The sequence below is a fragment of the Kitasatospora sp. NPDC059795 genome (assembly GCF_042732175.1).
Classification (GTDB): Bacteria; Actinomycetota; Actinomycetes; order Streptomycetales; family Streptomycetaceae; genus Kitasatospora.
Window position 1 is genome coordinate 170,277 of the sequence record NZ_JBHWID010000009.1, and the last position, 56,106, is coordinate 226,382.

General features: G+C 73.3%; 49 protein-coding genes, 1 tRNA gene, 1 pseudogene and 1 riboswitch (2 of these 52 running past the window's edge). Of the genes and pseudogenes, 25 read left to right on the forward strand and 26 right to left on the reverse strand.

Features of this window, described 5'->3' with window-relative positions; translation table 11 throughout:
* Together clpB and ACFV4P_RS20130 are read right to left on the reverse strand one after the other, a co-directional pair.
* Positions 1 to 490: the 5' end (the start) of an ATP-dependent chaperone ClpB gene (gene clpB, locus ACFV4P_RS20125; RefSeq protein ID WP_380472921.1), read on the reverse strand. The gene continues 2,114 nt to the left of window position 1, outside the view; only the first 490 of its 2,604 coding nucleotides appear in the window; its start codon is at positions 488 to 490; its stop codon lies off the left edge, out of view.
* A gap of 77 nt (positions 491 to 567) precedes the next feature.
* Positions 568 to 1,521: a LysR family transcriptional regulator gene (locus ACFV4P_RS20130; RefSeq protein ID WP_380472924.1), complete on the reverse strand. Its 954-nt coding sequence runs from the start codon at positions 1,519 to 1,521 to the stop codon at positions 568 to 570.
* 71 nt (positions 1,522 to 1,592) lie between these two features.
* Here ACFV4P_RS20130 and ACFV4P_RS20135 point away from each other — a divergent pair, with 71 nt between their 5' ends.
* The 7 genes from ACFV4P_RS20135 (at position 1,593) to ACFV4P_RS20165 (ending at position 9,182) form a co-directional block, all read left to right on the forward strand.
* A complete protein-coding gene (locus tag ACFV4P_RS20135) occupies positions 1,593 to 2,693 on the forward strand; it encodes a TDT family transporter (protein ID WP_380472927.1) in 1,101 nt (366 codons plus the stop codon).
* 645 nt (positions 2,694 to 3,338) lie between these two features.
* Entirely contained in the window at positions 3,339 to 4,343 is a 1,005-nt protein-coding gene (locus ACFV4P_RS20140; RefSeq protein WP_380472929.1) for a LuxR family transcriptional regulator, read from the forward strand.
* The gene (locus ACFV4P_RS20145) at positions 4,336 to 5,307 is read left to right on the forward strand and encodes a LuxR C-terminal-related transcriptional regulator (RefSeq protein ID WP_380472931.1); all 972 of its coding nucleotides are present in this window, start codon (positions 4,336 to 4,338) and stop codon (positions 5,305 to 5,307) included. The genes ACFV4P_RS20140 and ACFV4P_RS20145 overlap by 8 nt, the downstream gene beginning before the upstream one ends.
* Positions 5,300 to 6,250 carry a LuxR C-terminal-related transcriptional regulator gene (locus ACFV4P_RS20150; RefSeq protein WP_380472933.1) on the forward strand — a complete coding sequence of 317 codons (951 nt, stop codon included), beginning with the start codon at positions 5,300 to 5,302 and terminating at the stop codon, positions 6,248 to 6,250. Before ACFV4P_RS20145 ends, ACFV4P_RS20150 begins: the two co-directional genes overlap by 8 nt.
* Before the next feature lie 5 nt (positions 6,251 to 6,255).
* Entirely contained in the window at positions 6,256 to 7,194 is a 939-nt protein-coding gene (locus ACFV4P_RS20155) for a LuxR C-terminal-related transcriptional regulator (protein WP_380472936.1), read from the forward strand.
* The gene (locus tag ACFV4P_RS20160) at positions 7,187 to 8,140 is read left to right on the forward strand and encodes a LuxR C-terminal-related transcriptional regulator (RefSeq protein ID WP_380472938.1); all 954 of its coding nucleotides are present in this window, start codon (positions 7,187 to 7,189) and stop codon (positions 8,138 to 8,140) included. The genes ACFV4P_RS20155 and ACFV4P_RS20160 overlap by 8 nt, the downstream gene beginning before the upstream one ends.
* Positions 8,141 to 8,198: 58 nt before the next feature.
* Positions 8,199 to 9,182, forward strand: a complete 984-nt coding sequence (locus ACFV4P_RS20165; protein ID WP_380472940.1) for a LuxR C-terminal-related transcriptional regulator — start codon at positions 8,199 to 8,201, stop codon at positions 9,180 to 9,182.
* Between the two features lie 2 nt (positions 9,183 to 9,184).
* Here ACFV4P_RS20165 and ACFV4P_RS20170 read toward each other — a convergent pair whose 3' ends face one another.
* From ACFV4P_RS20170 to dnaK, 6 genes are all read right to left on the reverse strand, one after another.
* Complete coding sequence (locus ACFV4P_RS20170; RefSeq protein ID WP_073807222.1) at positions 9,185 to 9,796, reverse strand: hypothetical protein; 612 nt, start codon at positions 9,794 to 9,796, stop codon at positions 9,185 to 9,187.
* A 512-nt stretch (positions 9,797 to 10,308) separates the two neighbouring features.
* Complete coding sequence (locus ACFV4P_RS20175) at positions 10,309 to 11,364, reverse strand: helix-turn-helix domain-containing protein (protein WP_380472942.1); 1,056 nt, start codon at positions 11,362 to 11,364, stop codon at positions 10,309 to 10,311.
* 206 nt (positions 11,365 to 11,570) lie between these two features.
* On the reverse strand, positions 11,571 to 12,092 hold the full coding sequence (locus tag ACFV4P_RS20180) for a heat shock protein transcriptional repressor HspR (RefSeq protein ID WP_380472944.1): 522 nt from the start codon (positions 12,090 to 12,092) through the stop codon (positions 11,571 to 11,573).
* A 7-nt stretch (positions 12,093 to 12,099) separates the two neighbouring features.
* Entirely contained in the window at positions 12,100 to 13,248 is a 1,149-nt protein-coding gene (gene dnaJ / locus ACFV4P_RS20185) for a molecular chaperone DnaJ (protein WP_380472946.1), read from the reverse strand.
* 136 nt (positions 13,249 to 13,384) lie between these two features.
* Positions 13,385 to 13,975, reverse strand: a complete 591-nt coding sequence (grpE, locus tag ACFV4P_RS20190) for a nucleotide exchange factor GrpE (RefSeq protein ID WP_380472948.1) — start codon at positions 13,973 to 13,975, stop codon at positions 13,385 to 13,387.
* Positions 13,972 to 15,816 carry a molecular chaperone DnaK gene (gene dnaK, locus ACFV4P_RS20195; RefSeq protein WP_380472950.1) on the reverse strand — a complete coding sequence of 615 codons (1,845 nt, stop codon included), beginning with the start codon at positions 15,814 to 15,816 and terminating at the stop codon, positions 13,972 to 13,974. The genes grpE and dnaK overlap by 4 nt, the downstream gene beginning before the upstream one ends.
* Before the next feature lie 304 nt (positions 15,817 to 16,120).
* Here dnaK and ACFV4P_RS20200 point away from each other — a divergent pair, with 304 nt between their 5' ends.
* The 5 genes and pseudogenes from ACFV4P_RS20200 (at position 16,121) to ACFV4P_RS20220 (ending at position 22,929) form a co-directional block, all read left to right on the forward strand.
* Complete coding sequence (locus tag ACFV4P_RS20200) at positions 16,121 to 18,334, forward strand: (Fe-S)-binding protein (RefSeq protein WP_380472952.1); 2,214 nt, start codon at positions 16,121 to 16,123, stop codon at positions 18,332 to 18,334.
* Between the two features lie 89 nt (positions 18,335 to 18,423).
* Complete coding sequence (locus ACFV4P_RS20205; RefSeq protein WP_380472953.1) at positions 18,424 to 19,497, forward strand: LamG domain-containing protein; 1,074 nt, start codon at positions 18,424 to 18,426, stop codon at positions 19,495 to 19,497.
* Positions 19,498 to 19,696: 199 nt separating this feature from the next.
* Positions 19,697 to 20,770: pseudogene (locus ACFV4P_RS20210) on the forward strand (sugar phosphate nucleotidyltransferase); the annotation flags it as partial.
* Positions 20,771 to 21,043: 273 nt separating this feature from the next.
* Positions 21,044 to 21,940 (forward strand): Yip1 family protein, encoded by an 897-nt coding sequence (locus tag ACFV4P_RS20215; RefSeq protein ID WP_380472955.1) that lies wholly within the window; start codon positions 21,044 to 21,046, stop codon positions 21,938 to 21,940.
* Positions 21,941 to 22,035: 95 nt separating this feature from the next.
* A complete protein-coding gene (locus ACFV4P_RS20220; protein ID WP_380472957.1) occupies positions 22,036 to 22,929 on the forward strand; it encodes a metal-dependent hydrolase in 894 nt (297 codons plus the stop codon).
* A 75-nt stretch (positions 22,930 to 23,004) separates the two neighbouring features.
* Here ACFV4P_RS20220 and dcd read toward each other — a convergent pair whose 3' ends face one another.
* Positions 23,005 to 23,580 (reverse strand): dCTP deaminase, encoded by a 576-nt coding sequence (gene dcd / locus ACFV4P_RS20225; protein ID WP_380472959.1) that lies wholly within the window; start codon positions 23,578 to 23,580, stop codon positions 23,005 to 23,007.
* A gap of 116 nt (positions 23,581 to 23,696) precedes the next feature.
* Entirely contained in the window at positions 23,697 to 23,897 is a 201-nt protein-coding gene (locus tag ACFV4P_RS20230; RefSeq protein WP_073807239.1) for a hypothetical protein, read from the reverse strand.
* A gap of 155 nt (positions 23,898 to 24,052) precedes the next feature.
* Between ACFV4P_RS20230 and ACFV4P_RS20235 the strand changes: the two genes are divergently transcribed.
* Positions 24,053 to 24,126: transfer RNA gene (locus ACFV4P_RS20235), tRNA-Gly, on the forward strand.
* A gap of 37 nt (positions 24,127 to 24,163) precedes the next feature.
* On the opposite strand, the gene ACFV4P_RS20240 is transcribed toward ACFV4P_RS20235, so the two are convergent.
* A complete protein-coding gene (locus ACFV4P_RS20240) occupies positions 24,164 to 25,354 on the reverse strand; it encodes a damage-control phosphatase ARMT1 family protein (RefSeq protein ID WP_380472961.1) in 1,191 nt (396 codons plus the stop codon).
* A complete protein-coding gene (locus ACFV4P_RS20245; protein WP_380472963.1) occupies positions 25,351 to 25,503 on the reverse strand; it encodes a hypothetical protein in 153 nt (50 codons plus the stop codon). The genes ACFV4P_RS20240 and ACFV4P_RS20245 overlap by 4 nt, the downstream gene beginning before the upstream one ends.
* A 204-nt stretch (positions 25,504 to 25,707) precedes the next feature.
* Between ACFV4P_RS20245 and ACFV4P_RS20250 the strand changes: the two genes are divergently transcribed.
* The 5 genes from ACFV4P_RS20250 to ACFV4P_RS20270 all read left to right on the forward strand — a co-directional run bounded on the left by ACFV4P_RS20250 (position 25,708) and on the right by ACFV4P_RS20270 (position 35,352).
* Positions 25,708 to 28,713, forward strand: a complete 3,006-nt coding sequence (locus ACFV4P_RS20250) for a BTAD domain-containing putative transcriptional regulator (protein ID WP_380472965.1) — start codon at positions 25,708 to 25,710, stop codon at positions 28,711 to 28,713.
* A gap of 199 nt (positions 28,714 to 28,912) precedes the next feature.
* Positions 28,913 to 29,554, forward strand: coding sequence for a pyridoxamine 5'-phosphate oxidase family protein (locus ACFV4P_RS20255; protein ID WP_380472967.1), 642 nt, complete (start codon positions 28,913 to 28,915; stop codon positions 29,552 to 29,554).
* Positions 29,555 to 29,561: 7 nt separating this feature from the next.
* On the forward strand, positions 29,562 to 30,896 hold the full coding sequence (locus ACFV4P_RS20260; RefSeq protein ID WP_380472968.1) for an MFS transporter: 1,335 nt from the start codon (positions 29,562 to 29,564) through the stop codon (positions 30,894 to 30,896).
* A 305-nt stretch (positions 30,897 to 31,201) separates the two neighbouring features.
* A complete protein-coding gene (locus ACFV4P_RS20265) occupies positions 31,202 to 34,240 on the forward strand; it encodes a BTAD domain-containing putative transcriptional regulator (RefSeq protein ID WP_380472970.1) in 3,039 nt (1,012 codons plus the stop codon).
* 86 nt (positions 34,241 to 34,326) lie between these two features.
* Entirely contained in the window at positions 34,327 to 35,352 is a 1,026-nt protein-coding gene (locus tag ACFV4P_RS20270) for a hypothetical protein (protein WP_380472972.1), read from the forward strand.
* Here the strand turns inward: ACFV4P_RS20270 and ACFV4P_RS20275 are convergent.
* From ACFV4P_RS20275 to ACFV4P_RS20290, 4 genes are all read right to left on the reverse strand, one after another.
* Entirely contained in the window at positions 35,327 to 36,088 is a 762-nt protein-coding gene (locus ACFV4P_RS20275) for a BTAD domain-containing putative transcriptional regulator (protein ID WP_380472974.1), read from the reverse strand. The two genes, ACFV4P_RS20270 and ACFV4P_RS20275, sit on opposite strands and share 26 nt — an antisense overlap.
* A gap of 102 nt (positions 36,089 to 36,190) precedes the next feature.
* A complete protein-coding gene (locus ACFV4P_RS20280; RefSeq protein WP_380472976.1) occupies positions 36,191 to 36,793 on the reverse strand; it encodes a hypothetical protein in 603 nt (200 codons plus the stop codon).
* Positions 36,794 to 36,837: 44 nt separating this feature from the next.
* Complete coding sequence (locus ACFV4P_RS20285) at positions 36,838 to 38,346, reverse strand: LCP family protein (RefSeq protein WP_380472978.1); 1,509 nt, start codon at positions 38,344 to 38,346, stop codon at positions 36,838 to 36,840.
* Positions 38,347 to 38,490: 144 nt separating this feature from the next.
* On the reverse strand, positions 38,491 to 38,718 hold the full coding sequence (locus ACFV4P_RS20290) for a hypothetical protein (protein ID WP_073807252.1): 228 nt from the start codon (positions 38,716 to 38,718) through the stop codon (positions 38,491 to 38,493).
* A 161-nt stretch (positions 38,719 to 38,879) separates the two neighbouring features.
* Here ACFV4P_RS20290 and ACFV4P_RS20295 point away from each other — a divergent pair, with 161 nt between their 5' ends.
* Positions 38,880 to 40,064, forward strand: a complete 1,185-nt coding sequence (locus ACFV4P_RS20295; RefSeq protein WP_380472980.1) for an ROK family transcriptional regulator — start codon at positions 38,880 to 38,882, stop codon at positions 40,062 to 40,064.
* On the opposite strand, the gene ACFV4P_RS20300 is transcribed toward ACFV4P_RS20295, so the two are convergent.
* The 3 genes from ACFV4P_RS20300 to ACFV4P_RS20310 form a co-directional block, all read right to left on the reverse strand.
* Positions 40,052 to 41,293: an RNA polymerase sigma factor gene (locus ACFV4P_RS20300; RefSeq protein WP_380472982.1), complete on the reverse strand. Its 1,242-nt coding sequence runs from the start codon at positions 41,291 to 41,293 to the stop codon at positions 40,052 to 40,054. The two genes, ACFV4P_RS20295 and ACFV4P_RS20300, sit on opposite strands and share 13 nt — an antisense overlap.
* 5 nt (positions 41,294 to 41,298) lie before the next feature.
* Positions 41,299 to 41,661 (reverse strand): YciI family protein, encoded by a 363-nt coding sequence (locus ACFV4P_RS20305; RefSeq protein WP_073807256.1) that lies wholly within the window; start codon positions 41,659 to 41,661, stop codon positions 41,299 to 41,301.
* 88 nt (positions 41,662 to 41,749) lie between these two features.
* Positions 41,750 to 42,553, reverse strand: coding sequence for a GNAT family N-acetyltransferase (locus tag ACFV4P_RS20310; protein WP_380472984.1), 804 nt, complete (start codon positions 42,551 to 42,553; stop codon positions 41,750 to 41,752).
* A gap of 95 nt (positions 42,554 to 42,648) precedes the next feature.
* Between ACFV4P_RS20310 and ACFV4P_RS20315 the strand changes: the two genes are divergently transcribed.
* The 4 genes from ACFV4P_RS20315 (at position 42,649) to ACFV4P_RS20330 (ending at position 44,722) form a co-directional block, all read left to right on the forward strand.
* Entirely contained in the window at positions 42,649 to 43,074 is a 426-nt protein-coding gene (locus tag ACFV4P_RS20315; protein WP_380472986.1) for a MerR family transcriptional regulator, read from the forward strand.
* Complete coding sequence (trxA, locus tag ACFV4P_RS20320; protein WP_073807259.1) at positions 43,071 to 43,394, forward strand: thioredoxin; 324 nt, start codon at positions 43,071 to 43,073, stop codon at positions 43,392 to 43,394. Before ACFV4P_RS20315 ends, trxA begins: the two co-directional genes overlap by 4 nt.
* A 70-nt stretch (positions 43,395 to 43,464) precedes the next feature.
* Positions 43,465 to 43,887: a MarR family winged helix-turn-helix transcriptional regulator gene (locus ACFV4P_RS20325; RefSeq protein WP_073807261.1), complete on the forward strand. Its 423-nt coding sequence runs from the start codon at positions 43,465 to 43,467 to the stop codon at positions 43,885 to 43,887.
* Positions 43,888 to 43,954: 67 nt separating this feature from the next.
* Positions 43,955 to 44,722: a MerR family transcriptional regulator gene (locus ACFV4P_RS20330; protein ID WP_380472989.1), complete on the forward strand. Its 768-nt coding sequence runs from the start codon at positions 43,955 to 43,957 to the stop codon at positions 44,720 to 44,722.
* 7 nt (positions 44,723 to 44,729) lie between these two features.
* Here the strand turns inward: ACFV4P_RS20330 and ACFV4P_RS20335 are convergent, their stop codons facing one another.
* From ACFV4P_RS20335 to ACFV4P_RS20345, 3 genes are all read right to left on the reverse strand, one after another.
* A complete protein-coding gene (locus ACFV4P_RS20335; RefSeq protein WP_380472991.1) occupies positions 44,730 to 45,746 on the reverse strand; it encodes a helix-turn-helix domain-containing protein in 1,017 nt (338 codons plus the stop codon).
* Positions 45,747 to 46,041: 295 nt separating this feature from the next.
* Complete coding sequence (locus ACFV4P_RS20340; protein WP_380473177.1) at positions 46,042 to 47,508, reverse strand: aminopeptidase P family protein; 1,467 nt, start codon at positions 47,506 to 47,508, stop codon at positions 46,042 to 46,044.
* Positions 47,509 to 47,674: 166 nt separating this feature from the next.
* Positions 47,675 to 49,045 carry a PP2C family protein-serine/threonine phosphatase gene (locus ACFV4P_RS20345; protein ID WP_380472993.1) on the reverse strand — a complete coding sequence of 457 codons (1,371 nt, stop codon included), beginning with the start codon at positions 49,043 to 49,045 and terminating at the stop codon, positions 47,675 to 47,677.
* 354 nt (positions 49,046 to 49,399) lie between these two features.
* Here ACFV4P_RS20345 and ACFV4P_RS20350 point away from each other — a divergent pair, with 354 nt between their 5' ends.
* Positions 49,400 to 50,044 carry a bifunctional DNA primase/polymerase gene (locus ACFV4P_RS20350; protein ID WP_083646419.1) on the forward strand — a complete coding sequence of 215 codons (645 nt, stop codon included), beginning with the start codon at positions 49,400 to 49,402 and terminating at the stop codon, positions 50,042 to 50,044.
* Positions 50,045 to 50,233: 189 nt separating this feature from the next.
* Here ACFV4P_RS20350 and ACFV4P_RS20355 read toward each other — a convergent pair whose 3' ends face one another.
* The 4 genes from ACFV4P_RS20355 to ACFV4P_RS20370 all read right to left on the reverse strand — a co-directional run bounded on the left by ACFV4P_RS20355 (position 50,234) and on the right by ACFV4P_RS20370 (position 54,378).
* Entirely contained in the window at positions 50,234 to 51,211 is a 978-nt protein-coding gene (locus ACFV4P_RS20355; protein ID WP_073807265.1) for a DUF5926 family protein, read from the reverse strand.
* A gap of 65 nt (positions 51,212 to 51,276) precedes the next feature.
* A complete protein-coding gene (locus ACFV4P_RS20360; protein ID WP_380473179.1) occupies positions 51,277 to 51,804 on the reverse strand; it encodes an ATP-binding protein in 528 nt (175 codons plus the stop codon).
* A 249-nt stretch (positions 51,805 to 52,053) separates the two neighbouring features.
* Positions 52,054 to 52,860: a glycerophosphodiester phosphodiesterase gene (locus tag ACFV4P_RS20365; RefSeq protein ID WP_380473181.1), complete on the reverse strand. Its 807-nt coding sequence runs from the start codon at positions 52,858 to 52,860 to the stop codon at positions 52,054 to 52,056.
* Between the two features lie 159 nt (positions 52,861 to 53,019).
* Positions 53,020 to 54,378, reverse strand: coding sequence for a purine-cytosine permease family protein (locus tag ACFV4P_RS20370; RefSeq protein WP_380472995.1), 1,359 nt, complete (start codon positions 54,376 to 54,378; stop codon positions 53,020 to 53,022).
* A riboswitch (TPP riboswitch) is annotated at positions 54,371 to 54,520 on the reverse strand. (Overlaps the previous gene by 8 nt.)
* 240 nt (positions 54,521 to 54,760) lie before the next feature.
* On the opposite strand from ACFV4P_RS20370, the gene ACFV4P_RS20375 reads away from it, so the two are divergent.
* Positions 54,761 to 56,106, forward strand: partial view of a trypsin-like peptidase domain-containing protein gene (locus ACFV4P_RS20375; protein ID WP_380472997.1) — the 5' portion only. It continues 379 nt past the right edge of the window; 1,346 of the gene's 1,725 nt are visible here — the first part of the coding sequence; the start codon lies at positions 54,761 to 54,763; its stop codon lies beyond the right edge, outside the window.

Here is a 56,106-nt window from a genome sequence, read left to right on the forward strand (position 1 = left end):
TCTCCAGGGCCTTGTAGCTGCCCTCCGGGTCCGGCGAGGTGACCCGGGCGCTGCCCCGGACGTCCTTGAACGCGGCGAGCAGGGCCTTCGGGGTGGCGCCGTGCTTGGTCAGCAGATCGGCCACCGGGCCGCCCTCGGCGGCCAGGCCGACCAGCAGGTGCTCGGTGGAGACGTACTGGTCGTCGAGGTCGGCGGCGCGCTTGCCGGCCTCCTCCAGCACCGCGAGGGTGTCGCGGGCGAGCTGGGGGGCGGCGACCGTGGAGCCCTGGGCGGCGGGCAGCGCGGCGGCCTGCCGGCGGGCCTCGACGGCGATCGGCGCGGCGTCCGCCCCGACGGCCTTGAGCAGCGGGCGGGCCAGGCCCTCCGGCTGCTCCAGCAGCGCCAGCAGGATGTGCACCGGCTTGACGTCGGGATTCCCCGCGGCGCCGGCCTGGCGGATGGCGGAGGACAGGGCCTCCTGCGTCTTGCTGGTGAACTTACTGGCGTCCACTGCGGGCAAACCCCTCTCGTCTTCGGGACAACTCGAACCTGCTGACTACAGCATGCACTAAGTTGAGTCTATTCCGCTCAACTTTTTTTGGACGGTCTCCCGGTCGGTCGCCCGAAGGGTCGCCCGGGCGTCGGCCCGCGGGTCAGCCCGAGCAGCAGCCGGGCCGGTCCGGCCGGGCGCTGGCCCGCGGGCCAGACCGCGCGCAGCGGGCGCTGGAGCTCCAGGCCGGTCAGCGGGACGGCGACCAGCCGCCGGGTGGCGAGTTCCTCGGTGACGGCCAGCTCGCTCAGGCAGACCGGGTCCGCGCCGGTCATCGCGGCGGCCTTCAGCGCCGTCGAGGAGGCCAGCTCCAGCCGGGGCGCGGCCGCCCCGCCGTACGGGGCGAGCGCTTCTTCCAGCACCTCCCGGGTGCCGGAGCCGACCTCGCGCAGCACCAGCGGGGTGGCGGCCAGTTCGGCGCCGGTGACGGGGGTGCGGCGGCGGGCCCAGCGGTGGTCGGGGGAGACCACCACCACCAGCCGGTCCGCGGCCACCACCGCGCCGGACAGGCCGGGCGGGGTGGAGGTGCCCTCGACGAAGCCGAGGTCGGCCTCGCCGGCCAGCACCCGGGCGGCGACGTCCGCCGAGTTCGCGGTGCGCAGGGTGACGGCGGTGCCCGGGCTGGCCTCGTTCAGGGCGAGCAGCCAGCCGGGCATCAGGTACTCGGCGACGGTCAGGCTGGCCAGCACCCGCAGCCGGGCGTCGCGGCGTTCGCGCAGCGCGTCGATGCCGGCGTCCAGCGCCTGTGCGGCCTCGACCACCTGCCGGGCCCACTCGACCACCAGTCGCCCCGCCTCGGTGGGCCGGGAGCCGCGCGGCGAGCGCTCCAGCAGGGCGACGCCGATCTGCCGCTCCATGCCCTTGATCCGGGCGCTGGCGGCGGGCTGGCTGACGCCCAGTTCGGCCGCGGCCCGGCCGACGCTGCCCAGCCGGGCCACCGCGAGCAGCAGCTCCAGGGCGCCGAGTTCCGGGACGTGCGGGGAGAGAGCCATAGGCCCAGGCTATGTCCTCATAGCGGACGCCTCGCTACCGCCGTCCCGGCCGCCCGACGAGGGTGGTCGGTATGGCAACACTCACCGCCGGGCGCACCCGCCTCAGCACCCTCGACCTGTCTCGGCTCGGGCCCAACTGGTACGCCGCCGTGATGGGCACCGCGATCACCGGCAACGGCGCCGCCGCGCTGCCGATCGACCTGCCGGGCCGGCTCGCCCTCGCCGAGGCGGTGTGGACGCTGTCGCTGCTGTTGCTGGTCGTGCTGCTGGCGGCCCGGGGCGTGCACCTGGTGCGCCACCGCGAGCAGGCCCGCCGCACCCTGTTGGAGGACCCGTCCGCCGCGGTGTTCTACGGCTGCCCGCCGATGGCGCTGCTGGCGGTCGGCTACGGCGCGCTCGCGGTCGGCGGGCCGGTGCTCGGGGCCCGGGCCGGGCTGGCGCTGGACGTGCTGCTGTGGAGCGCCGGGACGCTGTACGCGCTGGCGGTCGCCGCCGGGCTGCCCTACCTGATGATCACCCGGCACCGGCTGTCCGCGCTGGAGGCCAACCCGACCTGGCTGCTGCCGGTGGTCGCCCCGATGGTGGCCGCCGCGCTCGGCCCCGCGCTGGTGCCCCACCTGCCGGAGGGCGCGGCCCGGCAGGCACTGCTGTACGGCTGCGTGGCGATGTTCGGGGCGAGCCTGCTGGCCACCCTGGTGCTGCTGCCGGTGGTGTTCGGCGGTCTGGTGCACAGCAAGCTGCCCGCGGTGGTGCTCACCCCGTCGCTGTTCCTGGTGCTGGGCCCGCTCGGCCAGTCCACCACCGCCGTCCACCAGTTCGCGGACGCGCTGCCGCTGGCGCTGCCCGGCACCGGGCCGCAGGGGGTGGCGGTGGCCCGCGGCCTGGCCGAGGTGTACGGCGTCGCGGTGATCGGGTTCGCGCTGCTCTGGCTGGCGGTGGCGCTGGTCGCCAATCTGCGGGCGCTGCGCGCCGGGATGCCGTTCGCCATGACCTGGTGGGCGTTCACCTTCCCGGTCGGCACGCTCGTCACCGGCACGTCGGCGCTGGCCCGGCACACCGGGTTCGACGGGTTCACCGTGCTCGCCGTCGCGCTCTGGCTGCTGCTGTGCACGGCCTGGGCGGTGGCCTCGGCGCGCACGTTCGCCGGGTTGCGGGCCGGTCGGCTGCTGTGAGCCGGGCCAGTCGGGGCAGTCGAGTGGCGAATCGGAGCGGGGGATTCGGCGTCGGCCATTCCGGATCGGTGGATTTGGCAAAGAGTTGTCGAATTCTCGGATCGACCAGTGACATTCCGGTGCCTCGCGACGCTACCGCCCGAGCGCCCCGCCGGAATCGGACGAATGCCTGGTCGGAGAGGGGGGCATTGCGGTGAAATCCGGGATTCCGGTCCTGCGGGCGGGCGGTTTGCTGCAGGTTCCTGCACTTGCGGAAACCTGCAGCCGGAGACCACTTGTTCGATGTTCCCCGCGCTGTGAGGGTGTAGTCACGTCAAGTCGTCCCGGGCCGCCGCAGCCCGAGTCGGCGACTTGCTCTTCGCGTGGGGGCGACAGGTGCGTTCGTATCTGCGCAACGGGGGGAAGAGCACCGGTCCGGACGCCATGTGTGGTGATGGCGGAAGGACCGCGATCGGTGAGGCGTTGCTGCTCCGCCTCGCCGAAAGCGCCTTGACGCTTGGCGTAACACGAGCGGGTCCTCCGGGATCCGGGTGCCCGGCACCCGCCCCGGAGGACACGCCCGTACGCGGGGACTCCCGCCGTCGAGCCGGACGGCCCTGCTGAGATCATCGTCCGCAACGGAGGAAGACGGCAGGAGAGCTCGACGTGGCTGCGGACCACCCGAAGTCCGACCCGGACGACACACTGCCGGAGGACGACGCCGCCAGGCTGTATCTGGCCATCCTGGCCGCCGGCGGCCGTATCCCACTGGACGACCCGGCGCTGCCCGGCTCCGACTTCGCCCCCGAACGCCAACAGGCGCTGCTGGAACAGCTGGTGGCGGTCGGACTGGTGATGCCCAACCGGATCGACGACTGCTACGTCGCGGTCAGCCCGCGCGCCGTCGCCGAACGCCTCGGCGCCGACCTGCGCGCCCAGGCCACCCGGCTGCTGCTCGACGCCGACCGGCTGCCCGCCGCCCTCGACCCGCTCGCCCGCGCCTACGACGCCGTCCCCCGGCCCGCCGACCGGGCCCGGCAGGCGGTCTACGTGGACGGCCAGGAGAGCATCCGGCTGCGGATCGCCCAGCTGGTCTCCGACTGCCGGCTCGAACTGCTCAGCGCCCAGCCCGGCCTGCGCCCGCCCGCCGTCCTCGAACTCGCCCACACCCAGGACCAGTTGATGCTCCGGCGGGGCGGCACCATGCGCACCCTCTACCAGCCGGTCGCGCTCACCGAGGACAGCGCCGTCCGGCACGCCACCGCGATGGCCGAGCAGGGCGCCCAACTGCGCGTCCTGGACGAGTCGTTCCTGCGGATGATCGTCATCGACCGGCGGATCGCGGTGATCCCCGCCGCCGACGACCACAGCCGCGCCGCTTTCGTCGAGGACCCCGCAGCCATCGCCTACCTGGTGGCCGGCTTCGAACGCGACTGGGCCCGCGCCGACCAGGTCCACTGGCACAGCCTCGACGGCCGCACCCTCACCCGCGCCGTCACCCACCGGGTCGGCCGGCTGCTCGCCCAGGGCCTCACCCAGCGCGCCGTCGCCTCCCGACTGGGCCTCTCCGAACGCACCGTGGCCGGCCACATCTCCCGGCTGCGGGACCTGCACAACGCCCAGACCCTGTTCCAGCTCGGCTGGCTGATGAGAGGCGGTGGACGTGGCTGACCCCGCCCCCCTGCCCGCCCCGGTCGACGACCGTGCCCGGTGCCTCTACCTGGAGATCCTCGAAGCCGGCGGCCGGATCGCCGTCGACCGGATCGCCGACCCGCAGCGGCCCGCGCTCGACGAACTGCTCCGCACCGGCCTGCTGATCCCCGACGGCCCGGCGGGCAGCTACCTGGCCGTCGACCCGCGCCTGGTGGCCGAGACCCTCGGCACCGAGATGAACACCGAGGCCGCCCGCCTGCTCAACCGGGCCGAACGCCTGCCCGGCCGCCTCGACCCGCTGATCGCCGCCTACGAGAGCCACGCCCGGCCGATCGAACCCGCCAGCTGCGACGTCCAGGTGATCGGCCGCGAACAGATCCGCCGGCGGATCGCCCAACTCGTCGCCGACTGCCGCGAGGAGGCCCTCACCGCCCAGCCCGGGGAGCTCCTCCCCGGCGTCCTGGAGGCCTCGTTCCACCAGGAGCTCCCGGTGCTGCGGCGCGGCTGCCGGATTCGCACCCTGTACCGGCCCCGGCTGCTCGCCGACCCCTCCGCGATCCGCTATGCCGCCGCCTTCACCGAGGCCGGCGGCGAGATCCGGCTGCTCGACGAACCGTTCCGGCGCGCCATGGTCTTCGACCGGTGCACCGCCGTCGTCCCCGCCGTCGAGGACCACAGCCGGGCCGCGCTGATCCTCGACCCCGCCACCGTCGCGACGATCGTGGCCGGCTTCGAACGCGACTGGGCCCGCGCCGAACGCGTCCGCTGGGACCTGCTGCTCCGCACCGCCCCCACCCGCACCGCCGCCGACCAGATCGCCCGCCTGCTCGCCGCCGGACTCACCCAGCGCGCCGTCGCCACCCGCCTGGGCCTCTCCGAACGCACCGTCGCCGCCCACATCGCCCGCCTGCGCGAGCAGTACGAGGCCGAGACGCTGTTCCAACTCGGCTGGCTGATGCGGGAAGGCGGCGGCCGTGACTGAGCCGGGCGCCGTTCCCCCGACCGACCGCGAGAAGGCGCTCTACCTGGCCGTGCTGGCGGCAGGCCGGGTCTCGATGCGCGAGGTGATGGAGCAGGACGCGGCGGCGGCCGCCCGGCTGCTGGAGCTCGGGCTGCTGACGTACTACCAGTTGGACAGCTGGGTGGCGGCCGTCGATCCGCGCACGGCCGCCGTCCGGCTCGGCGCCACCCTGCGGGAGCACGCCACCGGCCTGTTGGCCCGGGCCGACCGGGTGACCACCGGCCTCGGCGAGTTGGCCGAGTCCTACGACGGCGCGCAGCGACGCACCGAAGCGCGCCCCGGAATCGTCCACCTGAACAGTCCCGAACAGATCCGCCACCGTCTGCTGATGATCGAGGCCGACTACCGGGAGGAGGGCCTGGCGGCCCAACCCGGACCGCGCCTGCCCGAGCACCTGGTCGACAACGCCCGCACACACGCGGCGCTGGACCGCGGAGCCGTTGTCGAGGTCCTCTACCAGCCGGTCGCCCGGTACGCCACGCACACCGTTGCCTACGCTGCCGATGCCACCGACTGGGGCGTCCGCGTACGGGTCCTGGACGAGCCGTTCGCCCGGATGATGATCTTCGACCGGCAGGTGGCGGTCATTGCCGCCTCCACCCGGAGCCTCGCCGCCGCCTTCGTGGACGACCCCGTCGTGATCGACCACCTGGTCGGCGTCTTCCAACGCGACTTCGCCCGCGCCGTCCGCGTCCCCTGGCGCGACCTGGCCGGCCGACAGCTGCCCGAAACCCCGCACCGTATCGCCGAGTTGCTCGCCACCGGCCTCACCCAGCGCGCCGTCGCCAGCCGCCTCGGCCTCTCCGAACGCACCGTCGCCGCCCACATCGCCCGCCTGCGCGACCGCTACGACGCCGAGACGCTCTACCAGCTCGGCTGGCTGATGCGGGACGGTGCCCGGTGACGGCCATGACCGAGCTTCCCACCGCCGTCGAGAAGGCCCTCTACCTGGACGTCCTCCGGGCTGGCCGGGTGTCGATGCGGGAGCTGACCGAGCAGGACCCCGCTGCCACCGCCCGGCTCCTCGACCTCGGCCTGCTCGTCCAGTACGTCGACCAGGGCTGGGTCGCCGCCGTCGACCCGCGTGCGGTCTCGGCCCGACTCAGCGCGGCCCATCGTGGCGCCGCCGCAGACCTGCTGGCCCGCGCCGAACAGGCCGCACTCGCCGTCGAGGACCTCGCCGACTCCTACGACACCGCCCAGCGCCGCTCCGGGCCGGACCCGCAGATCACTCATGTCCACGGCCTGGAGCAGATCCAGCATCGTCTGCTCGCCTTCGAGGCCGACTTCAGAGAGCAGGTGCTGGTTGCCCAGCCCGGCTTCCGGCCGCCCGAAGCCCTCGGCAACATCCGGATGCGCCGGGCCATGGAACGCGACGTGCTGGCCGACATCCTCTACCAGCCGATCTCCCGTCGAACTCCCCACACTGTCGCCTACGCGGCCGTCGCCATCGGCTGGGGCGTGCGCCTGCGCGTCCTGGACGAGCCGTTCGCCCGGATGATGATCTTCGACCGCAAGGTCGCGATCATCTCCTCCTCTGTGGACAATCGCACCGCCGCCTTCATCGAGGACCGGGCCGTGGTCGCCCACCTGGTCGACGTCTTCCGGCGCGACTTCGAGCGCGCCGAACGCGTCCCCTGGCAGATGCTGGACGGCGCCGAACTCCCCGAGGTGCTCCGCCGGGTGGCCGAGCTGCTGGCCGAGGGGCTTACCCAGCGGGCGATCGCGTCCCGGCTCGGCGTCGGCGAGCGGACGGTGGCCGCCCACATCTCGCGGCTGCGTGAGCGGTACGGCGTGCAGACGTTGTTCCAGCTGGGCCAGCTGATGCGGGACGGTGCCCGTGGCTGACCGGCTCCCGGACGAGAGTGAGCGGGCGCTGTACCGCCATGTGCTGGAGCAGGGCGGGCGGGTGATGTTCCGTGAGGCGATGCAGCAGAATGCCGCCGCGACGCTGCGGCTGGTCGAGCTCGGGCTGCTGATCCACCATGTCGTCGACGAGTCGCTGAGCGCCGTCAACCCGCGGTCGGTGGCCGACCGGCTGAGTGCCGATCTGCGGGAGGCGGCGATCCGCAAGCTGGCGAGCTCGCAGCGGACCCCGGCCCAGCTGGAGGACCTGGCGCACGCCTACGACCAGGCCCCGCGCCGCCCCGACCGGGCGCACGCGGTGGAGCGGGTGAACGACCGTCAGCAGATTCGGCACCGGATCTTCCAGATCGAGTCCGAGATGCACGAGGAGACGCTCGCCGCCCAGCCCGGCGGCGCCCGCCCGATCGGGCAGATGCGGCAGGCCCTGGCCCGCTCGCTGGCCTTCCTGGACCGCGGCATCGGCATGCGCACCCTCTACCAGCCGGGCGCGCTCACCGACCCGCCCACCGTCGACTACGCGGCCACGGTCGCGTCCGGCGGCGAGCGGATCCGCGTCCTGGACGAGCCGTTCCGGAAGATGCTGATCTTCGACCGGCGGATCGCGATCATCAGCGCCTCGCCGGACGACAACCAGGCCGCGTTCGTCGAGGACCCGGCCGTGCTGGCCACCCTGGTCGACCTGTTCGAACGGGACTGGGCGCGGGCCGCCCGGATCGACTGGCACGCCCTGGCCGGCCGTCCGCGCGGCACCGGCGTCCCCAAGGAGGTCGGCGCGCTGCTCGCCCAGGGCCTCACCCAGCGCGCCATCGCCTCCCGGCTCGGCCTGTCGGAGCGGACGGTGGCCGCCCACATCGCCCGGCTGCGCGACCTCTACGATGCGGAAACCCTGTTCCAGCTCGGCTGGCAGCTGCGCGGAGCGCCGGAATGACCGATCGGAACCGACCGCCCGGGCGCCGTCCCGGCGCGGCCCGGAAGGAGTGGGACCTGTGAGTGAGTCGAACGGAGCCGCGCTGCCGACCGAGCCCGAACGGCGGCTGTACCAGCAGATCCTGGACCAGGGCGGACGCGTGGTCCTCCGCGAGGCGGTCGAACAGGACCCGACGGGGGTGCTGCGGCTGCTGGAACTCGGACTGCTGGTGCACGACGCGGGCGACCAGTCGCTGACGGCGGTCAACCCGCGCCTGGTCGGCGACCGGATCAGCGCCGAACTCCGTGCCGAGGGCACCCGGATGCTGCTGCGCGCCGAGGAGATGCCCGTCCTGCTGGAGGACCTCACCCACGCCTACGACGCCACCCCGCGCCGCGCCGACCGCTCCAGCGTCGTGCAGCACATCGACCGCACCGACCGGATCCTGGAGCGGGTGCGGCAGTTGGAGAACGAGGCGACCGAGGAGGTGCTCGCCCTGCAGCCGGGCGGGGTCTCCGTCGGCGACCTCCAGCCCGATTCGTTGGAACGCGTCCGCTGCTTCCTCACCGGCGGCGCGGCGGTGCGCACGGTCCACGAGCCGGCCGCGCTGCTCGACGAGGCCACGGTGCGCTGGGCGGAGGCCGTCACCGGCTGGGGCGGCCGGTTCCGCACGCTGAGCGAGCCGTTCAGTCGGATGACGATCTTCGATCGCCGGATCGCCGTCGTCCCGGCCTCGACGGACAACTCCAGCGCCGCAGTGGTCGAGGATCCGGCGGTGGTCTCGTTCCTGGTCGCCGCCTTCGAGCGGGACTGGGAGCGGGCCGAGCGGGTCCGCTGGCGTTCGGCCGACCGCGAGGGCGAGAGCGTCGTCCCGGTGCACGAGCAGGTCGGCCGGCTGCTCGCCCAGGGCCTGACGCAGCGTTCCATCGCCTCGCGCCTCGGCCTGTCGGAACGGACCGTGGCAGGTCACATCTCCCGACTGCGCGAACTGCACGACGCGGAGACGCTGTTCCAACTGGGCTGGCAGATGCGGGCCGGCGACGAACCCGCCGAGCAGGTCTGACGTCAGCCGGTGGCGATCTCGGGGGACCAGAAGCCGTACGGGCCGGCGGGCTCGCGGCGCGGGCGCGGGAACTGCTCGCCCGGCGCGGTCCAGAAGCCGCTGCGCAGGGACAGCGCCATGCCGGCCCAGTCCAGCGCGGTCTCCACGGTGTGGTGCAGCGCCTCCGGGGACCAGGTGTCGTCGAAGACCAGCGGCAGCACGGGGGAGACCTGCTCGATGGTGGCGATCAGCGGGTTGTGGGTGATCGCCTCGTCCACCAGCATCACGATCGGCTTGCGCAGCGCCGACGCCCAGCCCAGCTCCAGGCTGACCCCGGCCGACAGCGGGGCGCCGACGTACGCGAACACCAGGTCGGCGTTCTGCATCGCCCGGAAGTCGGAGGGCACCCGCTGCTCCGGCGCCTTCCCGGCCACCGTCCACGCGTCGCTGTGGTGGGCGCTGTACACCGCGGCCCCGCTGCGCAGCAGCGTGCTCCGCAGCGTGGTCAGCCTGGTCCGGCTGGCCAGCGTCACCACGCTGTCCGCCGGCCCGGTCAGCCGCATCAGGGGAGCGGCGAGGAACACCCGTGCGCGCCGCCCCTCAGAGGCTTGGTACTGCAGGTGGGACTCACTCATGTCGACTCCGGGGGAAAGCCTGTCGGGAGGTGGGGACCAGGTCCGGCAGGTGCTTTGACGATGGCTGCTCAGTTGGCGCAGAAAGTGCGGCTGATCGAATATTTTGAATGGTCATCGGCAAGTGTGGTCGTCAAGCCGGGACCATTGGAAGCGAACTGATCGTCCATCGCGGCGTTGGCCGGCGTCCAGGTTCGAGCGGTGTCATCTGGCTGCATGGCAGGGAGATGTCACGCTGCAGCGGGGCCGGGGAGTGACAGGCTCTTCGACTCTGCGGCACAATGATGCCTGTTGTTCGTTGCCGCTGTCAGGATCAAATCAACAGAGAAATCGGAGAGTGGGTGCAATGTCCCGCATATGCAGGTTTGTGACAAAGGTGGTACTGCCTGCCGCGCTCGGTCTGGCGGTTCTCGGGATCACCGCATCGGGGCCCGCGGCGGACTCTTCCGCAGAAGCGGCCGTGATCACGACGGCCACGGCGCTGGACTTCCACTGGAACTGAGTGTCGCCGAAGGTCAGGCGTGCGGGTCCCGGACGAGGGACATCCTCATCGCACCGGGTGAGGATGCCGGGAGCGCGCCGACACCGTCCGCCGACGCGGAGCGGCCGAGGACGTAGCCGAGTTGGAACAGCGACTCGACGTTGTACTCCTCGCGCATCTCGGCGATGTGGCGGGCGAGCGTGCGTTCGCTGATCCCGAGCCGACGGGCGATCACCCGGTGGTTCGTTCCCGACAGCAACAGGTCGATGATGGTCTGTCGCAGCCGGGACACCACCTCCTGGGGGACCGTCCGTTCGCCGTCGAACTCCAGGGCTCTGCCCCAGCTCCGTTCGAAGACCTCCTCGGTCAGGAATTCGATGACCGACTGATCGTGGACGAACGCGGCAAGGCTCATGTCGTCCACGGCCGGAATGACGGCGACCCGCCGATCGAAAATCATGAGCCTGGTGTACGGCTCGTCGAGGGTGCGGAACTGCCAGCCGACGGCGGAGAGGGTGGCCACGTAGTCCCGGGTGGGTTGGTGGTACCTGGTGCTGGCGTGGTAGATCGTCCGCGTGGCGGTGCCCCGGCCGATCGTCTTCAGGTCCTCTTCCAGGCCCGCCGCCAGCATCTCGGGAGGCCGGGGGCCGCCGGGCTGCATCGCGAGCGCCTCTCTGACCCCTGCGTTGATCAGCTGGTGGACGCGCTGATTGATGAGCGCTTTCCCGCGGATGTATTCGACGACTCCGTCGCTCTGCCCCGGTGCGTGGAACTTCTCGGCGAGTTCGCTGAAATCGCTGGACACCGATATCGCCCGGGACAGCAGATCGAGGGCCTGGTGCTGCCACCGCGTGCTGAGAGCCGAAGAAAGTCGGGCGGGGTCGGCGGCTACGAATGCATTCGGATTGTCGGTCTCGGGGACGAGGAGTCCGATTTCCACCAGTTCTTCGACGGTTTCCTCGTCGAATTCCTGGCGATTCTCCAGGTGCCCGGACCGTTCGTTGATGATGCGGAGAAAGAGTTCACGGGCGGCGGGTGACAGAGCCTCGCTCCGGCGGACCGGCACAGCCGCCTGTTCTCGCGCGTTCATCCCAACCCCTTGTCGTTGCCCCGACAACCAGTCGGCCGGACTCATGGTCTGCTGCTCGGAGATCCTAGAACCCGGCCTGGCCTGTGAGCTGAGAATAAGTGACGCATCCGGCCCGAGGACCCGCCACGCACTCTCTCACGGACGCACGAGCCGCCGACACCCCTCGTCGGAGGGGGTGTCGGCGGCCGGAGACCGGAATGCCGGGTTCAGCGCTTGGGGCGCCAGACCACCAGTGCGCTGGACTGCTGGACCTGCTGGTACGGCACCAGGTCGCGGCGGTAGGAGGCGTGCACGGCGGCCTCCCGCTGCTGGAGGGTGGCGGCGGCGCCCTCCAGGGCGTCGACCAGTTCGGAGATCCGGGACTGCAGGGCGGCGACCTGGTTCTCCAGCTCGATGATCCGCTTGATGCCGGCCAGGTTGATGCCCTCGTCCTGGGACAGCCGCTGGACCTCGCGCAGTTGCTGGATGTCCCGCGCCGAGTAGCGGCGGCCGCGCCCGGCGGTGCGGTCGGGGCAGACCAGGCCGAGGCGGTCGTACTGGCGCAGGGTCTGCGGGTGCAGGCCGGAGAGTTCGGCGGCGACCGAGATCACGTAGACCGGGGTGTCCTCGGTGAGGACGTACGTCGGCGGTCCGGCGGAGCGGGTGCGGCCGGCGCCGGGCAGGCCCTCGCCGATGCCGACGCCGATCCGACCCTCGTTGCCGTGCGGGCTGTCGGGATGGGCACTCATCTGGGTCTCACGCTCCCTCCGCCGCCTTGAACAGGGCGGCTCGCGGGTCGTCCGAGGCGGTGGCCTCGCGATACTGCTCCAGTGCGCTCAGGGCGTCGCCGCTGACGACTTTGGGCACGGCGACCTCGACGGTGACCAGCAGGTCGCCACGGGTGCCGTCCTTGCGGGTGGCGCCCTTGCCGCGGGCCCGCATGGTCAGGCCGTTGGCGCTGCCCGGGGGCAGCTTGAGCTTCACGGCCGGGCCGTTCAGGGTCGGCACCTCGATGGTGCCGCCGAGCGCGGCCTCGGGGAAGCTGACCGGCACCGTCACGGTGAGGTTGTCACCCTTGCGTCCGAACACCGGGTGCGTATCGACGTGCACGGTGACGTACAGGTCTCCGGGCTGGCCGCCGCGCTCGCCCTGGGCGCCCTTGCCCTTGAGCCGGATGCGCTGGCTGTCCTGCACGCCGGCCGGGATGCGGACCTGCATGGTGCGGGCCGAGGAGGCCCGGCCGCTGCCGTGGCAGACGGTGCACGGGTCGTCGACGATCATGCCGCGGCCCTTGCAGTCCCGGCACGGCTCGGAGAGCGCGAACGCGCCCTGGCCGCGGCTGACGGTGCCCGCGCCGACGCAGGTCGGGCAGACCCGGGGGGTGGTGCCGGCCTTGGCGCCGGTGCCGGCGCAGACCCGGCAGGCGGCCTGGGAGGTCATCCGCAGCGGCACCGTCGCGCCGTCCACGGCCTCCTCGAAGTTCAGGGTGACCTCGGTCTCGACGTCCGCGCCGCGGCGCGGCTGCGCGGTCTGCCGGCCGCCGCGGTTGAACAGGCCGCCGAACACGTCGCCGAGTCCGCCGCCGCTGGTCGCGCCGCCGCCGCTGAACAGGTCGCCGAAGTCGAAGCCGCCGGCGCCGCCCGCCCCACCGGGCCGGAAGCCGCCGCCGGCGAACAGCGAGCGCGCCTCGTCGTACTCCTTGCGGCGCTTCTCGTCCGAGAGGACGTCGTACGCCTCGGAGATGTCCTTGAACCGCTCCTCGGCCTTGGCGTCGCCCTTGTTGGCGTCCGGGTGGAACTCGCGTGCCAGCTTCCGGTACGTCTTCTTGATCTCGGCGGCGGTGGCGTCCTTGGGCACGCCGAGGACCTTGTAGTAGTCCTTCTCCACGTAGTCCTTAGCGCTCATGGCCTTTGACCGCCACCTCCCGTAGTACTGAAGTCTGTTGGTGAAGCGTGCTGTTGTGAAGAGCCCGGGATACGGCGCTGCGGAGCCGGCCGTCGTACTGGACGACGTACGACTCCGCAGCGCGCGGGGACCCTACTCAGCTGTCGGACGAGCCGTCAGCCTTGTCTCCGTCCGGTTCGCCGGTGGTCTGGGTGCCCGGCTGGGGCTCCGCGACCGCGACCATCGCCGGGCGGATGATCCGCTCGCCGATCCGGTATCCGGGCTGGAGGATCTGCACGCAGGTGTCCTCCGTGACGTCCGACGAGTAGCTGTGCATCAGCGCCTCGTGGATGGTCGGGTCGAAGGGCTCGCCCTCCTTGCCGAACTGCTGCAGCCCGAGCTTGGCGACGACCGTCTCCAGCGACTCGGCGACGGACTTGAAGCCGCCCGTCACCTCGCCGTGCTCGCGGGCGCGGCCGATGTCGTCCAGCACCGGGATCAGCGACTCCACGATGTTGGAGACCGCGATCTCCCGGACGGTGGCCCGGTCGCGCTCGACGCGCTTGCGGTAGTTCTGGTACTCCGCCTGGAGGCGCTGCAGGTCGGCGGTGCGCTCGCCTGCCTCGCGCTTGGCGGCGGCCAGCTCGTCGGCGCCCGCGCCGGAGACCGCTTCTTCGGCGGCCTTCAGCACGGCTTCCTCGGCGGCGGAGTCGTCGCCGGGCTGGTCGCCCTGCGGCTTCTCCGTCATGCCGCACCACCCTTGGGCTTCTCGTCGTCGACGATCTCGGCGTCGACCACGTCGTCGTCCTTGGGGGCCTCGCCGGCACCGGCCGCACCGGTGGCCGCGCCCGCGCCGTCGGCCTGGGCGTACAGCGCCGCGCCGAGCTTCTGGGCGGTGGTGGAGACCTTCTCGGTGGCGGTGCGGATGGCCGCGATGTCCTCGCCCTTGAGGGTTTCCTTGAGCTCGCCGATGGCGGTCTCGACCTCGGTCTTGACGTCGGCCGGGAGCTTGTCCGCGTTGTCGGCGATGAACTTCTCGGTCGAGTAGACGAGCTGCTCGCCCTGGTTGCGGGTCTCGACGGCCTCGCGACGCTTGGTGTCCTCCTCCGCGTAGCGCTCCGCCTCCTCACGCATGCGGTTGACCTCGTCCTTCGGCAGCGAGGAGCCGCCGGTGACGGTCATCTTCTGCTCCTTGCCGGTGCCGAGGTCCTTCGCGGCCACGTGCATGATGCCGTTGGCGTCGATGTCGAAGGTGACCTCGATCTGCGGCAGGCCGCGGGGCGCCGGCGGCAGGCCGGTCAGCTCGAACATGCCGAGCTTCTTGTTGTACGCCGCGATCTCGCGCTCGCCCTGGTAGACCTGGATCTGCACGGAGGGCTGGTTGTCCTCGGCGGTGGTGAAGATCTCGGAGCGCTTGGTCGGGATCGTGGTGTTGCGCTCGATCAGCTTCGTCATGATGCCGCCCTTGGTCTCGATGCCCAGGGACAGCGGGGTGACGTCGAGCAGCAGGACGTCCTTGACCTCGCCCTTCAGCACACCGGCCTGCAGGGACGCGCCGATGGCGACGACCTCGTCCGGGTTGACGCCCTTGTTGGCGTCCTTGCCGCCGGTCAGCTCCTTGACGAGCTCGGCGACGGCCGGCATACGGGTCGAGCCGCCGACCAGGACCACGTGGTCGATCTCGGACAGCTGGATGCCGGCGTCCTTGATGACGTTGTGGAACGGGACCTTGCAGCGGTCCAGCAGGTCAGAGGTGAGCTGCTGGAACTGGGAGCGGCTGAGCTTCTCGTCCAGGTGCAGCGGGCCCTCGGCGGAGGCCGTGATGTAGGGCAGGTTGATCGAGGTCTCCGAGGAGGAGGACAGCTCGATCTTGGCCTTCTCGGAGGCCTCGCGCAGACGCTGGACGGCCATCTTGTCCTTGGACAGGTCGACGCCGTGGCCGGCCTGGAAGACCTTCACCAGGTGGTCGACGACGCGCTGGTCCCAGTCGTCGCCGCCGAGGTGGTTGTCACCGTTGGTGGCCTTGACCTCGACCACGCCGTCGCCGATCTCCAGCAGGGAGACGTCGAAGGTACCGCCACCGAGGTCGAAGACCAGGATGGTCTGGTCGTCCTTGTCCAGGCCGTAGGCCAGGGCGGCGGCGGTCGGCTCGTTGACGATGCGCAGGACGTTCAGGCCCGCGATCTCGCCGGCCTCCTTGGTGGCCTGGCGCTCGGAGTCGTTGAAGTACGCCGGGACGGTGATGACGGCGTCGGTGACCGTCTCGCCCAGGTAGGACTCGGCGTCCCGCTTGAGCTTCTGCAGGACGAAGGCGGAGATCTGCTGCGGCGTGAAGTCCTTGCCGTCGATGCCGATCTTCCAGTCGGTGCCCATGTGACGCTTGACCGAACGGATGGTCCGGTCGACGTTGGTGACCGCCTGGCGCTTGGCGACCTCGCCGACGAGCACCTCGCCGTTCTTGGCGAAGGCGACGACGGACGGCGTGGTCCGAGCGCCCTCGGCGTTGGTGATGACCGTGGGCTCACCGCCCTCAAGAACACTGACGACGGAGTTCGTCGTACCGAGGTCGATGCCGACCGCGCGTGCCATCGTGAATACCTCCGGGGAGAAGTTGAGCAGTACGGGCTCAAGGATGCATGAGGAATCGAGAAGCGTCAACAGCTTTGAGTCGCTGCCGCTCAACTTTACTGAGCGCTTATGTCGCGAACCCCTCCGAGCAGGGCTCGGGGCTGCTCCGGACGGGTGAGTACGGGCATAGTGACTGCCGCCATACCTTGAACATCTTCTGAGTGAGTGTTAACGACCGGTAATGTCCGGCGCGTCGACCCGGAAAGTTACCCACCAGTACACTCTGGGCAGGATTCGGACCACAGCCGCTGGAGACGGAGAGCCGATGCAGCTAGCAGCGATCGTCATCTCGCTGGTCACCTTTGTGATCGGCACCGCGCTCGCCGCCCGGGCGGCGTTGTACATCTACAAGGTGGTGCGCACCGGCTCTGCCGACAGCACCCGATTCGGGCAGCCCGCGCAGCGCGTGGCCACCGTGGCCAAGGAGTTCCTCGGCCACACCCGGATGAACCGCTGGGGCGTGGTCGGCGTCGCCCACTGGTTCGTCGCGGTGGGCTTCTTCTCGCTGATCCTCACCCTGGTCAACGCGTTCGGTCAGCTCTTCGACGCCGAGTTCGCGCTGCCGATCATCGGCCACTGGCTGGTCTGGAACGTCTTCGTCGAGCTGATCGGCACCCTGACCACCCTGGGCATCGCCGTGCTGATCGTGATCCGGCTGCTCAGCCTGCCCTCCCGGGCCGGCCGCAAGTCCCGGTTCGCCGGCTCGATCGCCTGGCAGGCGTTCTACGTCGAGTACACGATCCTCGGCATCGGCATCTGCATCATGATGCTGCGCGGCCTGGAGGGCGCCCTGGAGGGCGTCACCTCCTACGACCCGACGTACCTGATCTCGTACCCGATCGTCGCCGCGTTCGAGGGCACCGCCCACGGCACCCTGGTCAACCTGATCTACGTCTTCGCGATGCTGAAGATCTGCATCTCCTTCGCGTGGGCCATCACCATCGGCCTCAACCCGTCGATGGGCGTCGCCTGGCACCGCTTCCTGGGCTTCTTCAACATCTACTTCAAGCGCGAGGAGGACGGCGGCACCGCGCTGGGCGCACTGCGCCCGATGACCAGCAACGGCGCCCCGATCGACTTCGAGGACCCGGCCGACGACGCGGTGTTCGGCGTCTCGCAGGTCGAGCACTTCTCCTGGAAGGGCATCCTCGACTTCTCCACCTGCACCGAGTGCGGCCGCTGCCAGTCGCAGTGCCCCGCCTGGAACACCGGCAAGCCGCTGTCGCCCAAGCTGCTGATCATGAGCCTGCGCGAGCACGCCTACGCCAAGGCCCCGTACCTGCTCGCCGGTGGCGGCAAGGACATGGAAGGCGAGGAGCAGGCCACCAGCGAGCAGCTGAAGGACGTCCCCGCCGCGGCCCTGGCCGAGGCCGAGCGCCCGCTGATCGGCACCGCCGAAGAGGGCGGCGTCATCGACCCGGACGTGCTGTGGTCCTGCACCACCTGCGGCGCCTGCGTCGAGCAGTGCCCGGTCGACATCGAGCACATCGACCACATCGTCGACATGCGCCGCTACCAGGTGATGATCGAGAGCAGCTTCCCGACCGAGGCCGGGACGATGCTCAAGAACCTGGAGAACAAGGGCAACCCGTGGGGCCTGGCCACCAAGGCGCGCCTGGACTGGGTCAAGGAGCTGAAGAAGGAGACCGGCATCGAGGTGCCGGTGATCGGCGAGGACATCGACCCCGCCGAGGTCGAGTACCTGTACTGGGTCGGCTGCGCCGGCGCCCTGGAGGACCGGGCGAAGAAGACCACCAAGGCCTTCGCCGAGCTGCTGCACACCGCGGGCGTCAAGTTCGCGATCCTCGGCAAGGAGGAGACCTGCACCGGTGACTCCCCGCGCCGCCTCGGCAACGAGTTCCTGTTCCAGATGCTCGGCGCGCAGAACGTCGAGACCCTGAACGCCGCGCTGGAGGACGCGCCGACCAAGCGGATCGTCGCCACCTGCCCGCACTGCTTCAACACCATCGCCAACGAGTACCCGCAGCTCGGCGGGCACTTCGAGGTCATCCACCACACCCAGCTGCTGCAGCACCTGATCGACGAGGGCAAGCTGCTGCCGGTCAACCCGGTGGAAGGCCTGATCACCTACCACGACCCGTGCTACCTCGGTCGGCACAACAAGGTCTACACCCCGCCGCGCGAGATCATCGGCAAGGTGCCCGGCCTGCGCAACGAGGAGATGCACCGCCACAAGGAGCGCGGCTTCTGCTGCGGCGCCGGCGGCGCGCGGATGTGGATGGAGGAGCGGATCGGCAAGCGGATCAACACCGAGCGCGTGGACGAGGCGCTGTCCCTCAACCCGGACATCGTCTCCACCGCCTGCCCGTTCTGCCTGGTGATGCTCTCCGACTCGGTCAACGGCAAGAAGAACGAGGGCGCCGCCAAGGAGCACCTGAAGGTCGTGGACATCGCCCAGCTGCTGCTGGAGTCGGTCAAGGCCCTGCCCACCGCGGAGGCGGAGCCGGTCGAGGCCTGACCTGCCCCGTCACCCGGACCCCGGACGCCCGTTGCGGCTCCGGGGTCCGGGCGTTTTCGGGTGATCACCGATGACCTAGCATCTGCCGCATGACTGCTGACGGGGGAATACCGGGGCCCGGCGGCTTCGGCGGCGGGCCTTACCAACTGCCCGCGGTGACCAGCGCGGCCCCCGACTGGGCGGCGCTCGCCGAGGCCAACGAGCGTGAGCACCGGCGTCGCCGGCTGCGGCTGCGGATCGGCGCCGGAGCGCTCGGGGTGGCCCTGATCGGCGGCGCCGTCGCCACCGCCGTCGCGCTGTCCGGCCCGTCGGATCCGTCCGGCACGAAGGTCTTGCCCGCGCCCACCGCGCAGCCCGACGGCCCCGCCCCCGACGCGCCCACCGGGGAGCCGAGCCCGGGCCCGTCCGAGTCGGCCTCCGCGTCCGCCTCGGCCTCGGCGTCCGGCTCCGCGCAGCCCTCCGGCTCGGCGTCCGCCCGCAGCAGCGCCAAGCCGAGTACCGGCGGCAGGGCGAACGCCGCCACGCTGCCCGGGATGGACCTCGGCGGCGGCGCCGCGGTCGACACCACCGCCGGCCACAGCGGGCCCACCTTGACCCTGCACGGCAACAGCGACGGCTGGGCGGACAGCGGCAGCCCGGTGGTCGACACCTCGCGGTCCTTCACCGTCTCCGCGGTGGTCCGCAACGACGCCCCGACCGGCGGCCGGGCCGTCGTCACCCAGGGCAACGACAGCTACTACTCCTTCTACCTGGGCCGCGACGACTGGGGCACCCACAACCAGTGGGTGTTCAAGGTGCAGACCGCCGCCGGAGCCCAGGACAACACCACCTACCAGGCCTTCTCCACCGCCGCGGGCGCCGCCACCACCGGCCGGTGGACGATGCTCACCGGCGTCTACGACGCGGACAGCAAGAAGATCACGCTGTACGTCAACGGCGTGCTCCAGCAGACCGTCGCGGTCAAGGGCGTCTGGCAGACCACCGGAGGCCTCCAGCTCGGCCGGGTCCGCTACAAGAACACCTGGAGCGACTTCTGGGACGGCGCCATCTCCACCGTGCAGGTCTGGGACCAGGCCCTGCCCGCCACCGCCGTCGCCCGACTGAACGGATCCGGCGGCGCCGACGCCGGAACGGCCGCCAAGCGTTCCTGGTTGTTGCCCTAGGGGCTGGGCCCCGCCCGCACACCTGCCCGACGGGGGCAGTGGGTTTGACACGCTGTTCGAGCAAATAGAGTATGCGGCGGGACCGGGAAATAGCCGGTTCCGTCGAAGGCCACCTGATGCTGGCCCGACACAGTCACCGAGCGAGCGCACCGGACCCTGTCGAGCCGGGCCGCCGGAATCTGACCAGGGGAGATAGGACATGACCGAGGCGATCATGTTGGTCGGCGGCAAGGGCACGCGGCTGCGCCCGTTGACCACGCACACGCCGAAGCCCATGCTGCCCGTGGCCGGTGTCCCGTTCATCGCCCACCAGCTGGCCCGTGCCGCGGCCGCCGGTGTCACCCGCGTGGTGCTCGCCACCTCCTACCTGGCCGACGTCTTCGTCGACCACTTCAAGGACGGCAGCCCGTACGGCCTCGAACTGGTCTACCTCACCGAGGACGAGCCGCTGGGCACCGGCGGCGCCATCCGCAACGCCGCGGCCGGCCTGACCTGCGGCCCCGACGAGCCGGTGCTGATCTTCAACGGCGACATCCTGTCCGGCCTGGACATCGCCGGCCTGCGCGACGCGCACACCGCCTCCGGCGCCGACGTCACCCTGCACCTCACCCGGGTGGCCGACCCGCGCGCCTTCGGTCTGGTCCCGACCGACGAGGACGGCCGGGTGCTCGCCTTCCTGGAGAAGCCCGAGACCCCCGAGCAGATCGTCACCGACCAGATCAACGCCGGCTGCTACGTCTTCACCCGTTCGGTGATCGACCGCATTCCGACCGGCCGCGAGGTGTCCGTCGAGCGCGAGACCTTCCCCGAGCTGCTCGCCACCGGCGCGCTGCTGCGCGGCGTCGTCGACACCTCGTACTGGCTGGACCTCGGCACCCCGGCCGCGTTCGTCCGCGGCTCCGCCGACCTGGTGCTCGGCAAGGTCGACTCCCCGGCCGTCCCCGGCCCGACCGGCGAGGCCCTGCTGCTGACCGGTTCGCAGGTCGACCCGGCCGCCGTGCTGAGCTCCGGCACCGTGGTCTCCGCGGGCGCCGAGATCGCCGCCGGCGCCATCGTCGAGGGCAGCGTGGTGCTCCAGGGCGCCCGGATCAAGGCCGGCGCGTACGTCAAGGACTCCATCGTCGGCGCCTTCGCCGAGATCGGTGAGCGCTGCTCGCTGGACGGCGTGGTGATCGGCGACGGCGCCACCCTGGAGGCCGAGAACGAGCTCTCCAACGGCCTGCGGATCGCCTGCGGCACCCGCCTGCCGGTCGGCGCCGTGCGCCTGTCCGCCGGCCCCGGCGGCTGTGAGGCCGGCCTGAGCAACGCCGCCGCGGTGCACGCGCCCGGCAGCCGCGTCGCCGGCTGACCCCACGCTCTCCCGCGCGGCCGCGCAGGGCGTTCCGGACGCCTGCTGCGCGGCCGCGCTGTGCTTTCGGCGGTGCCGGGCGGCCGCGCCGTGCCTTCCCTGCGGTGCCGGGCGGGCCGCGTCACAGGACGGCTGCAATCCGGCCCCGCCGTCATGATCACCCGACGGCGGGTCAGCCCTTGCGGGTACCGTCGTGCCGTGGCTGGCAATCGACACGACGACGGACGGGGCGCCGACCCCCGGCACGGCTGGACGGCACCCCAACCGGGTACCCCGCAGGGTGACCCGTACCGCGGCGCGCCCACCGGCGGCCCCGAGTACTTCACCGCCCCGACCCCCGGGTACCCCGGCGACGGCTACGGCGGCGACCAGCCCGGTCACACCAGGGCCTTCGCGGTCGGCGAGCAGCCGTACGACGGACCGTACGAGCCGTACGACGCGGGGTACGGCGAGCCGTACGGGCAGCAGCAGTACGACCAGGGCGGCTACCCGGTCGAGGACAACGTCGCCGTGTACCGGGCCGGCGGGCAGGCCGCGCCGCACCTCGGCGGGCCGCGACTGCCCTGGCGGGAGCTGCTCGCCGGGATCTACCGCCGTCCGAGCGCCACCTTCGACCGGATGCGCGACCACCAGGTGTGGCTGCCCGCGCTGACGGTGTCGCTGCTGTACGGCGCGCTCGCGGTGTTCGCCCTCGACAGCACCTACGACCAGGTGGTGCACTCCACCTTCGCGGTCGCGCTGTGGGCGATCGGCGGCGCCGCGGTCGGCTTCACCGTGGCCGGCGGCATCCTGAGCGCCGTCACCTACGCGCTGGCCCGGCAGTTCGGCGGCGACGGCCCGTGGCAGTCGACGGTCGGCCTGTCCGTGCTGGTCAGCTGGACCACCGACGCGCCGCGGCTGCTGCTGGCGCTGTTCCTGCCCGAGCACAACATGGTGGTGCAGGCCGTCGGCTGGGCGACCTGGGTGGGCTGCGCGGCGCTGCTGACCATCCTGGTGCGGCGGATCCACGACCTGCCCTGGGGCAAGGCCGCCGGGGCGGCGGCGGTGCAGCTGATCGCGCTGCTGGTGCTGATCAAGCTGCCCACGCTGGGCTGAGGCCCGACCGGCCCGGGACCGCGGCCGTCCGGGTGGTGGGATTTTTGTAGGGTGGGGTGTTCGGCCCACCCTCAGATCCCGTCCGGAGCCCGCGCATGAGCCTGCCCACCACCCACGTCAGCTTCCCGGCCGGGGCGGTGACCGGCGCCTCGCCGATCCTCGCCGTGCACACCCTGCCGGACGGGCGCACCGCCGTGGTCACCGAGGCCACCCCGTTCCACCCGGTCGACCACACCTGGCCCGACCAGCCCGCCGACCTCGGCACCCTCACCGTCGACGGCACCGCGCACCCCGTCGTCGACTGCCTCACCGGCGGCCACGGCCCGGCCGGCGAGTTCGCGGCCGGCGCCGACATCCCGGTCCGGCGCGGCGACGAGGAGTGGTCCTGGCTGGTGCTGCACGTGCTGCCGGCCGGCGCGCTCGGCCCGGAGGCCGTCGGCCGCACCGCCGAACTCGCCGTGGACGCCGAGCGCCGCGCGCTGCTGTCCGCCGCGCACACCGGCTGCCACCTGCTGGCGCTCGCCCTGAACGCCGCGCTCGCGCCGCGCTGGCGCAAGGACCCGGGCCGCTCCGACGCCTTCGGCCACCCGGACTTCGACAGCCTCGCCATGGACACCTCGGTGATGGACACCGAGGCCAGCACCGACACCTACCGGATCGGCAAGTCGCTGAAGAAGAAGGGCTTCACCGTCGACGCCACCGAGGAGCTCCCCGCCCTCGCCGACGCGCTGCCCGCCCTCACCGAGGACGTCAACGCCCGGCTGGCCGCCTGGGTCGCCGCCGATGCGGCCGTCCGGATCGACGTCCCCGGCCCCGAACTCACCGCCCGCCGCCGCTGGCACGCCGACCTCCCGGACGGCGCCGCGGAGATCCCCTGCGGCGGCACCCACCTCCACCACCTCGGCGAACTCGCCGAGCTGCGCACGGAGTTGAAGCTCTCCGCGGACGGCGCCGAGCTGGTCGCCCGGACCAGCCCCAAGCGCGCCTGACCTGGTACGAGAAGGGCCGGCCCCGCGACTGCGGGGCCGGCCCTTGTCCTGGTCCGACTGCTCTGCCGACGAGGCTCAGACCTCGGTGCGGTGGAAGTTCTGGAACGAGCGGGACGGCGTCGGGCCGCGCTGGCCCTGGTACCGCGAGCCGTAGCGCGCCGAGCCGTACGGGTGCTCGGCCGGCGAGGAGAGCCGGAACAGGCACAGCTGGCCGATCTTCATCCCCGGGTACAGCTTGATCGGCAGCGTCGCCACGTTCGACAGCTCCAGCGTCACGTGGCCGCTGAAGCCCGGGTCGATGAAGCCCGCGGTCGAGTGCGTCAGCAGGCCGAGTCGGCCCAGGCTGGACTTGCCCTCCAGGCGCGAGGCCACGTCGTTCGGCAGCGTGATCACCTCGTAGGTGGACGCCAGCACGAACTCGCCCGGGTGCAGGACGAACGCGTCATCGCCCTCCGGTTCGACCAGTCGGGTCAGGTCCGGCTGCTCCTCGGAGGGGTCGATGTGCGGGTAGCGGTGATTCTCGAAGACCCGGAAGAACCGGTCGAGGCGGACGTCGATGCTCGACGGCTGGACCATCGACGGGTCGTACGGGTCGATGACGACCCGCCCCTTGTCGATCTCACTACGGATGTCGTTGTCAGAGAGCAGCACGCCACCGAGGGTACGTGCCACGGGGCGGGCCGCCCAAAAGCATCCGCCCCGCGGACCTGCCCCGATCGCCACCGGACCCCCGACCGGACCCCCTGCCGGACCGCCGACCGGACCGCCTACCGCCGCGCGGAGCGCCCCAGTTGGGACGCCGAGAGCTCCGACACGTCAGCCGGCACCGAATTCCGCAACCGCCCGCACCGCGGGCACCGCAACAGCCGCCCCGGCCCCAACCGCCCCGCCTGCAACTGCTGCATCGGAAACGCCGCCGTACCGAACAGATGCCCCTCCGCACAACGAACCAGGGTGCGCTGCTCCATCGGTCCCCTTCCCACAGTTCCGCCGACAGCGCCACATTAGGGGACCAACCGGACACCACCCACCAGGCTCGCCGCCACCCGAAACCCGCCACGACCACCCTGTCGCATGGGGTACAGTGGTGCTTGATCGATCCGTTCCTGACGGTTCGTCATATGCGGGCGTAGTTTAATGGTAGAACATGAGCTTCCCAAGCTTAGAGCGCGAGTTCGATTCTCGTCGCCCGCTCCACAAGAAAAGCCCCAGGTCAATGACCTGGGGCTTTCTGTCATTTCTCGGGGTTGCCTCGGGCCGGGGCGGCGGTCGGGTGGCACTGGATCAGGGCGTGGCGGCCGTCGGTCCGCCAGGTGGGGGCTGAACTGTCCAGCCGGGTCAGGGTGGTGGCGGCGATGCCGACGAGGACGTCCGACTTCAGGGTGCGCAGGGTGGTGACGGGGGACGGGAAGTGGGTGACCGTTTCGGGGAAGGGGGTGGTGGGTGGGTGGAGGCGGTCGTCCACCAGGCGGCGGTAGTTGAGGTCGCCCTTGAGGATCGTCATGGTGGCGCCGGTGAGCTCGGTGCGGAGGTCGGTGGGCAGGTCGCGGAACGGGAGCGGGGCGCAGAAGAAGGGGTGGGTGCGGACGGCGAGGGTGTCGTCGGTCATGGCCTGCCGGAGCCGGCGGCCGATCGTCGCGGCGGCGTCCGTGGGGGCGGTGCGGAGGCGTTCGAGGGCGGCGAGGGTGTCGGCCGTCGTGGCGTCGGAGACGTAGTACGGCTGCGGTTTCACGTAGAGGACGACCTGGGCCGCCAGGCCGGTGTGCAGGAGGTGGTCGATCAGCACCAGGTCGGGGAGCAGTTCCCGGGCGGCGTTGTCGGCGACCAGGCAGACCCGGCCGCCGGGGGTGTGTTCCAGGGCGGACCACAGGAGGGCGCTGTCGTCGGCGACCAGGTCGGACGGGGCGGTCGGGCGTCCGGCGGTGAGTTGGAAGCTCAGGTCGGCGCGGTTGCCCCACAGGGCGGAGGACAGCAGGGCGGCGGAGCGGCGGGGGCCCGGCAGGGCGTCGAGTGCGCTGAGGGCGGCCAGTTCCTCGTCCACGGCCGGCCCGGCCAGTTCGGCGTTCTTGAACGGGGCGAAGGGGTCGATGCCCTGCCAGGTGCCGGGGCGGAAGTAGCCGGTGGCTTCCAGGAGTCGGCGGTAGAAGTAGCTCTCCGCCCACAGGAACGGCGCCTCGCCCCAGGGGCGGCCCCACAGGCCTCGTCCCCACTCCAGCCACTGGGCGTGGTCGTGGGCGTGCTCCGGCAGCGGTTCGAGGACGCCGGTGGTGCTCTCGGCCAGCAGCCGTTCGATTCCGGCGCGCTCCGCGGGGCCGTACGGCAGGGCGTCGAGGAGTTGTCGGACGAGCTTCGGGTGGCGCTCGTGGAACACGCCCCAGGGGAACGAGCCGGGGACGTCGCTGCGGATCACGGGCGCGTCGGTCATGGCTGCGGGGTCCAGGCGGCGACGAGGTCGAGCAGGTCGGGAAGGTGGAGCAGGTCGGGAAGGTGGAGCAGGTCGGGAAGGTGGAGCAGGTCGGGAAGGTGGAGCAGGCCGGGCGGTTCGGGGAGCGCCTTGACGACGGGGGTGGCCATGGTCGCGGCTCCTGGTGTTTCGACGCCCGTGCAGTACGAGGGCAGTGTGAGAGCTACCGTACTGCGCGTGAAGTTCGACCCGACTCGTCCTGATGGGATGTCGGGCCGACCGGCTGACCGGCCCGCCCGCTCCCGCGTCGGGCTCCCTTGCCCGGCGTGGACGGCCCGGCCACACTGTGCCTCGGGTCGGAGGAGGGGGAAGCCGTGGCAGTGGCGACACCGGAAGCCGGGACGCCGTTCGGCCCCCGCCTGCGGGCGCTGCGCCGCCGGGCCGGGCTCAGCCAGCAGGCCGTCGCCGAGCGGGCCGGGCTGAGCGCCCGGGCGCTGCGCGACCTCGAACAGGGCCGGGTGCGGCAGCCCCGGCCGGGCACCCTCCGGCAGCTGGCCGAGGCGCTCGCGCTGACCCCGAAGGAGTTGGCCGAACTCGCCGAGCCGGCGGGCGAGTCGGCGGATTCCGGGCCGCGCCTGCTGCTCCTCGGGCCGCTGGAGCTGCGGCGCGGCGGCGGGCCCGTCCCCGTCACCGGCCCGATGCTGCGGCGGCTGCTCGGCCTGCTGGCGCTCAAGCATCCCGAGCCCGCCACCCTGCGGGAGATCTCCGACACGCTGTGGCCGGACGGGCCGCCGGAGTCGCAGCAGAGCCTGGTCCACACGTACGTGAGCCAGGCCCGCCGCCTGCTCGGCGGTGACGCCGTCGTCCGCACCCCGGTCGGCTACCGGCTGGCGGCCGGGCCGCAGGACACCGACCTCGGGCGCTTCGACGCCCTGCTGGCCCGTACCGTCTGCACCCACCACGCGCCCGACCCGGGCGCCCTGCACGAGACGCTGGCCCGGGCGCTGCGCTGGTGGCGCGGTCCGGTGCTGGCCGACGGCGATCCGACGCTGCGCCGCCACCCGGCCGCCGTCGCGGCGGGTGAACGGCGGATCCGCGCCGCCCTGCTGTACGCCGATACCGCGCTGCTGCTGCACCGGCCCGCCGACGCCGTCCCGCAGCTGTGGGAGCTGGCGCACGCCGAGCCGCTGCACGAAGGGCTGCACGCCCGGCTGATCCTGGCGCTGGCCGGCGACGGCGAACAGGCCGCCGCGCTCGACGTGTTCCACCGCCTGCGCGAACGCCTCGACGAGGAGCTCGGCATCGCCCCGGGCCCGGAGGTCGAGGACGCCCAGCTGCGCGTGCTGCGCCGCCAACTCCCGTCTCCGGTACGGGCGGAGAGCCCCAAGCAGCTGCCCGCCGAGGCCGGCCCGCTGCTGGGCCGCCGCGCCGAACTCCGGGCCCTCGACACGCTGATCGTCCCCGGCCCGCGGCCGCGGCTGGTGACGGTGGTCGGCCCGCCGGGCGTCGGCAAGACCGCGCTCGCCGTGCACTGGGCGCACACCCGCCGCGAGCACTTCCCCGACGGGCAGCTGTACGTCGACCTGCGCGGCCACTCCGTGCGGCCCGCGCTGCGGCCCGCCGAGGTGCTCGCCCGGTTCCTGCGCGCCCTCGGCACCCCGCCCGACCGGCTGCCCGCCGACCCGGACGAGGCCGCCGCGCTCTACCGGACGCTGCTCGCCGACCGGCGCGTGCTGGTCGTGCTGGACAACGCCCGCGACCCGGAGCAGGTCCGGCCGCTGCTGCCGGGCGCGCGCGGCAGCGCCGTCGTGGTCACCGGCCGCGACCGGCTGACCGGGCTGGTCGCCGGGGACGGGGCCCGCCGCGTCACCCTGGACCCGCTCGGCCCGGAGGAGGCGTGCGAGCTGCTCGGCAGCGTCGTCGGCGGGTGCCGGACCGCCGCCGAACCGGATGCCGCTCGCCGCCTGGTCGAGTTGTGCGGCGGCCTGCCGCTGGCCGTCCGCGCCGTCGGGGCCGAGCTGGTCGCCCGCGACGGCACGCTCGCCGAGTACTGCGCCGGGCCGGCCGGCGACGTGCTGCCGCACGTCGAGGGCGATGCCTGGGAGACCGTCCGGGCCGCGTTCGACCTCTCGTACCGGGCGCTGCCCGAGCCCGCGCGGCGGCTGTACCGGCTGCTCGGGCTGCTCCCCGGCCCGGACACCACCGCGGACGGGGCCGCCGCGCTCGCCGACACCGACCCCGCCGGGGCCGCCGCGCTGCTGCGCACCCTCGCCGACGCGCACCTGCTGCGCGAGCACCCCGCCGGCCGGTACGCGCTCCCCGGTCTGCTGCGCGCCCACGCCCGGGAGTTGAGCGAGCCTCAGGAGGCGGACGCCGCGCGGCAGCGGCTGTACGACTGGTACCTGGCGGAGGCCGAGCCGGACGGGGACGTGACCGCCGTCGTTCGGCAGGCCTGCGAGACCGGGTTCCCCGTCGCCGCCCGCCGACTGGTCGAACGCCCGCGCGCCGTACCGCAGTTCACCCCGGCCGGGGTCGGGCACCCGGACGACCTGACCGTCCTGGGGCTGATCTGCGGGAAGCTCGGCCGGCTCCAGCAGGCCGCCGAGCACTTCACCCGGGCCGCCCGGCTGCACCGCGAGCGCGGCGCCGTCACCGAGGAGGCCGTCGCCCGCACCAACCTGGCCGCCGTCCGCCGGGCCCTGGGCCGCCCCGCCGACGCCGTCCGGCTGCTCGACGCGACGCTGCCCGTGCACCGCAGCACCGGCAACACGTTCAGCGAGGCGGTGGCGCTGACCGTCCTGTCCGGCGCGCGCACCGACCTCGGGGACCCCGCCGCCGGCCGGCTGCTCGCCAGGGCCGCGCTCACCGCCGCCCGCACGGTGCGGCAGCCCGCGCTGGAGGCGAACGCCCGGCTCGCGCTGGCCGCCGCCCAGGAACGCGGCCACCGGCGGGCCGACGCGGTCGCCGGGTACCGGGAGGCGCTGCGGCTGGCCGAGGCCGCCGACGACCGCCACCCGCAGGCCGTCGCGCTGATCGGCCTGGCCACCACCCGCGCCGACACCGACCCCGAGGCCGCCCTCCAGCATGTGGAAAGCGCTCTCCGACTCACCCGTTCGGCCGGTTTCCGCATGCTCGAAGGCAACGCGCTGACCGCTCTGACCTGCGTCCGGACCAGGCTGGACCAGCCCCGGGCGGCACTCGACAGCGGCCGCGAGGCACTCGCCGTGCACCGCGAGACCGGCCACCTGCCGGGCGAGGCGCGGGCCCTGCTGGGGCTCGGCCGCGCACAGTCCGCACTCGGCGCGCCGGGCCTCGCGGTCGGGCACTGGCGGGAGGCGCTGCGGCTGTCCCGCGCGATGGGGGTCACCCGGCTGCGCTGAGCGGCAGTTCCGGTCCTTCCGCCGTACTGCCGGTTCGGGCCGCTGAAAGGCCGTATCAGCAGGTCGGCGTGGGTGCGGGAGCCTCTGGCCCGGCTGCAGGGCTGCGTACAGTCCGCCTCCGTACGGTGGGCGCACCGACCGCGCCGACACCCCGAGGTGACACCGTGCCGCTGCTGCCTGCACGCCCGGACCCCGCCGCATGAGCCGCTACGACCTGCTGGCGTCCACGCCGTCGGTGCGCCGCGTCCAGCAGGAGTTCGGCAGCGCCGCCGCGGCCGGCCGCCGAGTGCGGGAATCCGCCGCGGAGCCGGAGCCGCTCACCGACAGCGCCGCCGCGTTCATCCGCGGGCTCGACGGGTTCCTGGTCGGCACGGTCAACGAGAACGGCTGGCCCTACCTGCAGTACCGGGGCGGCCCGCCCGGCTTCGTGCACGTGCTGGACGGGCACACCCTCGGCTACCTGGACGTCCGCGGCAACCGGCAGTACCTGACCACCGGCAACCTGCGGGCCGACGACCGGGTGTCGCTGTTCTTCCTCGACCAGGCCCGGCAGGCCCGGCTCAAGCTGTTCGGCCGGGCCACCGCCGTCCCCGCCGACCGGCACCCGGAGCTGGTCGCGCGCCTCGCGTCGCCGCGCACCGACGGCCGGGTCGAACAGGTCGTCACCGTCCGGGTGGAGGCGTTCGCCTGGAACTGCCCCAACCACATCACCCCGCGCTTCACCGCGGCCGAACTCGACCACGCCCTCGCACCGGTCCAGGAGCGCCTTGCCCGGCTGGAGGCCGAGAACGCCGCTCTCCGCGCACAACTCGCCGCTGCCCCAATGGACTTGAAGGACTGAACCGCCCGTGTCCGACTGCCTCACCGACACCGACACCGACACCGACACCGACACCGACACGCCCGCAACCACCACCGACAGTCCCGCCCCTGCCCGGGCCGTCGCCGCCGCCGAGCCGGCGATCTGGTCCCGCAACTTCCGCTACTGGTTCACCGCCCGCAGCGCGGGCCTGCTCAGCTGGGCGATGCTGCCGGTCGCCGTCTCGGCCGGTCTGGTCGGCAGCGGCCGCGGCCTGGACACCGCCGGGTACGCGATGGCGTTCCTGGTCGGCCCGTTCGCCGGGCTGGTGCTGTTCGGCGGGGTGCTCGCCGACCGGTTCACGGCCCGCCGGATGATGATCGTCGCCGACCTGGCCAACCTCGCCGCGCACGTTCTGCTCGCCGTGCTCTTCCTGCACGGCATCGACCACCTGTGGCAGCTGTACGCACTGCTGGCGGTGGCGGGCACCGCCAACGCCCTGTTCCAGCCCGGCGCTTCGTCGACCGTGCCGCTGATCGCCCGGGACGTGCAGGGCGCCAACGGGGTGCTGCGGACGTCCGAGGCGATCACCGGCCTGGGCGGGCCCGCGCTGGCCGGTGTGCTGGTCGGGTTCGGCTCGACGGGCTGGGTGATGGCGATCTCCGCGCTCGCCTACGCGACCAGTGCGAGCTGCCTGTTCGCGCTGCGCCTCGGCAAGGTGCCCGCGCCGCCGGCCGGGGACGGGCTGTGGCGCAACCTGGTGGTCGGCTGGCGGGAGTTCCGGGCCCGGAGCTGGCTGTGGGGCGTGATCCTGATCTGGATGTTCTACGCGGTCCTCGCCTGGGGCCCGCAACTCTCCCTGGCCGCCGGGCTGATCGTCCCGCGGTACGGCGCGACGGCGTTCGGCCTGGTCAACTGCGCGCTCGGGGCGGGGACGGTGGTGGGCGGCCTGATCGCGATCCGCTGGAAGCCGGTCCGTCCGCTGGCGGCGGGCGCCGTCGCGATGTTCGCCTACCCGCTCTATCCGCTGGCGCTGGCCCTCGATGCGCCGGTCTGGCTGCTCGCCGCCGCCCAGGTCTGCGTCGGTGCGGGCATCGGCGTCTGGGGCGTCATGTGGGCGACCAGCGTGCAGACCCAGGTGCCCGGCGAGGTCCTCAACCGGGTCCACGCCTACGAGGTGGCGGGGTCCGTGGGCCTCTATCCGATCGGCTCCGCGCTGGCCGGGCCCGCCACCCACGCCTTCGGCACCACGTCCGTGCTGCTGGCCGGCCTCGCCGTCTCCGTCCTCAGCGCCGCCGCGCTGCTGCTGGCCCGCCCGATCCGCACGCTGACCCGCATCCCCGACCGGGCGGTCCCCGACCGGGCGGTCCCCGATCCGATATAGGGCGCGTGTAGACGGCCGATAGCCCAATCGATCACGATCTGCCCGGCACGCTCGCGCACGGCCCTGCCGTGGGGTGCGCCGGCCGGACTCCACCGGCCTGGCCCTGCTGCTCGCGCTGGTCGCGGCTCTGCCCCCGGCCTCGGCGGCGCTGCGGATCCGCCCGCCGGACCTGGCGAGCAGCCGGGCGTAGCGGCCCCGAGGGACGCCGGTACTGTGATCGACTGTGGGAGGGAGCGTGCTGCTTCCTCCCACGCGGGGCGCACGCATCGGGGAGGGACGTCCGGCGAACGGGGGATCGGGTGGCCGTGCGGATCGAGTTCGGCCTGCTGGGCCCGCTGTCCGTCGTCACGGACGGTCGGCGTACGGCCGTCGGAGGTCCGCGCCAACGTGCCATCCTGGCCCTGCTGTTGCTGTCCCCGGACACCGTGGTGTCGGTGGACGCGATGGTCGAGGCGGTGTGGCAGGGGGACCCGCCGGCCACCGCCCGCACCCAGGTGGCCATCTGCGTCGCGGGCCTGCGCAAGGTCTTCCGCGCGCAGGGCTGCGGCGACGCCCTGATCTCCACCGTCCACCCCGGGTACCAGCTCAACTCGGCCGGCCACCGGATCGACCTGCTGGTCTTCCAGGAACTGGTCCGGCAGGCCGAGCAGGCGGCCACCGGCCGGCGCACCGCCGAGGCCGGCGTGCTGTACGCGCGTGCGCTCGGCCTGTGGCGCGGGCCGGTGGCGGAGGGCGTCGCCGGGCGGCAGGTCGAGGACGAGGCGGGCCGCCTGGAGGAGACGCGGGTGTCCTGCCTGGAGGCGCTCGCCGAGATCGACCTCGCGCTCGGACGGCAGCTGGAGGTGATCGGGGGACTGACGCCGGTGGTCCGCGAGCACCCGCTGCGCGAGCGTGCCCGGCACGTTCTGATGCGGGCCCAGTACCGGGCCGGGCGGCGGGCGGAGGCACTGGAGACCTTCCGCGAGGGCCGCCGGCGGTCCGTCGAGGAACTCGGCCTGGAGCCCGGCCCCGACCTGGCCCGCCTGCACGACGCGATCCTGCGCGACGACCCCGCGCTCGGCCTGCGCGACGACCCCGCGCTCGGCCTGCGCGACGACCCCGCGCTCGGCCTGCGCGACGACGGCGCGCAACCGGCACCCGCACCGGCCCCGCAACCGGCCCCGAATTCGCCTCCGCCTCCGCCTCCGCTCGCCGTCGCACAGCCGACGCCGTCCTTCCTGCCGCCGAACGTGCCGGCCTTCACCGGCCGGGCCGCCGAGACCGCGACGCTCGACCGGCTGGCCGAGGGCCGTTCGGAGGAGCAGCCGCCCGGCATCGGCCTGATCACCGGCGTCGCGGGCGTCGGCAAGACCGGCCTCGCCGTGCACTGGGCGCACCGGGTCGCCGCCCGCTTCCCGGACGGCCGGCTGTACGTCGACCTGTGCGGCCACGACGAGACCCGCGAGCCGACCAGGGCCGCCGACGTGCTGAGCCGCTTCCTGCGCGCCCTTGGCGTACCGAGCGAGCAGATCCCCGCCGACACCGGCGAACGCACCGAGCTGTACCGCAGCCTGCTGGCCGGCCGCCGGGTCCTGGTGGTGCTGGACAACGCCCGTTCGGCGGCGCAGATCGACCCGTTGCTGCCCGGCACCGGGCAGTGCTGCGTGGTCGTCACCGGCCGCGAGCCGATGGAGCAGCTGATGCTCCGCTACGGCGCGGTGCGCGTCCAACTCGGCGTGCTGCCACCGGCGGAGGCGGTCGCGCTGCTGGGTCGGATCGTCCCCGAGGACCGGATCGCGGCCGACCCGGAGCAGGCCGAACGGCTGGCCGAGCTGTGCGACCGGCTGCCGCTGGCGCTGCGGATCGCCGCGGCCCGGCTGGCGTCGAAGCCGCACTGGAGCGTGCGTCACCTGGTGGCCCGGCTGGCCGACGAGCGCCGCCGACTGGACGAGCTGAGCCGGGGCGAGGCCCAGGTCCGGGCCGGATTCGCGGTCAGCTACCGGCAGTTGGCGCCGGACGCGGCCCGGCTGTACCGCCGCCTCGCGCTGCTGGAGGCGCCCGACGTGACGGTCTGGACGGCCGCCGCGCTGCTCGACGTTCACCCGTTCGAGGCGGAACGGCTGCTGGAACACCTGGTGGACGTCCAGCTGCTGGAGGTCACCGGCACCGACGGCACCGGTCAGCTGCGTTTCCGCATGCAGAATCTGCTGGGCCTGTTCGCCCGCGAGCGGCTCCGGGCGGAGGAGAGCGAGGACGAGCGGGCGCGGAGCCTGGACCGGGCGCTGCGCGGCTGGCTGACCGTCGCCGAGCATGCCCACCGGGCGGAGTACGGCGGCGACTTCGCGCTGATCCACGGCTCCACCCCGCGCCTGGAGCTGGACCCGCAGCTGCTGGAGGAGTTGACGGCGGATCCGCTGGAGTGGTTCGAGGCGGAGCGGCTGTCGCTGATCGCGGCGATCGACCAGGCCGCCCGGCTGGAGCGGGACGAGCTGGCCTGGGACCTGTTGAGCTGCACCGTCGTGCTGTTCGAGACCAGGGAGTACCTGGACGACTGGCAGTTCTGCTGCGACCGCGCGCTGGCCGCGACCCGGGCGGCCGGGAACCTGCGCGGCGAGGCCGCGGTGCTGGAGTCGCTGGGCGAACGCTGGATCGGCATCCGGCACCTCTCGGCCGCCGAACCGCTGCTCCGGGCGCAGGCCCTGTTCGCGCAGATCGGGGAGGAGCACGGGCGGGCCCTGGCGGTGCGATCGCTGGCCGTGCTGGACCGTGTCCAGGGCGATCTGGTCTCGGCGCGGGCGCGGCTCACCGAGGCCGTCGGGCTGTTCCGGGCGGTGGGCGACCTGTCCTGCGAGGCGCACGTGCTCGGCTTCCTGGCGCAGGGCGAGCTGGACCTCGGGCGGCCCGGGGCGGCGCTGGGGTACGCCGAGCAGGCGGTGGCGGTCGCCCGGCGGATCGGGGAGACCGGGGTCACCGCGCAGGTCCACTTCCGTTACGCCCGGGCCCTGTTGGCGTTGGAGCGGTTCGAGGAGGCGGAGCGCGCACTCCAGGTGGTGCTCCGGGTGGTGACGGCCAGGCGCGACCTGTTGGGCTCCGTCCATGCCCGGCTCGGCCTGGGCGAGACGATGCTGCGGCGCGGACGGGCGGGCGAGGCGCACGCCGAGCTGCTGGGCGCCCTGGAGCTGGCCGGCCGGACCGGGGCCGTCGTGGTCGAGGGCCGGGTGGGTGCGGCGCTCGGGCGGGCCGCTGTCGCGCTGGGCCGGGTCGAGGAGGCCCGGGTGCGGTTGGAGTGGGCCGCCGGGTTGTTCCGGGACAGTGGTGCGGATCGCGATCTCGGGCTGGTGGAACAGGAGTTGGCGGTGCTGTGAGGACCGGTCGGCGGGGCGGTATCGGCGGTGTATAGACCGTCGGGGCAGGGTGGGGGCAGCTGCCCCGCTGCCCGAAGGAGCCGGCGATGACCAGTGGTTCCGAGCCGCACCCCGCCGACGCTCTCACGCCGTTCGCGGCCCGTACCGCGAGCACCCTGCGGGCGCTGGTGAACCACGACCCGGCCGCTGTCGGCGCGGGCCCGTTGGCACTGCACGTGGTGGGCTGGGCGTGGAACCTGGACGCCGGTGAGCGGGCTCTGCGGGAGGCGCTGCGCGACGGCCCGGTCGGGGCGGCCGACGCGCACGCGCTGGGCCGGGCCGCGGCGCTGATCGGGGCCGCCGAGGCGGCCACCCGGCTGGCGGCCCGCAGTGCGCACGTGCTGCCCGCCGAGGCGGAGCTCACCCTGCCGGTGGTGTCGGCGCTGGTGCCGGCGCTGGTCGTCGAGGCGACGTCCGCGCTGGCCCGCCCGGCGGCCGTCCGGGCGGCGGGGGCGGAGCGGCTGCGCGGCGCCGTGGTCGCCCAATTCCCTTGGTTGGTCCACGGGTTCGCGTCCGAGGCAGTGGACGGTCCGGGCCTGGCCGAGGCCCTTCGGCTGGGTGCTCCGCTGCCCGTCGCGAACGAGGACGAGGACGCGGACGCGGACAAGGGCGGGTCCGGATCGGAGGCGCGCCCCCGGGGCGGGTGCAGCCCCGTCCAGGCGCTGCCCGGGCTGGTCGACGGTCCGGCGCTGGAGGCTGCCGGGGCGGAGGTGCAGAGCCTGGCGAAGTCCTTGCTGGCGGCGGGCGACGAGCTGCACCGGCGGATGGCCGAGCTGCCGACCGAGCCGGAGGGAAGTCCGACGGGCTGTGAACTGGCCGCCGCCTACGAGACGTTGTACGCCGCGGCGGCCTGCCTCTCGCTCTGGTCGGCCGGCGTGGCGGTCGGGCCGCTGTGGCTGCGCACGGCGCTGCGGGCGCTGCTGGTCCGCCTGCACCGGCTGCTGCTGGAGCCGCCGCCGGTCCTCGACCCTTATCCGGCCGAGGAGTTGCTCGCCGTGGCGTTCGGCGCGGGGGCCCGGCTGCTCACTTTCCGCACCGGCCCGGAGGTCAGTGCGCAGGCCGGTGCGGCATGACGGTCCGCACCTCGCCGTTCAGGATCTCCTGGTACGTCCGGGCCAGCAACTTCCCGGGCTCGACGCCGAGTTCGTCGACGAGCAGGCGTCGCCCGTCCAGGTAGAGCGACATCGCCTCGGCCTGCCGTTCGGAGCGGAACAGCGCCGTCATCAGCAGCGCCCGGAAGCGTTCGCGCATCGGGTGGCGGGCGACCAGGCCGGTCAGTTCGGAGATCAGTCGGCGGTGTCGGCCGGTGATCAGGTCGGCCTCGATGCGGGCCTCCAGGGCCGCGAGTCGGGTTTCCTCCAGGCGCGGGCGCTCGGCGGCGGCCAGGTGGTCCGTCACATCGGCCAGTGCCTCGCCGTTCCAGCACTCCAGGGCGGCCCGCAGGTGTTCGGCGGCCTCCTCGAAGCGCTGTTCGCGCAGCGCCCGGAAGCCCTGGCCGGAGAGGTCGCCGAAGGCGGTGAGGTCGCAGGGCACGTGCGGGGCGAGCATCCGGTAGCCGGACCGGATCCGGACCAGCGGGACGTCCGGGCCGACCCGTCGCCGGATCCGCGAGGCGTAGGTGTGGATCTGCGCGGCGGCCGTGCCGGGCGGGCGGTCGTCCCAGAGCATCCGCCCGAGGTGCTCGTCCGACACCGCCCGGCCCTCGGCCAGGACCAGTGCGGCGAACATCGTCCGCTGCTTGGTGCCGCTGAGTGTGTCCTCCCGGCCGTCGGCCAGCAGGTGGACCGGACCGAGAATCCGGAACTCCATGGCGTCGCCCTCCCCGTGCCCGGGGCGGCCCGCGCTTCGGGGCCGCCTGCCCGACCGACGATAGAAGGGCACGTCATCACCCCGATATCGACCCGATATCGCTCAGTCGGCGGGGCGCAGTCCGGCCAGCAGGAAGGGCACCAGGCCGCGGTGCAGCAGGGCGGTGCGCCAGGCGGTGCGGGCGTCGGACAGCTCCTCGGCGCGGCGCGGGTCCTCGGGGGGCACGGCGCGTTGGCGGGCGGCGCTGAACAGCAGGCCGAGCAGGCCGATCACGGCGCTGGCGACGGCGGCGGCGACGGTGCTCCAGGCGACGGTGCGCAGCACGTCGGCGGAGGCGGCGTGCGGGCCGGACAGGCCGATGAGGGCGGCGAGCAGGAAGAACACGGCGGCGGCGCTGCCGGTGACGATCGGCACCACCAGCGCGAGCGCGCCGAACCAGCCGGAGAGCCGTTCGCCGGGCTCGGGGGCGGCGCCGGGCGCGTCGGGCGCGGCCTCGCGGAGCCGACGGTACGTCAGGTACTCGGGTTCGGCGGCGGCCAGGATCTCCGCGGTGCGCTGCCGGGCGAGGGCCCGCAGCCGGGCGTCCTGGGCGCGGTCGCCGGCCAGTGCGGCGCGCACGGCGGGGTCGGCGAGGGCCCGGCCGAGGGCGTACTCGAAGTCGGCGCGGTCCTGCTGGGTGGGGCCGTGTCCGGAGAGCGGGTCCATCGCTGCTGTCCCCTGTGGTGGTCGGGTGCCGGTCGGCCGCGGTGTCAGCCGAAGGTGAGGTCGGAGCAGGCGTCGTCGTCGGCGGAGCGGGCCTGGCTGACGCTGGTGGGCAGCGGGCCGGTGGGCAGCGGCGGGGCGGCGGTGGTGCCGCCGCCGGCCGCGTAGTCCGAGCCGAGGGTGACGGAGAGGCCGGCGTGGGTGCCGGGTTGCAGGGAGGCGCCGGGGAACAGTTCGGCGACCTTCTCGGCCTGGGCCTTCTCGCCGGGCCCGTACTCGACGAGGGTGGTGGTGTGGGTGCGGGAGGCGGCGTTGGCCCGGCCGGTGACGGTGAAGCCGGAGCCCTCCAGTGCCTCGGCGGCCTTGGTGCTGAGCCCGGTGGTGGAGGTGCCGTTGTAGACGGCGACCCGGATGCCGGCCCCGTCGACCTTGGTCGGCGCGGCGGTCGGGCCGGGGCTGGGGCTGTCGGCGGGCGAGGGGCCGGCGGAGGCGTCCTGCCCGTCGAGGGTGCGGTCGGCCTTGAGCGCCGCCCACAGCTGGTCGGCGTCGGGGTGCACCAGGGCGACCCGTTCGCCCTGGTAACGCCAGGGCACGGTGAGGAACTTGATGTCGTGCAGGTCGATGTCCTTGAGGGACATCGCGAAGTCGACGAGTTTCTGCGCCGAGCCGAGGCCTTCGTCGACGGTGAGCGACTTGGTGACGGCGTCGGCCAGCGGCAGCAGTGCGACGGGGTTCATGCCCTCGGACTTGACCTGCTTGATCAGCGAGGAGAGGAAGGCCTGTTGGCGCTTGGTGCGGCCGATGTCGGAGCCGTCTCCGAGGCCGTGCCGGATCCGGACGTAGTCGAGGGCGGCCTGGCCGGAGATCTTCTGGTGGCCCTGGTTGAACAGGAGCTTGCCGCGGTGGCCGAGGTTGGGGTCGAGGTCGCCCTCGTAGACGGCCTTGGGCAGGCAGACGTCGACGCCGCCGACGGCGCTGGTCATGTCCGCGAAGCCCTGGAAGTTGATCACCATGGTGTGGTCGATGCGCAGCCCGGTGAGCTTCTCCACGGTGTTCTGGGTGCAGGCGGGGTTGCCCTGTTCGGTGTCGCCGACCGAGAAGGCGCTGTTGAACATGGCGCTGGCCTGCGCTTTGGTCCAGTTCTTGTTCGGCAGCAGGCAGGACGGGACGGCCACCAGGGAGTCGCGCGGGATGGAGACGCCGACGGCGTGCTTGTGGTCGGCGTAGACGTGCAGCAGGATCGCGGTGTCCGAGCGGGCGCCGCCTTCCTGGCCGCCGCCGAGGTCCTTGTTGCTGCCGGAGCGGGAGTCGGAGCCGATCAGCAGCAGGTTGATCGGGACGCGTCCCTGGGCGTCGGCGCTGGCGGCGTCGGGGCGGTCCTTGGCGATGCCGGCGCTGTCGAAGGTGCTCAGGTTGCCGTTGAGCCGGTAGTAGACCAGGCCGCCGGCGGTGACGGCGAGTGCGGCGACGCCCGCGGTGGTCCACAGCGCGATCCGGCGGACCTTGCGGCCGCGCCCGGATCCGGTGGAGCGGGCCCCCGCCCTGCGTGCAGACATGACGCACCCTTCGCCGTCGGGGTCGGCGGGATGCCGGCCCGAACTTCTACAGTGCTGTAGAGGTTCAGCGAAGCATACAAATGCGCCCGGGTGAAGTCACACCGGGCGCGGAGTTCGTGCCGGGGCGGTGCCCCGGGCGGGGGATCAGTGCGTGTGCAGCAGGGCGAGGTGGACGACGGTGGCCCGGGCGAGGTCCAGGGCGGCGCCGCGGCGGTGGCGGCGGGCGTCGACGGACTCGGCGCGTTCGATGGCGGTGCGCCGGGCGTCGTCCTCGGCGGGGGCGTCCACGATGAACAGCTGGCTGCCGGCGCGGAGTTCGTTGGCGTGCGGGATCTCGACGCACCAGCGGTGGCGGCTCCGGGCGATGTCCATGGGCCTTCCTCTCCCGGCGTGCGAGATGCTGCTCTCCTGGGTGACCGGGAGCTGTCTTCGACGATAGGTATAGGCCAATTCCTCCGTCAAGAGGACAAGTCTCCAATCAAATAATCCGTTCAACGGTGTATTTCCGGTCGCTGTCCGCTACCGTTCCGCGCATGACCGCCCCCGCCCACCCGGCACCCTCGGCCCGCCGCCTGCGCACCCGTGCCGCCCTGCTCGCCGTCCTCGGCGAACACGGCACCCTCAGCCGCGCCGAGATCAGCCGGCTCACCGGGCTCTCCCGGTCCGCCGTCAGCAGCGCCGTCACCGACCTGATCGGCGAGGGCCTGGCCGACGAGACCACCGCCGTCGCCACCGCGGGACGCGGCCGCCGCGCCGCCGCCGTCACCCTGCGCCGGGCCCACGCCCTGGTCCTCGCCCTCGACTTCGGGCACACCCACGTCACCGCCGCCGTCGCCGACACCACCGGCGCGGTGCTCGGCGAGGCCACCGCCGGCCTCGACGTGGACAACCACCCCCGTGAGGTCCTGGACGCCGCCCGCGCCCTCGCCGACCGGGCGCTCGCCGACGCCGGCCACACCCTGGACGCGATCACCGCCGTCGCCGCCGGCATCCCCGGCGCCCTCGACACCCGCACCAACGTGGTCCGCGCCCCCTCCACCCTCTCCCAGTGGATCGGCATGGACCCGGCCGCCGAACTCGGCCGGCTCTTCGGCCGCCCCGTCACCGTCGGCAACGACGCCGAGATGGGCGCCCGCGGCGAACGCGCCCACAGCGGCGGTCGCGTCGTCAACGACCTGATCTACGTCAAGGCCTCCACCGGCATCGGCGCGGGCCTGCTGCTCGACGGCCGGATCTACCGCGGCGCGAGCGGCATCTCCGGCGAGATCGGCCACATCCAGCTCCCCGACACCGGCACCTGGTGCCGCTGCGGCAACCGCGGCTGCCTGGAGTCCGTCGCGTCCATCGTCGAGGTCCGCCGCCGCCTCGCCCACGTCCTCGCCCCCGGAGCCCGCCCCGGGGAGGCCGTCGACCTGCCGCCGCTCGGCGAGCTCGCCGACACCCCCGCCGCCGCCCGCGTCATCGGCGAGGCCGGCCGCACCATCGGCCGCGTCCTCGCCGACCTGGTCAACTGCCTGAACCCCGCCGCCATCGTGATCGGCGGCGAACTCGGCCTGGCCGGACCGCCGTTGATCAACGGCATCCGCGAGTCCGTGGACCGCCACGCGCAGCCCGCCGTCGCCGAGGCCGTCGAGATCCGGGCCAGCCGACTCGGCCTGCGCTCGGAGCTGTACGGAGCGATCGACGCCGCGATCGCCATCGCCGCTCAACCGGGCTGACGGGCGCGCTCGGCGAGGAAACGGCGCTCCGGCAGGCTCGGCGCCAGCGCGGACGCCCGGCGGAACGCCTCTGTCGCGGCCTCCGTCGCGCCGGTGCGGGCCAGCAGCTCGGCCCGCACCGCCAGGAAGCGGTGGTGGCGGCCCAACACCCCTTCCAGCGCGTCGAGTTCCTTCAGCGCGAGCTCCGCGCCGTGCACCTCCGCCAGCGCCACCAGCCGGCCCAGCTCCGGCATCGGACCGGGCGCCACCCGCACCAGCAGGTCGTACAGCGCCAGGATCTGCGGCCAGTCGGTGGCCGCCACGTCCGGCGCCTCGTCGTGCAGCGCCGCGATCGCCGCCTGCAACTGGTACGGCCCCACCCGGCCGTGCGGCAGCGCCCGCTCCACCAGCGCCACGCCCTCGGCGATCGCCGCCGCGTCCCAGCGCGTCCGGTCCTGCTCGGCCAGCGGCACCAGCTCGCCGCCCGGGCCGGTGCGGGACGGCCGCCGGGCGTCGGTGAGCAGCATCAGCGCCAGCAGGCCCATCACCTCGGCGTCCGCGGGCAGCAGCCGGTGCAGCAGCCGGGTCAGCCGGATCGCCTCGTCGGACAGCCGGGGGATCGTCAGGTCCTCGCCGGAGGTGGCCGTGTAGCCCTCGTTGAACACCAGGTACAGCACCTGCAGCACCTCGCGCAGCCGCTCCGCCGTCTCGCCCGGCTCCGGCAGGACGAACCGCAGCCCCGAGCCGCGGATGGTCTGCTTGGCCCGGCTGATCCGCTGCGCCATCGTCGCCTCCGGCACCAGGAACGCCGCCGCGATCTGCACGGTGCTCAGGCCGCCGACCGCGCGCAGGGTCAGCGCGATCCGGCTGGGCGCGGTCAGCGCCGGGTGGCAGCACAGGAACAGCAGCGCCAGCGAGTCGTCCCGGTCCGCGGCGGGGTCGGCGTCGGCGGCCCGGCCGAGCAGCTCCGACTGCGGCGTGGCCAGGAACACCCGCTCCTCGCGTTCGCGCCGGGCCCGGTCGGCGCGCACCAGGTCCACCAGCCGGCGGGCGGCCACCGTGACCAGCCAGCCGCGCGGGTTCTCCGGCCGGCCCTGCTGCGGCCACTGCGTGGCGGCCGCGAGCAGCGCCTCCTGCACCGCGTCCTCGCAGCTGTCGAACGCGCCGGGGTGGCGGTGCAGCAGCACCGCCAGGACCTGCGGTGCGAGGGCGCGCAGCAGGTCCTGGTCGGTGGCCGTACGGTCGTCCACGCGGCTCAGCTGTCCATCGGCGTCTCGTGCAGGATCGGCCACAGCTCCACCGGCTCCCGGTCCGCCCACGGCATGTCGGCGGCGATCTCCAGCGCCCGCTGCTCGCTCTCGCAGTCCAGCAGGTAGAAGCTCGCCATGTACTCCTTGGTCTCCAGGTAGGGGCCGTCGCTGACCGCGGGCAGCCCCTCCTGGCGGCGCACCAGCCGGCTGGCGGCCGCGTCGCCGAGGCCGTACGCGCCGATCAGCTCGCCGGTCTCCCGGTAGCGGGCGTTGAACGCGTCCTGCTGGGCGATCGCCTCCGGCCACTCCTCGGCGGAGACGGACGCCCACTTCTCCTGGTTGCCGTAGGTCATCAGCAGGTACTTCACGGGGACCACGTCCTTCGTGCTCGTCGGGTGCTGTCGTCCGGTGGTCGGAGCGGGGAGCGGCTCCTCTACACGCCTGCGGGGAAATCTTTCAGGACGCGGGCGGGGTCCACACGTAGGGCGTGGTGGTGGTGACGGCGTGCATGCCGAGGCGGCCCAGGATCGGGGTGCTGTCGGGCGAGGCGTCCACCTGGAGGTAGCGGATGCCGTGTTCCAGGGCCCAGCGGGCGCGGTACGCGACCAGCGAGCGGTAGATGCCGCGCCCGCGCCAGGCGGCGAGGGTGGATCCGCCCCACAGGCCGCCGAACTCGGTGCCGGGGGCGCGGGTCAGCCAGGCGGCGGAGACCACCTCGGGGGCGGGGGCGTCGGTCTCGGCGACGACCACCAGGAAGCCGTCGGGGTCGGCGGCGGCGTTCTCGGTCAGGTCGCCGACCAGGAAGGACCAGTCCTCGCCCCACACCTCGCTCTGCAGGGTGGCGATCCGCCGCATGTCGGTGCGGGCGGTGACCCGGCGCAGCGTGATGCCCTCGGGCGCGGGGGTCGGGGTGGCGAGTTCGGCGGCCAGGCCGATCAGGACGGTCTCCGGCGCCTCGGCGACGAACCCGGCCGCGGTCAGCCGCTGCGGCAGGTCGGCGGGCAGGTCGTGGCCGCGGGTCTTCCATTCGACGGCTTCGCCGCGGGCGGCGAAGAAGTCGCGCTGCCGGGCGATCAGTTCGTCGAGTTCCTCGCCGCGCAGGCCGAGGTCGGCGGTGGGCGAGGTGACGAAGCCGCGGAAGCCGCCGGACTTGCGCAGCAGCGGGCCGTCGGCCTGTTGGATCTCGCCGTCGCGGGCGGGGCCGAGGCCGCGCAGGTGCTCGTCGTAGGCCGCGAGCAGGGCCGTGGTCAGGTCGGTCATCAGGCGAGGGTAGAGGATCTTGGTACGTGCTTTCCGGCCAATTCTTCCGACCGGTGGTGGCGTTGACGCCGAGGTGAAGGTCTAGCGTCGTGGCCATGCGGATCGGCGAGCTGGCAGAGCGGGCGGGCACCACCACCAGGGCGCTGCGGTACTACGAGTCGCGGGGGCTGCTGCCCGCGCGGCGCGGCGGCAACGGGTACCGGGCGTACGACGAGGACGACCTGCGACTGCTGCGGCAGATCCGGGTGCTGCAGGACTTCGGCTTCGAGCTGGAGGAGACCCGCCCGTTCGTGGAGTGCCTGCGGGCCGGGCACCCGGCCGGCGACTCCTGCCCGGCCTCGCTGGAGGTGTACCGGGCGAAGTTGGCCGAACTGGACGCCATGGTGGCCCGGTTGAGCGAGGTCCGGGAGCAGGTGGCGGCCCAGCTGGTGCAGGCCGAGGCGGCCCGCGACGCGCTGGCCGCGGTGGACCAGGAACCGCGCTGCGAACTCGCGCGCGGACAACGGGAGGAGACCCGATGAGCAGTGTGCAGACCGTGACCGACCAGGACTTCGCGAGCGAGGTGCTGGCCGCCGAGGGCCCGGTGCTGGTGGAGTTCACCGCCGACTGGTGCCCGCCGTGCCGCCAGCTGGCCCCGGTGCTGGCCGAGGTGGCCGAGGAGCAGGCGGGCAGGCTGAAGATCGTCGCCCTGGACGTGGACCGGAACCCGGAGACCCAGGCCGCGTACGGCGTCCTGTCGATGCCGACGCTGATGGTCTTCCGTTCCGGCGAGCCGATCCGCTCGATGGTCGGCGCCCGCGCCAAGGCCCGCCTGCTGCGCGAGCTGGACGATCTGCTGTAGCCGCGCAGGTCGCCGTGCGGGTGAGGGCCTACCGTGGGTCGCAACACCGCACGACGAAGGAGTCACCGCCATGCCCGACCGCGACGCCGCGCTGGAGACCATTCAGCGCGAGCTCACCGCGTTCGCCCGCCGGGCCCGCCACAAGGCAGCCCAGCTGCACCCCGAGCTGTCGCTGGTCACGTACAGCATGCTCGACCTGGTCAAGGAACGCGGCTCCTGCCGGGCGGCGGACCTGGCGGCGCACTTCATGCTCGACAAGTCCACCGTCAGCCGCCAGGTCGGCTCGCTGGAGCGGCTCGGGCTGCTGGGCCGGCAGGCCGACCCGGACGACCAGCGCGGGCAGCTGCTGCACCTGACGGACGCCGGCGAGCACCTGCTGGCGGAGGCGTACGAGCAGCGGCGGCGGGCCTTCACCGACCGCTTCACCTCCTGGGGCGACGAGGACCTCGACCGGTTCGCCGGCTACCTGGTCCGCTACGGCGAGACCGAGTAGCGGATCGGCCTTGACCCTCACGCGACGTGAGGCCGGAGGCTGGTGCGCAGCGGGAGGGAGGGACGCGATGAGCGGGTACACGGTCGGGCAGCTCGCCCGGCTCGCCGGAGTGACGGTGCGCACCCTGCACCACTACGACGAGATCGGGCTGCTGTCGCCCGGCGGCCGCACCCCGGCCGGCTACCGGCGTTACGCCGAGGCCGAGTTGGACCGGTTGCAGCAGATCCTGTTCTATCGCGAACTCGGCTTCCCGCTGGAGGAGATCGCGGCGATCCTGGACGACCGCTCGGTCGGTCCGACCGAGCACCTGCGCCGGCAGCGCGAGCTGATCGGCGACCGGATCCGGAAGTTGGAGGACCTCGCCGCGGCGGTCGAACGAGCGATGGAGGCAAGGACGTTGGGCATTCAGCTGACCCCGGAGGAGAAGTTCGAGGTGTTCGGCAAGGACTACCAGGAGAACTGGGAGGACGAGGCCGAGCAGCGCTGGGGCGACACCGACGCCTGGAAGCAGTCCCAGCAGAAGACCTCGAAGTACACCAAGGCGGACTGGGAGCGGATCAAGCAGGAGGCGGACGCCGTCAACGAGGCGCTGGTGGCGGCGTTCACGGCCGGCGAGGCCCCCGACAGCCCGGCGGCGACGGACGCCGCCGAGCAGCACCGGGCGCACATCGGCCTGCACTTCTACGAGTGCGCCCCGCAGATGCACCGCTGCCTCGGCGACATGTACGTCGCCGACGAGCGGTTCACCGCCACCTACGAGCAGCTCGCCCCGGGCCTCGCCGGGTGGCTGCGGGACGCGATCCACGCCAACGCGGACCGGCTGGAGCAGTCCTGACGGTGCGTCAGGCGGCCGGTCCGAAGGTGCGCCGGTAGGCGGTCGGCGAGGTGCGCATGGTGCGGCCGAAGTGGTGGCGGAAGGTCGCCGCCGACTCGAAGCCCACCGCCGCGGCGATCTCCTCGACGCTGCCTTCCGGCGACTCCAGCAGCGGCAGGCTGGCCGCGATCCGCTGGATCGCCACCCACCGCATCGGGCTGACCCCGTTGCGGGCGGTGAAGTGCCGCAGGTACGAGCGGTCGGACATGCCGGCGGCGCGGGCCAGCAGCGGCACGGTCAGCGGCCGGGCGAGCTGGTCGAGCGCCCAGCGCATCGACCGGGCCACCCCGTCCTCGGGTTCGTCCACCGGCCGTACCGTCGTCTCGACGTACTGCGCCTGCCCGCCGTCGCGGTGCGGCGGGGCGACGAAGCGGCGGGCGACGGTGTTGGCGACCTTGGCGCCGTGGTCCTGCCGGACCAGGTGGAGGCACAGGTCGATGCCGGCGGCGCTGCCGGCGCTGGTCAGCACCTGGCCGTTGTCCACGTACAGCACGTCCGGGTCGACCTGGACGTCCGGGTGGCGGCGGCGCAGTTCCTCGGCCCACCGCCAGTGCGTGGTGGCGGGCAGGCCGTCGAGCAGGCCGGCGGCGGCCAGCGCGAAGGCGCCGGAGCAGATCGACACCACCCGGGCGCCGCGGGCGTGCGCGGTGCGCAGCGCGGCGACCACGGCGGGCGGGACCTCGCCGTACGGGTCGGGCACCCCGACGACGACGGCGGTGTCCGCGGCGGCGAGTTCCTCCAGGCCGTGCCGGGGGGTGAGGGTGAAGCCGCCGACCGCCTCCAGCGGGTGGCCGGGCCGTTCCGCGCACACCCGGACGTCGTACCAGGGGGCGGCCAGCAGTCCGGCGAGTTCGGGGCGGGCGAGGGCGAACACCTCGACCACCACGCCGAGTTCGAACGGGGCCATGCCCGCGAAGGCGTACACGGCGACGGTGTGCACGGGCGCCGGGCGCTTTCCGATGGTGACGGGGACGGGCTCGGCCATGTGGTGCTCCAGGTGCGGCCGGTGGGGGGTTCGCGGCGAGTGTAGCGGCCTGTGCCGGAAAACCTTTGGAACTGAGCCGGGACCGCCCGCGAGGATGGGGGAGTCAACTCGCGGGGCGGCGGCGGCGCCTTCCGCGGACCTCACCACACCCCTTTCCCGGAGAGCACCATGTTCACGTCCGGCCATGCCCGTTTCGAGAAGATTGTCGTCGTCGCGGCCTCCGGCTGGGGCCGGCGGCACTGAGCGCACCGAAGCCCCCGCCGGTGGACCGGACGGGGGCTTCGGTGATGCTGGGTCAGCCGTTCAGCGAGGCCATCCAGGCCTCGACCTCGTCGGCCTGCCGGGGCAGGGCGGCCGAGAGGTTCTCGTTGCCGTCGGCGGTGACCAGGATGTCGTCCTCGATCCGGACGCCGATGCCGCGGTACTCCTCGGGGACGGTCAGGTCGTCGGCCTGGAAGTACAGGCCGGGCTCGACGGTCAGCACCACGCCGGGCTCCAGCACCGCGTCCACGTACTCCTCGCGGCGGGCGTGCGCGCAGTCGTGGACGTCCAGGCCGAGCATGTGGCCGGTGCCGTGCAGGGTCCAGCGGCGCTGCAGGTCGAGCTCCAGGACCTTCTCCACGTCGTAGACCGAGGAGTCGATCAGGCCCCACTCCAGCAGGCGCTCGGCGAGCACCCGCTGCGCGGCGTTGTGGAAGTCGCGGAACTTCCCGCCGGGCTTGACCGCGGCGATGCCCGCCTCCTGGGCGTCGTACACCGCGTCGTAGATCTTGCGCTGCAGCGGCGTGAAGGCGCCGTTGATCGGCAGGGTGCGGGTGACGTCGGCGGTGTAGAGGGTGTGGGTCTCCACGCCGGCGTCCAGCAGCAGCAGTTCGCCGGGGCGGACGTCGCCGTCGTTGCGCACCCAGTGCAGGGTGGTGGCGTGCGGGCCGGCGGCGGCGATGGTGCCGTAGCCGACGTCGTTGCCCTCGACCCGGGCGCGGCGCCAGAAGGTGCCCTCGATCCAGCGCTCGGAGGTGGCGACGGCCTGGCCGAGCTCGCGCACCACGTCGGTGAAGCCGTTGACGGTGGCGTTGCAGGCGGCGCGCATCTCGCCGATCTCCCACGCGTCCTTGACCAGGCGCAGCGTGGACAGGAACACCTTCAGCTCGTCGTCCTTGTCGGCGTCGAGCTGCTCGGCGAGGGCGGCCTCCAGGCCGGCGTCGTAGCCGCGCACCAGGCGGGTCGGGACGGTGGCGGCGGCGAGCTCCTCGGCGGCCTTGCGGACGTCGCGGGTCGGCAGGCCGTACAGCTGGGAGGACTCGGTGAGGGAGTTGCGGCGGCCGACCCACAGCTCGCCCTGGCCGCTGAGCCAGAACTCGCCGTTCTCGCGGTCGGAGCGCGGCAGCAGGTAGAGCGCGAACTCGTGGCCGCCCTCGACGGGCTCGCCGACCAGGATCGCGTCCTCGGTCTGGTTGCCGGTCAGGTGCACGTACTCGCTGGCGGCGCGGAACGCGTACTCGGTGTCGTTGGAGCGGGTGCGCAGGTTGCCCGCGGGAACGATCAGCCGCTCGCCGGGGAAGGCGGCGGACAGCTTGGCGCGGCGCTCGGCCGCGTACGGGGCCTGGGCGACGGGCTGCAGGCCGTGCAGCTCGGTGTCGGCCCAGCCGGAGCGCATGGACGCGGCGAGTTCTTCGGAGATCTCGCCGTGCAGGCCGTTCTTGCGGCTCTTGATCGGCTCGTCCTCCTCGCCGTCGGCGGTCCCTTCGGGGTTCTCGGACACCGCCGGGCTGTGGTCCTCGGTCACTACGTCGCCTCCTTGCGCGTGGTACCGCCCTGTACTCCCCGGGTCGCGGGGCGCGTGGGCGGACGTCGCACCCATGGTACGTAGGGCCGTTCGAGTGAAGAAAGCCCCTTCGAGCAGCGACAGGCCTTACTTGAAGCGGTCCTTACTCGAAGCGGGCGGCCAGCAGCACCAGGTCGTCCTCGCCCGGGCCTTCGCCGCCGGCCTCGGCCAGCAGGTGGTCGCAGAGCCGCTCCGGGTCCAGCCGGACGTCCCGGGGGGCGTCGGCGGCGACCCGGCGCAGCGCGCTCTGCCCGGCGTGCAGGTTGGCCCCGAAGCGGCGGGCCAGGCCCTCGGTGTACAGCACCAGCACGTCGCCGCGCTCCGCGGTGAGCTCCACGCCGGGGGCCTCCCAGCAGCTGAGCATGCCGAGCGGCGCGGACAGCGAGGTCTCCACGAAGTTCGCGCCGTACCGGGTGAGCAGCACCGGCGGGCAGTTCGCCGCGCCGGCCAGCGCGATCCGGCGTTCGGCCGGGTCGACGGTGGCGTACACGGCGGTGGCGGAGCGGGTCGGCTCGGTGGTCTTCAGCAGCAGTTCGAGGTCGCCGAGCACGGAGACCGGGTCCTCGCCCTCCAGCACCGCGTAGGCGCGCAGCGCGGCCCGCACCCGGCCCATCGCGGCGGCCGCGCAGGCGCCCGCGCCCGGTCCGGCGCCGGGGCCGCCGCCGAGCACGCTGCCCACGGTCAGCGCCAGGGTGTCGTCGGGCAGCGGGACGGCGTCGTACCAGTCGCTGCCCGCGGAGTGTTCGAGGGCGGCGGGCACGCAGCGGGCGGCGATCCGCAGGCCGGGCCGGACGGGCAGGTGGTCGGGCAGCAGCGAGCGGCGCAGGGCGGCGGTGGCGCGCACCGCCCGGTCGGCCTCCAGCTGGCGGGCCAGCAGCGGTGCGGCGAACTCGCAGTAGCGGTGCACCAGGTGCTCGCGGCGCTCGTCGGGGCGGCCCGGCTCGTCGTAGAACCAGACGGCGGCGCCGAGCGCGCCCTCGCGTTCGGTGGCCAGCGGCAGCGCGTAGCAGGCGCCGAGGCCGAGCTGGGCGGCGATCTCGCGGAACCGGGGGCCGACCGTCGGGTCGGTGGCCAGGTCGGAGATCAGCAGCCGGTCGGTGGCGCCGGGCATGCTGAGCAGGTCGGCGAACGGACCGTGCTCGGCGGGGATGGTCTCCAGCGAGCCGAGCGTCGCCGGGTCCAGGCCGAGGCCGACCGGGCGGGCCAGGGTGCGGGCCGGGCCGGGCCGCAGGGTGACCACCAGGCCGCGGCGGGCGCCGAGCAGCGCCGCGCCGGAGTCCAGCAGCGCGTCGAGGGTGCCGGACAGCCCGTCGGCCCGGGCCAGCAGCTCCAGGTGCTCCTGGAGGCTGGTGAAATCGGACAGCCATCCGGCCAAACGGTCCTGCAGGTCCGCCGAGGGCACCTCGCCGAGATCCGGCAGCAGCACCGGGTCGGACCTCAGGGCCTCGGCCGCCAGCGGCTGGACGTCGGTCATGTCACAACTCCCCACAATCCGGAACGTGTCACGCAGGACCCCCGAGACCGACCGAAAACGATGTCTTTACTCACTACTCGGCACGATTCCCCCACTTGTACACAGGCCGATCGGGGCATGTCCAGGAGTGCGGCGGGCAGAACGTGCCAGGGATCGTACGGCGAGGCCCCGCAGGTGCCACCCGAGGCGCCGGGCACTCACTCGTACGGTGGAACCGGTGTCGGCCTGCCCGCGTCCATCCGGACGTATGGGGGATTCTCGTTCCAGTGGCACAGCGTGGGCCCGTCCGACGCGCACACGCACCGCCCGCACCCCCCGGCCCAGGCCGACCGACGCGGAGAGGAACGAGCCGCCATGCGCCGACACCGCCGAGAGCAGCTGACCGAGCGGGTGGGCCAGTGGTGGCCGGGCCGCCGCGGCCGGACCTTGGCCCTGACCGCCGCGTTGCAGGCCGCCGTCGGCTGCGGCTGGCCGGTGGTGCCCGGGGCGCGGGCGCTGCGCGGATCGGCCTGCTCGTGCCCGGACCGGCTCTGCCCGACGCCCGGCGCGCACCCGTCCGATCCGCCGCTGGAGGCGGCCACCACCGATCCGCGGATGGTCCGCCACTGGTGGGAGCAGCGGGCGCCGGGCGCGCCGGTGGTGGCGGCGACCGGCCGGTCGCTGTGCGCGGTGAGCTTGCCCCGCCCGGCCGGCCCGTGGCTGCTGCGGCACCTGGAGGAGATCGGCGTCCCGTACGGTCCGGTGCTCGGCACGCCGGGCCGGTTCGTGCTGCTGACCGCGCCGTACACGCTGCCGGAGCTCGGCGCGCTGCTGTCCGAACGGCCTTGGGTGCCGGGCGTGTTGCGCTACCACGGGCCGGGCGGCTACCTGGTGCTGCCGCCCTCGCGGACGGGCGCCGGGCCGGTGCGCTGGGTGCGCGGCCCGGGGCCGGGTCGGCCCTGGCTGCCCGAGGTCGGCACCCTGCTGGGCGGGCTGATCACCGCCAGCGCGGTCTGCTGACTGATCGTCAGGGTTCTTGCGCCGCAGGTCCGGAGACAAAAAAGGCCCGACCGCTGGCGACGGGGGATGCACCAGCGGTCGGACTGTTCAAACAGTAACAAAGATCCGGCTCCGCGCCAATTTGTCCACGCCGAAAGGTCCTTGACACTTTCGACGGCCGGACGGGAATGTGACGCCGGTCACCTTCTCCTAGTTGAGGGTGATCTGACGGTTCACCAGGTTGGCGCGGGAGCGGCGCTCCTCGGCGGTCAGCGGCGCGGGCGCGGCCAGCACCTCGGCCAGCTTCGCGGCGAACTCCACGGCGGGCTTCTCCACCTCGGCGGCGGTCATCTCCACCGGCAGGTCCCACACCGGCACGGTCAGGCCGTGCGCGCGGAACGAGCCCACCAACTTGGTGCCCTCGCCGAGCGAGCTCTCGCCGGCGGCGGTCAGCCGGGCCAGCGCGTCGAGCAGCTGCTCCTCCGGGACGGTCATCACCCAGCGCAGGTGGTTCTTGTCCGGGGTGCCGCACCAGTACGCGGAGTCCACGCCGGTGAGCTTCTCGGTCGGGATGGCCGAGGCGTTGGCCCGCTCCAGCGAGGCCGCGACCTCGCCGGTCGCCGACTCGGCGTCCTCCAGCCAGAATTCGAAGCCGGTGTGCACGGCGGGCGTGAACTCGGCCGTGGTGTCCAGCAGTTCCTGCAGACGGCGGGCGCCCGGGTCGGTCCGGCGGGCCGGCACCGGGGTGCCCGGCTCGGTGGCCAGCGCCAGCTCCAGCGCGTCCGCCAGGTCACGGCTCAGGTCGCCCGAGGACGACTGGGTCTGCAGGCCCAGCAGGATCGAGCCGTCCGCCCGGCGCAGCGCCGGCCAGGCCAGCGGCAGCACCGTCGCCAGCGTCACCGACGGGACGTCGCCGACGGCCTCCTCGGCCACTCCGGCGGCCAGCGTCAGCGGCACGGTGGCGGCCGGCACCAGCTCGCGCAGCGCCACCCAGTCCGCCTCGCCCGGCAGGCCCTCGAACGGCCGGTGCACCAGCTCCTGGACCGCGTGCGCCGCGGTACGGCCGTGGCAGGCCTTGTACCGGCGGCCCGAGCCGCACGGGCACGCCTCGCGCGCTCCGACGACCGGGATCTCGCCCTCGACGACGGTGGACTGGCTGGGCTGCTTCTTCGCGGCCTTCTTGGCCATGGTGCGGCTCTCCCGGGGACGTCGGACTTTGCACCGGGCAGCCTACTTCGCCCGCGGCCCCCCGTTCAGGCGCTGCGCCGCTGGCCGCCGCCCACCACCTGCTCGAACGCGGGCAGCTCCGCCCACACCGTCACCTGACCGGGCGCGTGCCGCACCCCCCAGTCCTTCGCCAGCTTGCCGACGATGCTCAGCCCCCGGCCGCCGTGCGCCGACACCGACGGGCTGGCCGGCACCGGCCGGGTGGTCGCCCCGCCGTCCGTCACCTCCAGGGTCAGCAGACCGTCCCCGCGCATCCGCCAACTCACCAGCACCGTACCGATCTCCGCGTCCTCATCGGGGCGCGGGCGGCGGCCGGCGGAACTGTCGGCCGCGGCGGGATCATCGGCCGGCAGCGGTCTGGCATGACGACAGGAATTGCTGAGCAGTTCGGAGAGGATCAACACCGCGTCGTCAATCACCGCATCCGGTATCGAGCGATCACCGAGATCGCTGCGCAGCCTCCGCCGCGCGGTCGAGACACTGGCCGGACCGTGCGGAACTGCCATGGCCGATGAGGTCGACCCGGCCTGAACTGGCACAGCGCGCGCCACCATCAACGCCACCCCCGGACCTCCTTCAGCTTCTGCCGAGGGATGGATGCCCGCCGTTAATGCCTCGGAAACGGGCGTTCGACGATCCGATCGCGGTATTAACGAGATCCGCACGGCAGATGGGCAAAAGGTGAGGTGCGTCTCACCTTCTGTCGCGTCCGGCGGGTTGTCCGAAAGGCCAACGGGAAATACCCCGTTCGGTATTTCCCGTCATGTCAATGGGCGCACGTGCGGAGTCCCGGCGGCTGCGCCTCAGCGGCCCAACTGGGCCAGGACGTCGGCCGGTCGGTTGGTGATCAGCGCCTCCACGCCCAGTTCCAGGCAGAGTTCGACGTCCTCGGGGCGGTCCACCGTCCACACGTGCACCCGGTGGCCGGCCCGGCGCAGCGCCCGGATCCGGTCCGGGTCGCGGCGCACCAGCGAGATGCCCGGGCCGGCGATCGACGCGCCGCCCGGCAGCGCCTCGATCCGGCCCAGTATCGGCACCGGGCGCTCCCACAGGTACACCAGGGGCAGCGTCGGGGCGGCCTTGCGGACCCGGTGCAGGGCCAGCTCCGAGAAGCTCATCACCCGCACCGTCGACTCCTCCGGCGTGGCCGGCAGCAGGCCGAACCGGTCCAGCATCCGCAGCAGTTCGGACTCCACCCGGCCCGCGTACCGGACCGGGTGCTTGGTCTCGATGGCCAGCTCGACCCGGCGCCCGGAGTCCGCGACCAGCTCCAGCAGGCGCTCCAGGGTCAGCACCGAGCTGCGCTGCGGTCGCTCCGGGTGCTTCCAGGAGCCGAAGTCCAGCTCGGACAGCTGGGCCAGCGTCATCGTCGACACCACGCCCTGCCCGTTCGAGGTGCGGCGCACCGTGCGGTCGTGGACGCACACCAACTGCCCGTCGGCGGTGACCCGGACGTCGCACTCCAGCCCGTCCGCGCCCTCCTCCAGCGCCCGTCGGTACGCCTCCTCGGTGTGCTCCGGGAGGGCCGCGGAGGACCCGCGGTGGGCGATCACCTTGACTGCCGAGCGGTCGATCGGCTCGGGGAGCGGAGCCGAGCTGCTGTGCTGGATGTTCACGTCAACCACCCTACGCGGCACCGGACGGCGGGTTGCTTCCGGCACGGCAACGCCCCGGTGAACAGCTCCGGGTTGACGCCGGGTCAGGCCCGTGGCGCTCGGGTCGGGCCCGGCAGTGCTGGGGCCGGGCCCGGCGGTGCTGCACGGCGCGGGTCAGGCCCGGCGGCGTTCCACGGTCGCCACCGCGCCGGTCGCCAGCGCCGCCACCAGGAACGAGAGCAGCGAGGCCGAGCTCCACGCCTGCGGAGTGAAGTGCACCGCCTCCTGGGCCTTCGCCCACAGGTCGGTCCACCAGCCGGCCACCGCGGTCGGCGCCAGGAACTGGTAGACCGCGAAGCCCAGCGCCCACGGCAGCAGCATCACCCAGCGGGCGGGGGCGTCCTGGGTCAGGTTCCAGCCGCGGCGGCCCGCGCCGAGGAAGTAGTCCACCGCGAGCACCGCGAACAGCGGCACGAACACCGACCCGATCAGGCCGAGGAACGCGTAGTACGACTCGGTGAACTCCTTGATCTGCAGCGCCAGCACCGTCACCAGCACGCCGATGCCGCCGGTCAGCACCCGCCGGTCCACCTTCGGCCACAGGTTGTGGATCGACATCGCGGTCGAGTACACGTTCGCGAACGACTGGTCGGACTCGCGCAGCACCAGCACCAGCAGGAACGCCCAGCCCGCGGCCACGCCGGTGAACGAGCCGAGGATCTTGTCCGGGTCGCCGCCGGACTGCAGCAGCGCCACCACGCCCAGTACGTAGCACCACACCTGGGCGACCGTGTAGCCGGAGAACGTCCCCCAGAACGCGCTCGCCGAGGTGCGCGCGTGCCGGGTGTAGTCGGCGGCCAGCGGGACGAACGAGATCGACACCGCGATCACCGCGTCCGTCGCCGACAGGAAGCCGTCCCAGTTGCCCGCGCCCGGGTCCGGGAAGCCCTGCCGGGCGAACTGCACCGTGAAGTAGACCATCGCCACGCCGACCGCGACGGCCACGTACTTGCGCAGCACCGCGATCGCGCCCAGCGGCCAGATCGTCAGCACCGTCGTCAGCACGCCCGCCAGCAGCACGAACAGCCAGCGCCAGCCCTCGGTGCCGGCCACCGTCTGGGCGCCCCAGGCGATCACCGTCAGCTCGTACACGCCCCAGCCGACGCACTGCAGGATGTTCAGCACCGTCGGGACGTACGACAGCCTGGTGCCGAACAGGCCGCGCAGCACCGCCATCGCCGGGGCGCCCGTGCGCGCGCCCACCAGCGCCGCCACCGCGAGCATCGCGGTGCCGATCGCGGTGCCCGCGACGATCGCCGTCACCGCCGCGGTGAAGCCGAGTTCGTGGCCCTGCTTGCCCAGCACCGTCGCGGCGCTGGTGAAGCCGATCAGGCTCACCCCGAGGTTCGCCCACAGCGCGAACAGCGCCCGGAAGTCCAGGGTGCGCGGCGGCGCCGTGTCGAGGGTCAGCGGGGCCTCGGCCCGCGCGGCCGTCTCAAGATCGGAAATTGGGGCAGACGGAACAGCCGTCATGGCCGATACTCCCTACGCCGGCATTACCCGGACAGGTTCCGGCGGTCTGCGCCCCCTCGACCCGGGCGGCGTCCCCGCCATGCCCTACGGTCGTTCCGGCGCACTCTCAGCCTGGCTGGTCCAAGCTCCCGCGACTCTCTTCGGTTTACAGGAGCGACAGGCTAGCCTCCGAGTTGGGGAACGCCAAGGCCGGGGGGAACGGCGTCCGCATCGCGGGACCACTGATGTCCATGTCAGCGAGGCCTAAGGCTTCTCATGATTTCTTCAGGGGCCCGCTTACGGTGTCCGAATCCGGCATAGGAAAAACTGTGCCCCGAGGCTGTGGCCGCGCCGACCGCGCGACGACCACCGCCCAAGGTTCTGTCAGCGATGGAGGTCGTCCGTGAGCACCGAGCACGCGAGTGGTACCACCCCGCCGGAGAAGGCCCCCGAAGGCCCCGGCACCGAGGCGGCCGCCGCCACCTCCGGGACGCCCGCGTCCGCTCCCGCCTACCTCGACGCGCCGCCGCCGGTGCTGCCGGCGGCCCCGGCTGCCCCGGCTCCGGCTTCGGTCGCTCCGGCTCCGGTGGCTCCGCCGGTGAGCGACGGGACCATGCAGTTGGGGAAGGTCCCGGCGCCGCCGGCCGCGGCCCCGGTTCCGGCGGACCAGCCGACGCCGTTCCAGAACCCGTACGGCAGCGTCGCCGCTCCCGCCCCGGTTCCTGCGGACACCCCGCCGCCGTTCCAGAACCCGTACGGCAACGTCGCCGAGCAGGCCTCGCCCTACGCGCCGACCGCCACCGTCCCGACCGTGCCGCCGCTCGCCCAGAACGGGCCGCCCGCGCCGGGCGTCCCCGGCGACGCCTCGCAGCACCCGTTCGGGGCCGGTCACCCGGTCGGCGGCTGGGGCCACCCGTCCGGCGGACCGGGCGGTGTCGGCGGGCCGGGTGAACCGGGCTCGCCGTGGGGCGGCCCGCAGTCCGCCCCGGGCGGCGGCTCCGGCAAGGGCAAGCGCGGCGGGCTGGTCGCGCTGGTCGCGGCGGTCGCCCTGGTGGCCGGCCTGGTCGGCGGCGCGATCGGCGGGTCCGTCTCCGGCAAGGACTCCGACCGCAGCGCCGGCGCCAGCCGCAACAGCACCACCGTCGCCGTCGGCAACACCCACCAGAACCTCGACCGGGCGCCCGAGTCGGTCGCCGGGATCGCCGCCAAGGCGCTGCCGTCCACCGTCACCATCAAGGCCTCGGGCTCCAGCGAGTCCGGCACCGGCACCGGATTCGTCTTCGACACCGAGGGCCACATCCTGACCAACAACCACGTGGTCGCGCCGGCCGCCAAGGGCGGCAAGCTCAGCGTCAAGTTCTCCGACGGCTCGTCCTACAGCGCCTCCGTGGTCGGCCACGCCGACGGCTACGACGTCGCGGTCATCCGCCTCGACAACCCGCCCAAGGACAAGCTCGTCCCGCTGCCGCTCGGCGACTCCGACAAGGTCGCCATCGGCGACGCGACCATCGCCATCGGCGCGCCCTACGGCCTCGAAGGCACCGTCACCACCGGCATCATCTCCGCCAAGGACCGCCCGGTCGCCTCCGGCGACGAGACCGGCGCCCAGGCCTCGTACATGAACGCCCTGCAGACCGACGCCTCCATCAACCCCGGCAACTCCGGCGGCCCGCTGCTCGACGGCTCCGGCTCGGTCATCGGCATCAACTCGGCGATCCAGTCCAACACCAGCGGCTCCGGCCGGGCCGG

What these genes read in the sequence shown, in the direction of transcription:
- ACFV4P_RS20275 (WP_380472974.1), bottom strand. Translation starts at nt 36,088, where the DNA reads ATGGAGTTCCGGATTCTCGGTCCGGTCCACCTGCTGGCCGACGGCCGG.
- ACFV4P_RS20345 (WP_380472993.1), bottom strand. Translation starts at nt 49,045, where the DNA reads ATGACCGACGTCCAGCCGCTGGCGGCCGAGGCCCTGAGGTCCGACCCG.
- ACFV4P_RS20310 (WP_380472984.1), bottom strand. Translation starts at nt 42,553, where the DNA reads ATGACCGACCTGACCACGGCCCTGCTCGCGGCCTACGACGAGCACCTG.
- ACFV4P_RS20360 (WP_380473179.1), bottom strand. Translation starts at nt 51,804, where the DNA reads ATGGTGGCGCGCGCTGTGCCAGTTCAGGCCGGGTCGACCTCATCGGCC.
- dnaK (WP_380472950.1), bottom strand. Translation starts at nt 15,816, where the DNA reads ATGGCACGCGCGGTCGGCATCGACCTCGGTACGACGAACTCCGTCGTC.
- ACFV4P_RS20370 (WP_380472995.1), bottom strand. Translation starts at nt 54,378, where the DNA reads ATGACGGCTGTTCCGTCTGCCCCAATTTCCGATCTTGAGACGGCCGCG.
- ACFV4P_RS20180 (WP_380472944.1), bottom strand. Translation starts at nt 12,092, where the DNA reads ATGAGTGCCCATCCCGACAGCCCGCACGGCAACGAGGGTCGGATCGGC.
- grpE (WP_380472948.1), bottom strand. Translation starts at nt 13,975, where the DNA reads ATGACGGAGAAGCCGCAGGGCGACCAGCCCGGCGACGACTCCGCCGCC.
- trxA (WP_073807259.1), top strand. Translation starts at nt 43,071, where the DNA reads ATGAGCAGTGTGCAGACCGTGACCGACCAGGACTTCGCGAGCGAGGTG.
- ACFV4P_RS20355 (WP_073807265.1), bottom strand. Translation starts at nt 51,211, where the DNA reads ATGGCCAAGAAGGCCGCGAAGAAGCAGCCCAGCCAGTCCACCGTCGTC.
- ACFV4P_RS20315 (WP_380472986.1), top strand. Translation starts at nt 42,649, where the DNA reads ATGCGGATCGGCGAGCTGGCAGAGCGGGCGGGCACCACCACCAGGGCG.
- ACFV4P_RS20330 (WP_380472989.1), top strand. Translation starts at nt 43,955, where the DNA reads ATGAGCGGGTACACGGTCGGGCAGCTCGCCCGGCTCGCCGGAGTGACG.
- ACFV4P_RS20170 (WP_073807222.1), bottom strand. Translation starts at nt 9,796, where the DNA reads ATGAGTGAGTCCCACCTGCAGTACCAAGCCTCTGAGGGGCGGCGCGCA.
- ACFV4P_RS20295 (WP_380472980.1), top strand. Translation starts at nt 38,880, where the DNA reads ATGACCGCCCCCGCCCACCCGGCACCCTCGGCCCGCCGCCTGCGCACC.
- ACFV4P_RS20220 (WP_380472957.1), top strand. Translation starts at nt 22,036, where the DNA reads ATGAGCCTGCCCACCACCCACGTCAGCTTCCCGGCCGGGGCGGTGACC.
- ACFV4P_RS20130 (WP_380472924.1), bottom strand. Translation starts at nt 1,521, where the DNA reads ATGGCTCTCTCCCCGCACGTCCCGGAACTCGGCGCCCTGGAGCTGCTG.
- ACFV4P_RS20325 (WP_073807261.1), top strand. Translation starts at nt 43,465, where the DNA reads ATGCCCGACCGCGACGCCGCGCTGGAGACCATTCAGCGCGAGCTCACC.
- ACFV4P_RS20290 (WP_073807252.1), bottom strand. Translation starts at nt 38,718, where the DNA reads ATGGACATCGCCCGGAGCCGCCACCGCTGGTGCGTCGAGATCCCGCAC.
- ACFV4P_RS20350 (WP_083646419.1), top strand. Translation starts at nt 49,400, where the DNA reads ATGCGCCGACACCGCCGAGAGCAGCTGACCGAGCGGGTGGGCCAGTGG.
- ACFV4P_RS20280 (WP_380472976.1), bottom strand. Translation starts at nt 36,793, where the DNA reads ATGGACCCGCTCTCCGGACACGGCCCCACCCAGCAGGACCGCGCCGAC.
- ACFV4P_RS20240 (WP_380472961.1), bottom strand. Translation starts at nt 25,354, where the DNA reads ATGACCGACGCGCCCGTGATCCGCAGCGACGTCCCCGGCTCGTTCCCC.
- ACFV4P_RS20245 (WP_380472963.1), bottom strand. Translation starts at nt 25,503, where the DNA reads ATGGCCACCCCCGTCGTCAAGGCGCTCCCCGAACCGCCCGGCCTGCTC.
- ACFV4P_RS20335 (WP_380472991.1), bottom strand. Translation starts at nt 45,746, where the DNA reads ATGGCCGAGCCCGTCCCCGTCACCATCGGAAAGCGCCCGGCGCCCGTG.
- dnaJ (WP_380472946.1), bottom strand. Translation starts at nt 13,248, where the DNA reads ATGAGCGCTAAGGACTACGTGGAGAAGGACTACTACAAGGTCCTCGGC.
- ACFV4P_RS20155 (WP_380472936.1), top strand. Translation starts at nt 6,256, where the DNA reads ATGACCGAGCTTCCCACCGCCGTCGAGAAGGCCCTCTACCTGGACGTC.
- ACFV4P_RS20230 (WP_073807239.1), bottom strand. Translation starts at nt 23,897, where the DNA reads ATGGAGCAGCGCACCCTGGTTCGTTGTGCGGAGGGGCATCTGTTCGGT.
- ACFV4P_RS20135 (WP_380472927.1), top strand. Translation starts at nt 1,593, where the DNA reads ATGGCAACACTCACCGCCGGGCGCACCCGCCTCAGCACCCTCGACCTG.
- ACFV4P_RS20200 (WP_380472952.1), top strand. Translation starts at nt 16,121, where the DNA reads ATGCAGCTAGCAGCGATCGTCATCTCGCTGGTCACCTTTGTGATCGGC.
- ACFV4P_RS20175 (WP_380472942.1), bottom strand. Translation starts at nt 11,364, where the DNA reads ATGAACGCGCGAGAACAGGCGGCTGTGCCGGTCCGCCGGAGCGAGGCT.
- ACFV4P_RS20205 (WP_380472953.1), top strand. Translation starts at nt 18,424, where the DNA reads ATGACTGCTGACGGGGGAATACCGGGGCCCGGCGGCTTCGGCGGCGGG.
- ACFV4P_RS20255 (WP_380472967.1), top strand. Translation starts at nt 28,913, where the DNA reads ATGAGCCGCTACGACCTGCTGGCGTCCACGCCGTCGGTGCGCCGCGTC.
- ACFV4P_RS20270 (WP_380472972.1), top strand. Translation starts at nt 34,327, where the DNA reads ATGACCAGTGGTTCCGAGCCGCACCCCGCCGACGCTCTCACGCCGTTC.
- ACFV4P_RS20285 (WP_380472978.1), bottom strand. Translation starts at nt 38,346, where the DNA reads ATGTCTGCACGCAGGGCGGGGGCCCGCTCCACCGGATCCGGGCGCGGC.